This is a genomic window from Streptomyces turgidiscabies Car8 (assembly GCF_000331005.1).
Taxonomy (GTDB): domain Bacteria; phylum Actinomycetota; class Actinomycetes; order Streptomycetales; family Streptomycetaceae; genus Streptomyces; species Streptomyces turgidiscabies.
Genome location: NZ_AEJB01000205.1, coordinates 1 through 57,671 on the forward strand (window position 1 = coordinate 1; position 57,671 = coordinate 57,671).

General features: G+C 68.7%; 45 protein-coding genes (1 of these 45 running past the window's edge). 15 read left to right on the forward strand and 30 right to left on the reverse strand.

Features of this window, described 5'->3' with window-relative positions:
- Positions 1-213 precede the first annotated feature (213 nt).
- Positions 214-945, reverse strand: coding sequence for a FadR/GntR family transcriptional regulator (locus STRTUCAR8_RS12705; protein WP_234372463.1), 732 nt, complete (start codon positions 943-945; stop codon positions 214-216).
- Positions 946-1,212: 267 nt separating this feature from the next.
- Between STRTUCAR8_RS12705 and STRTUCAR8_RS12710 the strand changes: the two genes are divergently transcribed.
- The 7 genes from STRTUCAR8_RS12710 (at position 1,213) to STRTUCAR8_RS12740 (ending at position 9,116) form a co-directional block, all read left to right on the forward strand.
- Positions 1,213-2,859 (forward strand): ABC transporter substrate-binding protein, encoded by a 1,647-nt coding sequence (locus STRTUCAR8_RS12710; protein ID WP_044472090.1) that lies wholly within the window; start codon positions 1,213-1,215, stop codon positions 2,857-2,859.
- Between the two features lie 56 nt (positions 2,860-2,915).
- Positions 2,916-3,875, forward strand: a complete 960-nt coding sequence (locus STRTUCAR8_RS12715; RefSeq protein ID WP_006376110.1) for an ABC transporter permease — start codon at positions 2,916-2,918, stop codon at positions 3,873-3,875.
- Between the two features lie 8 nt (positions 3,876-3,883).
- Complete coding sequence (locus STRTUCAR8_RS12720) at positions 3,884-5,866, forward strand: dipeptide/oligopeptide/nickel ABC transporter permease/ATP-binding protein (RefSeq protein WP_407705482.1); 1,983 nt, start codon at positions 3,884-3,886, stop codon at positions 5,864-5,866.
- Positions 5,867-5,916: 50 nt separating this feature from the next.
- Positions 5,917-7,002 (forward strand): ABC transporter ATP-binding protein, encoded by a 1,086-nt coding sequence (locus tag STRTUCAR8_RS12725; RefSeq protein WP_179200492.1) that lies wholly within the window; start codon positions 5,917-5,919, stop codon positions 7,000-7,002.
- Positions 7,002-7,937 carry a dihydrodipicolinate synthase family protein gene (locus STRTUCAR8_RS12730; protein WP_006376111.1) on the forward strand — a complete coding sequence of 312 codons (936 nt, stop codon included), beginning with the start codon at positions 7,002-7,004 and terminating at the stop codon, positions 7,935-7,937. The genes STRTUCAR8_RS12725 and STRTUCAR8_RS12730 overlap by 1 nt, the downstream gene beginning before the upstream one ends.
- Positions 7,938-8,043: 106 nt before the next feature.
- Positions 8,044-8,703 carry a Crp/Fnr family transcriptional regulator gene (locus tag STRTUCAR8_RS12735; RefSeq protein ID WP_006376099.1) on the forward strand — a complete coding sequence of 220 codons (660 nt, stop codon included), beginning with the start codon at positions 8,044-8,046 and terminating at the stop codon, positions 8,701-8,703.
- Between the two features lie 89 nt (positions 8,704-8,792).
- Positions 8,793-9,116, forward strand: coding sequence for a hypothetical protein (locus STRTUCAR8_RS12740; protein ID WP_006376135.1), 324 nt, complete (start codon positions 8,793-8,795; stop codon positions 9,114-9,116).
- A 335-nt stretch (positions 9,117-9,451) separates the two neighbouring features.
- On the opposite strand, the gene STRTUCAR8_RS12745 is transcribed toward STRTUCAR8_RS12740, so the two are convergent.
- The 6 genes from STRTUCAR8_RS12745 to leuA all read right to left on the reverse strand — a co-directional run bounded on the left by STRTUCAR8_RS12745 (position 9,452) and on the right by leuA (position 17,854).
- Positions 9,452-10,675 (reverse strand): sialidase family protein, encoded by a 1,224-nt coding sequence (locus tag STRTUCAR8_RS12745; protein ID WP_006376143.1) that lies wholly within the window; start codon positions 10,673-10,675, stop codon positions 9,452-9,454.
- A gap of 221 nt (positions 10,676-10,896) precedes the next feature.
- Positions 10,897-11,565 (reverse strand): response regulator, encoded by a 669-nt coding sequence (locus STRTUCAR8_RS12750; protein ID WP_006376095.1) that lies wholly within the window; start codon positions 11,563-11,565, stop codon positions 10,897-10,899.
- A complete protein-coding gene (locus tag STRTUCAR8_RS12755) occupies positions 11,562-12,851 on the reverse strand; it encodes a sensor histidine kinase (protein WP_006376138.1) in 1,290 nt (429 codons plus the stop codon). Before STRTUCAR8_RS12755 ends, STRTUCAR8_RS12750 begins: the two co-directional genes overlap by 4 nt.
- 69 nt (positions 12,852-12,920) lie before the next feature.
- Positions 12,921-15,035, reverse strand: coding sequence for an MMPL family transporter (locus STRTUCAR8_RS12760; protein WP_179200569.1), 2,115 nt, complete (start codon positions 15,033-15,035; stop codon positions 12,921-12,923).
- A gap of 153 nt (positions 15,036-15,188) precedes the next feature.
- Complete coding sequence (locus STRTUCAR8_RS12765; protein ID WP_006376142.1) at positions 15,189-15,860, reverse strand: tellurite resistance TerB family protein; 672 nt, start codon at positions 15,858-15,860, stop codon at positions 15,189-15,191.
- A gap of 263 nt (positions 15,861-16,123) precedes the next feature.
- The gene (leuA, locus tag STRTUCAR8_RS12770) at positions 16,124-17,854 is read right to left on the reverse strand and encodes a 2-isopropylmalate synthase (protein ID WP_006376140.1); all 1,731 of its coding nucleotides are present in this window, start codon (positions 17,852-17,854) and stop codon (positions 16,124-16,126) included.
- 359 nt (positions 17,855-18,213) lie between these two features.
- Here leuA and STRTUCAR8_RS12775 point away from each other — a divergent pair, with 359 nt between their 5' ends.
- The 4 genes from STRTUCAR8_RS12775 (at position 18,214) to STRTUCAR8_RS12790 (ending at position 22,305) form a co-directional block, all read left to right on the forward strand.
- Complete coding sequence (locus STRTUCAR8_RS12775) at positions 18,214-19,296, forward strand: M4 family metallopeptidase (RefSeq protein ID WP_044472091.1); 1,083 nt, start codon at positions 18,214-18,216, stop codon at positions 19,294-19,296.
- Between the two features lie 54 nt (positions 19,297-19,350).
- Positions 19,351-19,617 (forward strand): protealysin inhibitor emfourin, encoded by a 267-nt coding sequence (locus STRTUCAR8_RS12780; protein ID WP_006376149.1) that lies wholly within the window; start codon positions 19,351-19,353, stop codon positions 19,615-19,617.
- Between the two features lie 88 nt (positions 19,618-19,705).
- Positions 19,706-21,046 carry a GH1 family beta-glucosidase gene (locus STRTUCAR8_RS12785; RefSeq protein ID WP_006376139.1) on the forward strand — a complete coding sequence of 447 codons (1,341 nt, stop codon included), beginning with the start codon at positions 19,706-19,708 and terminating at the stop codon, positions 21,044-21,046.
- Between the two features lie 2 nt (positions 21,047-21,048).
- Positions 21,049-22,305, forward strand: coding sequence for an MFS transporter (locus tag STRTUCAR8_RS12790; RefSeq protein WP_044472093.1), 1,257 nt, complete (start codon positions 21,049-21,051; stop codon positions 22,303-22,305).
- 15 nt (positions 22,306-22,320) lie between these two features.
- Here STRTUCAR8_RS12790 and STRTUCAR8_RS12795 read toward each other — a convergent pair whose 3' ends face one another.
- On the reverse strand, positions 22,321-23,175 hold the full coding sequence (locus tag STRTUCAR8_RS12795) for an NAD-dependent epimerase/dehydratase family protein (protein WP_006376134.1): 855 nt from the start codon (positions 23,173-23,175) through the stop codon (positions 22,321-22,323).
- A gap of 122 nt (positions 23,176-23,297) precedes the next feature.
- Here STRTUCAR8_RS12795 and STRTUCAR8_RS12800 point away from each other — a divergent pair, with 122 nt between their 5' ends.
- Positions 23,298-24,146, forward strand: a complete 849-nt coding sequence (locus STRTUCAR8_RS12800) for a helix-turn-helix transcriptional regulator (protein WP_006376104.1) — start codon at positions 23,298-23,300, stop codon at positions 24,144-24,146.
- Between the two features lie 290 nt (positions 24,147-24,436).
- Here STRTUCAR8_RS12800 and STRTUCAR8_RS12805 read toward each other — a convergent pair whose 3' ends face one another.
- Positions 24,437-25,234, reverse strand: coding sequence for a hypothetical protein (locus tag STRTUCAR8_RS12805; protein WP_006376094.1), 798 nt, complete (start codon positions 25,232-25,234; stop codon positions 24,437-24,439).
- Positions 25,235-25,558: 324 nt separating this feature from the next.
- Complete coding sequence (gene era, locus STRTUCAR8_RS12810) at positions 25,559-26,542, reverse strand: GTPase Era (RefSeq protein ID WP_179200568.1); 984 nt, start codon at positions 26,540-26,542, stop codon at positions 25,559-25,561.
- Positions 26,543-26,795: 253 nt separating this feature from the next.
- Between era and STRTUCAR8_RS12815 the strand changes: the two genes are divergently transcribed.
- Together STRTUCAR8_RS12815 and STRTUCAR8_RS12820 are read left to right on the forward strand one after the other, a co-directional pair.
- Complete coding sequence (locus STRTUCAR8_RS12815) at positions 26,796-28,115, forward strand: ammonium transporter (protein WP_044472105.1); 1,320 nt, start codon at positions 26,796-26,798, stop codon at positions 28,113-28,115.
- Positions 28,112-28,450 (forward strand): P-II family nitrogen regulator, encoded by a 339-nt coding sequence (locus STRTUCAR8_RS12820; protein ID WP_044472094.1) that lies wholly within the window; start codon positions 28,112-28,114, stop codon positions 28,448-28,450. Before STRTUCAR8_RS12815 ends, STRTUCAR8_RS12820 begins: the two co-directional genes overlap by 4 nt.
- On the opposite strand, the gene STRTUCAR8_RS12825 is transcribed toward STRTUCAR8_RS12820, so the two are convergent.
- The 16 genes from STRTUCAR8_RS12825 to STRTUCAR8_RS12895 all read right to left on the reverse strand — a co-directional run bounded on the left by STRTUCAR8_RS12825 (position 28,344) and on the right by STRTUCAR8_RS12895 (position 51,119).
- Complete coding sequence (locus STRTUCAR8_RS12825) at positions 28,344-29,387, reverse strand: WxL protein peptidoglycan domain-containing protein (RefSeq protein ID WP_006376119.1); 1,044 nt, start codon at positions 29,385-29,387, stop codon at positions 28,344-28,346. The two genes, STRTUCAR8_RS12820 and STRTUCAR8_RS12825, sit on opposite strands and share 107 nt — an antisense overlap.
- 179 nt (positions 29,388-29,566) lie before the next feature.
- A complete protein-coding gene (locus STRTUCAR8_RS12830) occupies positions 29,567-30,898 on the reverse strand; it encodes a WxL domain-containing protein (protein WP_044472106.1) in 1,332 nt (443 codons plus the stop codon).
- Positions 30,899-31,153: 255 nt separating this feature from the next.
- A complete protein-coding gene (locus STRTUCAR8_RS12835; RefSeq protein WP_006376146.1) occupies positions 31,154-31,651 on the reverse strand; it encodes a hypothetical protein in 498 nt (165 codons plus the stop codon).
- 274 nt (positions 31,652-31,925) lie between these two features.
- The gene (locus STRTUCAR8_RS12840) at positions 31,926-32,285 is read right to left on the reverse strand and encodes a cytidine/deoxycytidylate deaminase family protein (RefSeq protein WP_006376147.1); all 360 of its coding nucleotides are present in this window, start codon (positions 32,283-32,285) and stop codon (positions 31,926-31,928) included.
- Between the two features lie 292 nt (positions 32,286-32,577).
- On the reverse strand, positions 32,578-32,937 hold the full coding sequence (locus STRTUCAR8_RS12845; RefSeq protein WP_006376103.1) for an MmcQ/YjbR family DNA-binding protein: 360 nt from the start codon (positions 32,935-32,937) through the stop codon (positions 32,578-32,580).
- Positions 32,934-34,247 carry a hemolysin family protein gene (locus tag STRTUCAR8_RS12850; protein ID WP_006376117.1) on the reverse strand — a complete coding sequence of 438 codons (1,314 nt, stop codon included), beginning with the start codon at positions 34,245-34,247 and terminating at the stop codon, positions 32,934-32,936. The genes STRTUCAR8_RS12845 and STRTUCAR8_RS12850 overlap by 4 nt, the downstream gene beginning before the upstream one ends.
- Positions 34,244-34,741: an rRNA maturation RNase YbeY gene (ybeY, locus tag STRTUCAR8_RS12855; RefSeq protein WP_006376101.1), complete on the reverse strand. Its 498-nt coding sequence runs from the start codon at positions 34,739-34,741 to the stop codon at positions 34,244-34,246. Before ybeY ends, STRTUCAR8_RS12850 begins: the two co-directional genes overlap by 4 nt.
- A gap of 13 nt (positions 34,742-34,754) precedes the next feature.
- Positions 34,755-35,822, reverse strand: coding sequence for a PhoH family protein (locus STRTUCAR8_RS12860; RefSeq protein WP_006376128.1), 1,068 nt, complete (start codon positions 35,820-35,822; stop codon positions 34,755-34,757).
- Between the two features lie 153 nt (positions 35,823-35,975).
- The gene (locus tag STRTUCAR8_RS12865; RefSeq protein WP_006376115.1) at positions 35,976-37,103 is read right to left on the reverse strand and encodes a carbohydrate kinase family protein; all 1,128 of its coding nucleotides are present in this window, start codon (positions 37,101-37,103) and stop codon (positions 35,976-35,978) included.
- A gap of 123 nt (positions 37,104-37,226) precedes the next feature.
- Positions 37,227-38,222, reverse strand: coding sequence for an adenosine deaminase (locus tag STRTUCAR8_RS12870; RefSeq protein ID WP_044472096.1), 996 nt, complete (start codon positions 38,220-38,222; stop codon positions 37,227-37,229).
- Positions 38,223-38,242: 20 nt separating this feature from the next.
- Positions 38,243-39,151, reverse strand: a complete 909-nt coding sequence (locus tag STRTUCAR8_RS12875; RefSeq protein WP_006376105.1) for a ribonuclease Z — start codon at positions 39,149-39,151, stop codon at positions 38,243-38,245.
- Between the two features lie 33 nt (positions 39,152-39,184).
- Positions 39,185-39,547, reverse strand: coding sequence for a histidine triad nucleotide-binding protein (locus STRTUCAR8_RS12880; RefSeq protein ID WP_006376124.1), 363 nt, complete (start codon positions 39,545-39,547; stop codon positions 39,185-39,187).
- A 205-nt stretch (positions 39,548-39,752) separates the two neighbouring features.
- Entirely contained in the window at positions 39,753-40,004 is a 252-nt protein-coding gene (locus STRTUCAR8_RS52455) for a hypothetical protein (protein WP_143666637.1), read from the reverse strand.
- Positions 40,001-46,516, reverse strand: a complete 6,516-nt coding sequence (locus tag STRTUCAR8_RS12885; protein ID WP_006376136.1) for an RHS repeat domain-containing protein — start codon at positions 46,514-46,516, stop codon at positions 40,001-40,003. The genes STRTUCAR8_RS52455 and STRTUCAR8_RS12885 overlap by 4 nt, the downstream gene beginning before the upstream one ends.
- A 148-nt stretch (positions 46,517-46,664) precedes the next feature.
- Positions 46,665-50,177: a laminin G domain-containing protein gene (locus STRTUCAR8_RS12890; RefSeq protein ID WP_044472097.1), complete on the reverse strand. Its 3,513-nt coding sequence runs from the start codon at positions 50,175-50,177 to the stop codon at positions 46,665-46,667.
- Positions 50,178-50,831: 654 nt separating this feature from the next.
- Complete coding sequence (locus STRTUCAR8_RS12895; RefSeq protein ID WP_044472098.1) at positions 50,832-51,119, reverse strand: GntR family transcriptional regulator; 288 nt, start codon at positions 51,117-51,119, stop codon at positions 50,832-50,834.
- Between the two features lie 596 nt (positions 51,120-51,715).
- On the opposite strand from STRTUCAR8_RS12895, the gene STRTUCAR8_RS12900 reads away from it, so the two are divergent.
- Positions 51,716-51,916 (forward strand): hypothetical protein, encoded by a 201-nt coding sequence (locus tag STRTUCAR8_RS12900; protein ID WP_006376090.1) that lies wholly within the window; start codon positions 51,716-51,718, stop codon positions 51,914-51,916.
- 405 nt (positions 51,917-52,321) lie between these two features.
- Here STRTUCAR8_RS12900 and STRTUCAR8_RS12905 read toward each other — a convergent pair whose 3' ends face one another.
- The 4 genes in view from STRTUCAR8_RS12905 to STRTUCAR8_RS12920 are tightly spaced (at most 60 nt apart) and all read right to left on the reverse strand, a layout consistent with a single transcriptional unit that may run on beyond the window.
- A complete protein-coding gene (locus STRTUCAR8_RS12905; protein WP_006376150.1) occupies positions 52,322-55,573 on the reverse strand; it encodes a S41 family peptidase in 3,252 nt (1,083 codons plus the stop codon).
- A 60-nt stretch (positions 55,574-55,633) separates the two neighbouring features.
- The gene (locus tag STRTUCAR8_RS12910) at positions 55,634-56,206 is read right to left on the reverse strand and encodes a hypothetical protein (protein ID WP_044472099.1); all 573 of its coding nucleotides are present in this window, start codon (positions 56,204-56,206) and stop codon (positions 55,634-55,636) included.
- A gap of 56 nt (positions 56,207-56,262) precedes the next feature.
- Positions 56,263-57,006, reverse strand: coding sequence for a 16S rRNA (uracil(1498)-N(3))-methyltransferase (locus STRTUCAR8_RS12915; protein ID WP_006376145.1), 744 nt, complete (start codon positions 57,004-57,006; stop codon positions 56,263-56,265).
- Positions 57,003-57,671 carry the 3' portion of a nitronate monooxygenase gene (locus STRTUCAR8_RS12920; protein ID WP_006376137.1) on the reverse strand. 408 nt of this gene lie beyond the right edge of the window, so 669 of the gene's 1,077 nt are visible here — the last part of the coding sequence; its start codon lies off the right edge, out of view; its stop codon occupies positions 57,003-57,005. The genes STRTUCAR8_RS12915 and STRTUCAR8_RS12920 overlap by 4 nt, the downstream gene beginning before the upstream one ends.

The window sequence follows — 57,671 nt, forward strand, 5'->3', positions numbered from 1 at the left end:
CCGCCGCCGCCCCTGCTCAAACGCGTCCCGCCGGGCGCGTGGACGGCGTTCGCTTGGTGTGCGGGCACGGTGTTCACGTACCTCACGCGCGTCCGGCTGCCCGGCGAGTAGGAGCCGGGCCATCTGCGGGGCCCCCTTTTCACATCCCCGAGCCCGACTCCGCACCCCCGCTATCCGCTATCCGCCATCCGCCATCCGCCATCCGCCATCCGCTCAGCCCACGCCCCGTGACTCCTGCGCCGCCCGCGCCTCGATTCCCCGGAAGTGGACGGCCAGCGCGCGCTGCGCGCCCTCCACGTCGTGGGCACGCAGTGCCGTCACGATGTCCCGGTGTCTACGGGCCGTCAGCTCCGGCTCGGGGTCGTCGTGCCAGCCCCGGGCGCCCGAGACGCGGCGGAACACCGTCCAGAAGGCGCCGAGCAGCTGCGGCACGAGAGCGTTGCCGAGGGGGCCGTACAGCGCCTCGTGGAAATCGCGGTCGAGCTCGGGGAAGCGCCGGCCCGCGCGTCCCGCTTCCTCCATCCGGGTGACTACCGAATCCAGCCGGTCCAGTTGCGCGTCGGACAGCACCGCCGCGACCCGCCGGATGAGCCCGTCCTCCAGCACCTCTCTGACCTGGAGTATCTCGGCGAGCGCGGCGCCGTCCCCGTCGTGCCGGGCGAGCGTACGGAACGTCAGTCCGTCAACCAGCGGCGTCAACGACGCCTGCCCGACGTACGTGCCGTAGCCGTGCCTGATCTCCACGATGTCGAGGGCCTGGAGCGCCTTGAGGGCCTCCCGGACGGAGTTTCGGCTGACGCCGAGGACCTGCATCAGCTCGACCTCCGTGGGCAGCGGTGCGCCCGCCCGGAGTTTGCGATCGAGGATCAACTGCATGACCTCGCGCTGGACCTGGCCGCTCACCCGCCGCTCGGGCCGGCGTCGCTTCCCGGACTCCTGAGACATGCGGCGCATCGTACGCTCGCCGGACATCCCACGTCCCACCTCCAGGCATATCAGAATCGAACTGCCATGAATTAAACGAACCCTGCCGCACTTTCGACTCCACCCGGGTCGAATTTCATATCGTCATTGGTCGCACCTCTGGCAGATACGCCATTCGTGTGCGATCTCTTGACCGGCCCCACTGCCCCTCTTATGGTCGCGCTGCCCCCTATGACGTAGGACGTCGTATCTCCTCACCTTTTCGGACCCCACCCCGCTGGAGGAATCGTGCGCGACGTGACCCGCGACGTAACCGCCGCTGTATCGACCGCCCCGCACCGCCGGTCGTTTCTGAAGTACACCGGCGCGCTGGGTGCCGCCGCCGCCATTTCCTCCTCGCTGTCGGCCTGCTCGTCCGGGCCCGAGTCCACCAATGACACCGGGGGCGGCGGCGGGGGCGCGAACAGCACGCTCACGGCCGTGATCGGCTACGGCAACGACGGCAGCTGGGACCCCACGCAGACGGCCTCCGCCTTCTCCATGGCGGCCAACAACCACATCTACGAGGGTCTGCTCGACACCGACCCGATCTCCCGCGAGCCGTACGCCGCGCTCGCCACAGCGGTCCCCGGTGACCTCAGCAGCACCTCCTGGAAGTTCACGCTGCGGGCCGGGGCGACCTTCCACGACGGAAAGCCGGTCACCGCCGACGACGTGGTCTTCGTATTCGATCGAATCCTCGATCCGAACACCCAGACACTCGCCAAGGGGTTTTTCGCCAGTTGGCTGAAAGAAGTGAAAAAGGTCGACGCGCAGAATGTCGAGCTGGTGCTGAAGTTCCCCTTCCCCGAAGGGGTTTCCCGGCTCACCCTGGCGAAGATCATGCCGAAGCACGTGTTCTCCCAGCCGGGCGGCTGGGACGAAGCGATCAAGGGAAAGGCGATCGGTTCGGGACCGTACCGCCAGACCGCGCACCACCCGAAGTCGAACACGACGTTCGAGGCCTTCGCCGCCTACAACGGGCCGCGCAGAGCCGCGTTCAAGAAGATGAACTGGATGACGATAGTGGATGCCGCGCCCCGCGTCGCCAAGATCTCGGGGTCCAGTGCCGGCGCGCAGATCGCCGACAACATCCCGTACGCGAACATCCAGCAGCTCAAGGGCGGGGGGATGGACGTCCAGGGCGGGGCGGGGATGAACAACCTGTTCCTGATGTTCAACACCAAGCGCAAGCCCTTCGACGACGTACGGGTCCGCCAGGCGCTGCACTACGCCATCGACACGGAGAAGATGGTGCAGGTGGCTCTCAAGGGCCACGGCAGGCCGTCCTCGTCCTTCCTCAACGAGGCGAACCCCAGTTACCGGCCCGCGAAGTCGGTCTACGACTACGACCCGGAGAAGGCGAAGGCGCTCCTGAAGGAGGCCGGGGTCAGCGGGCTGAAGATCGAGATCCTGTCCGTGAACGTCAGCTGGATCGTCGACTGCCTGCCCACCATCAAGGCGTCCTGGGACGCGATCGGCGTCGACACGACCCTCAACCCGCAGGAAACCACCGCGGTGTTCACGAAGATGGACCAGAAGCAGGACTACCAGGTCGTGTCCGCGGCCTCGAACCCCAACCAGTTCGGCCTCGACGCGGACCTGATCATGCACTACAACTACGGGCCGCAGAACCTCTGGATGGGTTACGCCCGTTGGGCCGACAACTCCGTGGCCAAGCAGCTCTTCAAGGACATGGACCAGGCGACGCAGGAGCCCGACCCGGACAAGAAGAAGGCGATGATCCAGGACTACATCGACGTCGTCGCCGAGGAGGCCGTGCTCTACCCGGTGGTCCACAACGAGTTGATGACCGCCTGGGACCCGAAGAAGCTCACGGGTATAAGGGCACAGCCGTACCCGGGCATCAACCTCCTCCAGGCCAAGTGGGTGTGACCACCGCGGGTCTGACCGCCGCCGCCGAGTACCGCTAGCTGTACGGGAGTTCGTACGTGGTCGCCATCGCCAGAATCCTGGCCCGCAGGATCATTCTGCTCGTCCCGCTGATGCTCGGCATCGTCATGTTCGTGTTCCTCGTCATGCGGTTCTCGGACGTCGACCCGGCCTCCGCGTTCTTCCAGGGTGCCAACCCGACCCCGCAGCAACTGCACGACTTCCGTGAACAGAACGGCCTGCTCGATCCGTTCGTCGTCCGCTACTTCCACTTCATCGGTGACCTGCTCCACGGTGACATGGGCATCAGCGCGCTGACCCGCGCGCCGGTGCTCGACCAGATCGCCACCGCACTGCCACTGACCCTCCAACTCACCTTCCTGGGCCTGGGTATCGCGGTGGTCCTGTCCCTGCTGGGCGGGGTCACCGCGGCCATCTTCCGGGACCGTCTCCCCGACCAGATCATCCGCGTCGTGTCGCTGACGGGCGTCGCGGCGCCGGGCTTCTGGCTGGCCCTGCTGATGATCCAGTACCTGGCCGTCGACCTGGGCTGGTTCCCGACCGGCGGCTACATCAACCCGGCCGACTCCTTCACCGGCTGGCTGAAGACGATGACTCTCCCGGCCCTCGCCCTCTCCCTCCCGGTCGCCGCGCAGCTCACGCGCATCGTCCGTACGGCGGTGGTCGAGGAGTTGGACAAGGACTACGTCCGCACGGCGATCGGCAGCGGCCTGCCACCGAGGGTGGTGGTGGGCCGCAACGTGCTGCGCAACGCGCTCATCAACCCGCTCACGGTGCTGGGCCTGCGCGTCGGTTACCTGCTCGGCGGCGCGGTCGTCATCGAGACGATCTTCTCGCTCCCCGGCATGGGCAAGCTGATGATCGACGCCGTGAAGAACGGCGACCCGGCGGTCGTCCAGGGAGTGGTCCTGACGACGGCGACCGGTTTCGTGGTCGTGAACCTCGTCATCGACATCCTCTACCTCCTGGTCAACCCGCGACTGAGGGATGCGGCCTGATGTTCATGATGTTCGAACGGGGGCGCCTGGCCGCCCTCCTGTCCCGCCCGGGCATCCGCCTGCGCGGCTGGCGCCGTCTCCCGGTCCTCTCCAGGGTCGCGGTCTGCTTCCTGGCGCTGGTGGTGTTCGTCGCCGTCTTCGCCCCCCTCGTCTCCCCCGACGACCCCCTGGACCAACAGCCCCTGGTCGGCGGCACGGGAGCCCCCTCCGCCGAGCACTGGATGGGCCAGGACAGCCTGGGCCGCGACATCATGAGCCGGCTGATGTACGGCGCCCGCTGGTCCCTCGCCATCGGCCTGGGCGCCACCGCGCTCGCCCTCACCGTCGGCGCGCTGATCGGCGCGATCGCGGCGACCTCGCGCAAGGCGGTCGACGAGACGCTGATGCGCTGCCTGGACGTGGTGATGGCGTTCCCGGGCATCGCGCTGGCCGCCGTACTCGTCGCGGTCTTCGGCGGCGGCATCACGGTCCTGATCTGCGCGATCGCCTTCCTGTTCACCCCGCCGGTGGCGCGGGTGGTGCGGGCGAACGTCCTCGACCAGTACGGCGAGGACTACGTGACGGCGGAACGGGTGATCGGCGCCCGTACGCCCCACATCGTCCTTCGTCACGTCGCGATCAACTGCGCGGCGCCCGTGCTGGTGTTCTGCACGGTGCAGGTGGCGGAGGCGATCGTCTTCGAGGCGTCGCTGTCGTTCATCGGCGCGGGCGTACGGCCCCCGGACCCGTCCTGGGGAAGCGTCATCGCGGACGGCAAGAACATGGTCCTGACGGGCGGTTGGTGGGCGACGGTCTTCCCCGGCCTGCTGATGCTGATCACCGTACTGTCGCTGAACGTCCTCTCCGAGGGCGTGTCGGACGCCTGGGCGGCGCCGGCCGCGCGGGACGTGGAGGTACGGGAGGACGAGGACCGCCTGGAGGCCCCCGAGCCGGGAACGGGCGAGGTACTGGCCCTGCCGGGCCTGACGGAGGCGGCCGAACGCCTGCGCGCGAGGGCCCGCCCGGTCCCGACCGGCCTGCCCATACTGGCGGTCGAGAACCTGACGATCGGCTTCGCGGCCCGTCACGCGGGCGTGGACATCGTCGACGGCATCAGCTTCGAGGTCCACCCGGGCGAAGTCCTGGGCCTGGTGGGCGAGTCGGGCTGCGGCAAGTCGCTCACAGCGCTGACGGTGATGGGCTTGGAGCCGAAGGGCGCCCGGGTCACCGGCCAGGTCCGCTTCAACCAACGGAACCTGCTGACCGAGCCGATGCGCGTACGCCGCAGGCTGCTGGGCCACGAGATGGCGATGATCTACCAGGACGCCCTGTCGTCCCTGAACCCGGCGATGACGATCCGCTCGCAACTGAAGCAGGTCGTACGACGCGGAGGCCACCGCACACCGGAGGAACTGCTGGGCCTGGTGGGCCTGGACCCCGACCGCACCCTGCGCAGCTACCCGCACGAACTGTCGGGCGGCCAGCGACAGCGCGTCCTGATCGCGATGGCCCTGTCCCGCGACCCGAAGCTGATCGTCGCGGACGAACCGACCACGGCCCTGGACGTCACGGTCCAGGCCCAGATCATCGAGCTCCTCCTGCGTCTGCGCGAGGAGTTGGACTTCGCCCTGATCCTGGTCTCGCACGATCTGGCCCTGGTGGCGGACGTGACGGACCGGGTGGTCGTGATGTACGGCGGCCAGATCGTCGAGACGGGCGTGACGGCGGACCTGGTCGGCGCCCCCTCCCACCACTACACCCGAGGCCTGCTGGGCAGCGTGCTGTCCCTGGAGTCGGCGGCGGTCCGCATGACCCAGATCAAGGGCACGGTCCCCTCCCCCGCCGACTTCCCCAAGGGCTGCCGTTTCGCGGACCGTTGCCCGATGGCGACGGAGGTGTGCCGTACGACGGCCCCCGATCTCCTGGGCGCAGCAGCCCACTTGGCGGCCTGCCACCACCCGGCGATCGACCTGGCGACGCCGGAGCCGACGGGAAGGGAGACCGTGAATTGAGCGGCACCAGTACGACAGTGTCGGCCGAGTCGGCTGTATCGACTCCGTTGGTGGAACTGTCGGACACCCACGTGGTCCACAAGGCCCGCAGCGGCGGCCTGTTCACCCGGGACCGCGTGTACGCACTGACAGGCACCGACTTCACGGTGGCGCCCGGTGAGACGGTGGGCGTGGTGGGCGAGTCGGGCTGCGGGAAGTCGACGCTGGCGAAGGTGCTGGTGGGCGTACAGCCGCCGACGTCGGGACAAGTGTCGTTCCGGGGCGCCGACTTGTGGACCATGCAGCCGGCGGAACGCCGGTCGGCCATCGGCACGGGCACCGGCATGATCTTCCAGGACCCGTCGACAGCCCTGAACCGCCGCCTGACGGTCCGCCAGATCCTCCGCGACCCGTTGGACGTGCACCGGCGAGGCACGACAAAGGAACGGGAGGACCGCGTAAGGGAGTTGATGAGCCTCGTAGGCCTTCCACGAGCCCTGGCAGACGGCCTGCCGGGCCAGTTGTCAGGGGGCCAGCGCCAACGAGTGGCAATCGCAAGGGCGTTGGCCCTGGACCCCGACCTGGTGGTGGCCGACGAGCCGACGAGCGCCCTGGACGTGTCGGTCCGCGCCCAGATCCTGAACCTCCTCCTGGACCTGAAGGAGCGGCTGGGCCTGGCTCTGGTCTTCGTCTCGCACGACATCCAGACGGTACGCCGGATGAGCGACCGGGTGATCACGATGTACCTGGGCCGGATCGTGGAGGAGTCCCCGGCGGACGAGGTGACGGACGGGGCGCGTCACCCGTACACCCGGGCCCTGTTCTCGGCGACGCCGGGCCTACTGGACCCGATCGACCCGATCCCGCTGGTCGGCCCCGTCCCCTCGGCGACACATCCGCCGTCCGGCTGCCCGTTCCGCACCCGCTGCTGGAAGGCGACCGAGGTGTGCGCCGAGGTGATGCCGGAGTTCACGGCCGCGTCAATCCCGGGACACCGGTTCCGTTGCCACCACCCTGTGGAGGAGGGCCGGGCGACGCGTGACCTGGTCGCCCAGGCATCCACTGCCACGCCCGAGACGCCCTCCGACCTGCGGAAGCCCCCCGTAACGGCCGCACCCGCACCACCGCACGCCCCGAAAGACCCCAGGGAGCCCTGATGACCTTCCCCACCCCGCTGACCGGTGTCGTCCCTCCCGTCTGCACTCCGCTGACACCGGACCGCGGGGTGGACGTACGCTCGCTCGTCAGGCTGGTCGACCACCTGGTGGAGGCGGGCGTGGACGGCCTGTTCGTGCTCGGTTCGTCGTCGGAGGCCGCCTATCTGACGGACGATCAGCGCAGGCTGGTGGTGGAGACGGTGGTCGGCCATGTAGCGGGCCGGCTACCCGTCCTGGCGGGCGCGATCGACATGACGACCCCCCGGGTACTGGACCACGTACGGTCGGTCTCGGCGGCGGGCGCGGACGCGGTGGTCGTCACGGCCCCCTTCTACACCCGCACGCACCCCTCGGAGATCTCGCGCCACTTCCGCCTGGTGGCGTCGGGCAGCCCGGTCCCGGTGGTGGCGTACGACCTCCCGGCCTCCGTCCACAGCAAACTGCCCCCCGGCCTGGTCCTGGAACTGGCGGCGGACGGCGTCCTGGCCGGCCTCAAGGACTCCAGCGGAGACCTCGCGTCATTCCGCTCGGTGGTGACGGGGGCCCGGGAACACCCCGGCATCAGCGGCTTCAGCGTCCTGACGGGGAGCGAACTGCTGGTCGACTCGGCACTGGCTCTGGGCGCGGACGGCGCGGTCCCCGGCCTCGCGAACGTCGACCCGGGCGGCTACGTACGCCTGGACCGCTTCTGCCGAGCGGGCGACTGGGAGCGGGCCCGAGCCGAGCAGGAACGGCTGTGCGTGCTGTTCGGGATGGTGGGAGCGGGGGATCCCATCCGGATGGGGGGCAGCTCGGCGGGGCTGGGGGCGTTCAAGGCGGCGCTTTATTTGCGGGGAGTCATCGACTGCCCGGTTACCGCCGATCCCCAGATCCCGTTGTCGGAGGACGAGGTGGAGAGGGTGGGGAAGTTTCTGGCGGGGGCTGGGTTGTTGTAGAGGGATAAGGCAGGCGACGCTTCCGGTGAGGATCGTCCGCCGTCTCGGCTGCCGATCACGCTGAGCATTTCAGCACGTTTCTCTGCGTAGAACTACACTCACCTACATGCAGAGCGACGTGATGGCCGCGATGACGGCGGAGCAGCGGCAGGAGTTGGAGGCTCTGGGAACCTGGGTGCGGTTCCCCTCCAACCACGTGATCTTCTGGGAGGGGCAGCCGTCGCGTTCCGCCCTGATCATTCACGAGGGGAACGTCGCGGTGATGCAGACGGCACCAGACGACTCGGAGGTGCTACTGGCTGTCCGCGGTCCGGGCGAGTTGATGGGCGACGAGGGCGCCTTGATGGGGGAGCCGAGGTCAGCCACCGTCAAAGCTGTGAGCGATGTCGCGGGCCTGGACGTCACGGCAGAAGACCTCTTGGGATTCATTGACCGTAATCACCTGTGGCCGCAGATTTACCGAAGCGCGATTCACCGTCGGCGCGAGTCGGACGATGAGCGTGCCTCGCTCGCTCGCCTCACGATCACCCGCCGTTTTGCCCGCATGTTGCTCGACCTGGCCCAGGAGACCGGCAAAGAAGTCGACGGCCACTGGGAGATCGACCTGGCGCTGTCCCAGCAGGAGCTGGGCAGTCGAGTCGGCGCCTCTCGGGAAGCAGCCGCCCTCGCTCTGCGCAAGTTGCGTGAACAAGGGCTGGTCGCGACAGGCCGGCAGAGGTTGACCGTGCTGAACCTGGAGGGACTGCGCATTCTTGCATCTGAGTAGCAGTAGACTCTCGCTCTCTTATGCGTATTATTACACACAGACGCCCTTCGCCCGGCGCGGTGCGGAGGCGGTGCTCGGGAGGTCGCGAAATGCCGGACGAACTGGGGCCGTTTCAAGGTGTCTGGGACGCCTGGGTAGAAGTCCAGGAACAGATCGAACGCAAACCGATCTCCCACTTCGAGCAGGCCGTCCAGATCCAGTTCTCCGAGCTCAGAGAGCATCTCGAGGCAGGGGATCGCGAGGCCGCTGCGCGCGAGATGGTGGACGTGGTCAGCATTGCGCTCAACACGCTGCGCAAGCTGGGGTTCTCTCCGACAGAGATCGCGGAGATCGCCCAGAACCGGGCCAAGGACCGGATGTTGGGCCAAGCGGAAAAGATCCTGGACAAGTACGAGTCGGTCCATCAGATCTGATGCGCGGAAGCCTGGTTGGCAACGCGGGGGGTTCGGTCGAGGCTGCTGCTCATTCGGTCCGAGCCATGACATGGAAGGTGCGGATCGGTGGACGGCACGGCCATCCTCTTAGTTCTCGCCATGGCTGGCGTGATCTCTGTACTCCTCTTCGCCCTGAAGGGGCTCCTGGATCAGATGCCCGACGTGATCGAATCCGCTGGGCGAGTACGTGATGCCTGGCGGCGATTTCGCGGCGGAGGCCCGTAGCTCTCGCCATCGGTGAGTCTTCGCGCTCGGCGGCGATACCGTTGACGTTCGGAAAGCAGCCGTCACGAGACAGGGGCTCCCTCCTGCCCCTAACCCAGATCCACCAGCCCCATCCGCCGGAACTCGATCGACTCGTAGGTCCCCGCACTCCCCGTCTCGTACAGCACCCCCACCACCTGCCGGTCCACTCGCACCAGGTCCGAGTAGGCCGCCCTCCGGTTCGACAGGGTCAGTACCTTCTCGAAGGTTTCTCCGCCGTCGCCGCTTCTCCAGATCGCCATCGAACGGCGCACCGTCGGTTCCGAGGGGCCCGAGAACAGCAACGCGTCTGACTCGCCCCGCAGTTGGAGCACGCTTCCCTGCACCACCGGGACGTCGTTCAACGTCGGCTGGACGGTGTACGGGCGGTCCAGGGACTGTGCGCCGTCGCTCGAGTACGAGTCCAGCCGGTTGCCCGCCATCAGGCCGTTCTGGTCTCTGGACGAGAAGTACAGCCTGCCGTCCGGGAGTTGGGCGGCGCTCGTCTCGTTGGCGTTCTCGATGCCGTCGTAGGAATCGTCCACGAAGCCCAGGTGCCAGCTACGGCCGGCGTCGTCGCTGTAGATCGCGTGGCCGCCGTAGTACCTGGACTCCTGGCCGTTGTCCGGGGAGCCCGCGGGCGGGGCCGCCGAGTGGTTGGACGGGATCACGATCCTGCCCGCGTGCGGGCCCGTCGACAGATACACCGCATGCCCCGGACCCGTCGCGTACCAGCGCCAGTCGGGCAGTTTCACCTGGGCCGTGATGTCGTGCGGGGACGTGAAGCTCCGTCCGTCGTCCGTGGCGGAACTTGTCTGGACGAAGACCCTGCGGCTCTGCTGCGGTGTCGCCTCGCCTCGCATGATCTGGGCCTCGGTCACCGCGCCGGAGTTGTACGACGTCACCAGCACGATGCGGCCCGTCTCCCCGTCCACCACCGGAGCCGGGTTGCCCCGCGTGTCACCGTTCCCGGCCGCGACCACGGACAACGGGCCCCAGGTGCAGCCGCCGTCCGTGGAGCGGCGCAGGACCACGTCGATGTTGCCGCTGTCCCCGGCACCGTCGTGTCTGCCCTCGGCGAAGGCCAGAAGGGTGCCCTTGCCGGTCGTGACGGTGGCGGGGATGCGGTAGGTGTCGTAGCCGCCCAGGCCGGCGGTGTAGGGGACGGACGAGGTGCAGGAGGCTCGGCCGGCCGCCCGGGCCTGCGTCACGGTGAGGTCGGTGCCGATGCCGGTGCCGGTGATCAGGGCCGCGCCGGTGGTCGCGGCGAGCAGGATGCGGCTCAGGGGCGTCATCGCTCTCCCTTGCGGAGTGGAGTCGGGACGTGGGGGGGTGCCGGAGTGCCGATACAACAGCGCCAGAATGTGACAGAAGGTGAAGGGAAGGTGACAGTAACTCCGCTGACGGGGCGTCACCATGCATGGCGCGTACGGAACATACGTACCCGCGCGGCATCCGTACCCCGCGCCCACCGCCCCCTTTGCGCCACTCCCCCCGACCACACCCGCCCCCGACCTCACCCCGCCCCCGGCGTCACCATCCCCGACTCGTACGCCACGATCACCAGTTGCGCCCGGTCCCGCGCGCCCAGCTTCCCCATGATCCGGCTGACGTGGGTCTTCGCGGTGAGCGGGCTCAGGCCCAGCGTCTCCGCGATCTCCGTGTTGTTGAGGCCCCGCGCGACCAGCCCCAGCACCCCGCGCTCCCGTTCCGACAGGCATTCGGGCCCGCCCGTCGGCACCGGCGCCTCGGCGCTGCGCAGCAGGCGGGCTATCAGACGGGCCGTCGGGCCGGGGGACAGCAGAGCCTCGCCTGCCGCCACCGTGCGGATCGCGTCCAGGAGTTCCGCGGGCCTCGTGTCCTTGACCAGGAAGCCCGAGGCGCCCGCGCGCAGCGCCTCCACCACGTTCTCGTCCGTGTCGTACGTCGTCAGGACCAGCACCTTCACGCCCGCCAGATCCTCGTCGGCGGCGATCAGCCGGGTCGCCTCGATGCCGTCGAGGTCGGGCATGCGCAGGTCCATGACGACCAGGTCGGCACGGGCGCTGCGGGCCAGTTCGACGGCCTGACGGCCGGTGCCCGCCTGCCCCACCACCTCCATCCCCGGCGCCGATTCGACGAGCATCGCGAACGCCGCCCGTACGAGCGTCTGGTCGTCGGCCAGCAGCACACGAATGGCGGTCACCCGGCCTCCTCCCCCTTACGGCCGACCGGCAACGGAAGCACCGCGCTCACCCTGAATCCCCCGTCCTCCCCGAGCCCGGCGTCCAGTGTCCCGCCGACGCTCCGCGCCCGTTCCCGCATCCCGACCAGCCCGAAGCCACCATCGGAGGCGTCGTCGCCACACTCCCCCGCTCCGACCCCCACTCCGTCGTCCGCCACCTCGACGCGCAACGCGCCCTCACCTCCGTACAGCAGCACTCGTACCGTCAGATCCTCCCGCCCCCCGTGCCGTACCGCGTTCGTGAGCGCCTCCTGGACGATCCGGTAGGCGGCCGCGCCCACGGCCGGGGGGACCTCGTCCGCCCGTACCGTCAGTTCGACGCCCGCCCCCGACGCCCGTGCAGTCTCCGCGAGGTCGGGCAGGCCGGCCAGTCCGGGGAGAGACCCGCGCCCCTCTCCCACCCCTTGGCCCTCCCGCAGCACCTCCAGCGTCGTACGCAGCTCACCGCGTGCCGTTCGGCAGGTGTCGGCGATGTCGTCGAGGGCCTTGGCCACCGCCGCTCGGTCCAGGCGGTCCGGGTCGGCGGCCAGGACGTGGGCGGCCACCGAGGTCTGGACCCCCACCAGGGTGATGGTGTGTGCCAGCAGGTCGTGCAGGTCGCGGGCCACGCGCAGGCGCTCCTCCGCGACTCGGCGGCGGGCCTCCTCCTCGCGGGTGCGTTCGGCCCGTTCGGCACGCTCGACGATGGCCGACACGTACTGGCGGTAGAAGCGGACGTCGATGCCGCAGAAGAGCACCGCGACGATCCAGCCGGAGGTCTGCACCAGTTCGGCGGCCTGATGCATGCTCACGGTGAGCATCACGCTCATGGCGACGGCGAGCACCGCGGCTCCGGTCACGATCGTGCGCAGTGGGCGGCCGGTGACGGCGACCGTGTACAGCGCGATGTACGCGGCCGGGGTCGGCGCGCTGTGGTTGTAGTCGAGCGCGTGGTACGGCACGACGAGCGCCACCACGCCCACGAGCACCAGCATCGGACGGCGCCGCCGCCACACGATCGGCACGTACGCGCCGAGCAGCAGCACCCAGCCGAGCGCGCCGGGACGGCCGCCCTCGTCGAGTACGTACGGTCGGCTGCCCTCCCCCTCGGAGAACAGGGCGAGGAGCGTGCCGAGCAGCGCGCCGGCCAGCGCCAGCAGTACGTCGTTGCGGAACGCGTGCGGGGCGCTGAGCGGGTCGCGGCCGATCGCCGCCATGATCCGCTCGCCCCGTCCGACGGGGGCTCCTCTTCCGGTGGTCGACTGCACGGGACCATCCTGCGCCGACGGGCGCCCCCCCTGTCAGGGAGGGGCGCCCGCCAGTTCGTACGACGGAGGTCATACGGTTTCCGGCTGCCGTTCCGGGCGTACGGCGTTCGGGTCGGGCCTGCGGGACAGCGGGCCCGGCCACCACACCCGTCGGCCAAGCGCCACGCTCGCGCTCGTCACCAGGTACGTCCGGACGAGGAAGGTGTCCAGGAGCACCCCGACCGCGATCACGAAGCCCAGTTCGACGAGTTGTACGAGGCCCATGTTCGTCAGCACGGCGAAGGTCGCCGCGAGGACCAGCCCGGCGGAGGCGACGACCCCGCCGGTCGTCCGCAGCGCGGTGAGAGCGGCCTCCGCCGGTTCCGCGCCGCTCAGGGACTCCTCGCGCATCCGGTGCATGAGGAAGATTCCGTAGTCGACGCCCAGGGCGACCAGGAACACGAAGGACAGCAGGCCGAGTCCGGGGTCCGTGCCGTCGAAGCCGAACAGCGGGCCGAACACCAGTCCGCCGATACCGAGCGAGGCCCCCCACACCGCGACCACGGCGGCCACCAGCATCAGCGGCGCGACGAGCGAGCGCAGCAGCGCGATCAGGATCAGCAGCACCGACAGCAGCACGACGGGTACGACGACCCACACGTCCCGCGAGTTGGTGTCGACCAGGTCGATCTCCTGGGCGCTGGGCCCGCCGACGTAGGAACCCGTCAGCTCCTTCCGCAGCCGCTCGATGGTCTTGGTCTCGGCGGCCGACTGGGGCATGTCCTTCGCGAAGACCGTGATCTCGGTCCAGCCGTGGCCGGTACGTCCCTTCTGCGCGTCGCTGATCCCGTCGGCGCCCCGGATTTCGGCGAGGGTCTCGTCGGCCTTCCCGGCCGGGGTGATGACGTCGATGGGCTGGGTGCCCTGGTCGGGGTAGGCCTCGCTGAGGGTCCGCATCGCGACGACGGCCTCCGGCTTGTCGACGAAGGCGTCCTCCTGCTTGACCGGTCCGGACAGGTTCAGCATGCCCAGGGCGAGCGCGCCGAGCAGGACCGTGCCGCTCGCGAGGACCACCAGCGGCCGGCGGCCGGCGGAGCTGCCCATCGCGGCGAACAGCGACAGCCGGCGCGTTCGGGGTGTGCTGCCGTACGCGGGCACGAGCGGCCAGAACACCTTGCGGCCCAGCAGCACCAGGATCGCGGGGAGCAGGGTCAGCATGGCGACGAGCGCGCACAGCACGCCCACCGCGCCCAACGGGCCCATGCTGCGGCTGGAGTTGAGGTCGGCGGCGAGCAGGCACAGCACTCCGGCGGCGACCGTCCCGGAGGAGGCGAGGACGGCGGGCCCGCAGCCGCGCAGGGCGGCCGTCATGGCGTCGTACGGTCGCTCGACGCGCCGCAGTTCCTCCCGGTAGCGGGAGACGAGCAGGAGGGCGTAGTCCGTGCCCGCGCCGAAGACGAGGATCGTCATGATGCCGGAGCTCTGACCCGAAACCGTGGTGCCGAAGGCCTGGTTGAGGCCGTAGGCGACTCCCATCGACAGGAAGTCCGCGATCCCCGCGACGACGAGTGGGACCAGCCACAGCACCGGGCTGCGGTAGATGAGGATCAGGAGCAGGGCGACCACGGCGACCGTGGTGTAGAGCAACGGTCCGCCGAGCGAGTCGTAGACCTCGCCGGCATCGGTGGCCAGCGCCCCCGGCCCGCCGACCTCGACCCTCAACCCGCCTTCGCCGTTCGCGACTTGGCGCACGTCATGGACGAGGGCGTCCCGTTTCTTCTCGTCGGTGCCGGGCTCGTTGCTGGTCACCGGGTACATGAGCGCGGTGCCGTCGGCGGACGGTACGCCCTGTGGGGCGGCCGTCAGGACGTGCTCGCCGGCGATCCGGTCGATCTGTTCGGCGGCCGTCGCCTTGTCGGCCGGGGTGAGTCCACCGTCGCGGTGGTAGACGAGGACCAGCTCGGTGGTCTCGCCGCCGGGCAACTCGTCCTGGATCCTGGCGACCTGGGTCGAGTCGGCGTTCGCGGGCAGATAGTCGGTGATGCGGTCGTGCTGTACTTCGGAGAGCTTCGCCGCGAACGGCCCCACGATCGCGAGCAACCCGATCCACAGGCCGAGCACGAGCAACGGCAGGGTCCGCCTGCGTCGCGCACTCGCCACTGCCTCAGCGGCCCCCACGGACCTCTTGGTCTCCCTGGCCCCCATCTCGGGGCCCTCCCCTCGTCCGGACTTCTGGATGATGACGCTCACCAGGATTCCGCCGCGCGGGGGTGGATTCGTCGCGCGGGAGGGCGAGTTCGGGGCTACTCCCGGGGGTGTCCGGGATGGGCCGGTACTCCCTGGGGAGTACCGGGGCTCCTACGACGGTGTACACGCCGCCGCCAGCAGCCGGGTCACGTCGTCCGCGCAGATCGTCAGCGCCGCGCCGACCGTCGCGAGCACATCGCGTTCCGCCGGTGTGTACGGGCCGTCGGCCAGTGCGATGCGGGCGCCCTGGAGCAGGATCGATTCGCGGCCGGGGGCGGCGAGATGGGGGGCCAGGGGATCGAGGGCCTCGTGGAGCTCTATGGCGAGCCCGGGGCCGCACGGGGGGCCGAAGAGACGGCCCGTGTCGGCGGCCAGGGCCTCCACCAGAGCCTCCAGCTGGTCCTCCGTACAGTCGTCGAAGCCGGCCGCGCGGACGCCGGTCGCGGCCGTCTCCAGGGTGAGGCGGGCGTGGGTGCCGCCGGCGGCGAGGACCGCGAGGGCGACCGTGTGGACCGCGTCGCGGAGCATCGCGGAGAAGCGGGTGGTGGTGGGGTGGTCGAGGACGTCCGTGCCGAAGTGGCTCTGGCAGGCCGCGCATTCGACGACCGGGCCGGTCTCGCCGCGCGGCAGAATCGGTACGCCGAGAATCGTGAAGCGGCGGCGGCCCGTCAGGCGCTGGTAGTTGCGGTCCCCGCCGCAGCCCGGGCAGAAGAACTCGCCGTCACCGACCCCGGCCCAGACCGTACGGGAGCCCAGGACGCGTGCCGTCCGGCCTCCGCGCACGACTCGGCCGTCCCGGCTGTCTCGCCCCGGTCCTGAGAGCACGTAGCACCTCCGCTAACTCCCCCACTGCCTGTTGCAGGGCGCGAGAGTTACCCCCACCGGCAACACTGCCGCGCTGGCGTGATGTTAGCCACATTGTTGATGTGGAGTCAGTACCCAGGACCAGACCTGCCCATGACCGGACCTTGGTTTGGCCGGTAAACGACGGCCGCCCCGTCCGCCACAGAGGGCGGACGGGGCGTGAAACCAGTCGGTCGGGTGAGTCAGCGGCCCGCGCGGTTGACGGCGGAGACGACCGCCTTCAGGGAGGCGCGGGTGGTGTTGGCGTCGATGCCGATACCCCACAGGACCTTGTCGCCGATGGCGACCTCGATGTAGGAGGCGGCCTGCGCGGAGGCACCCTCGCTCATCGTGTGCTCGGAGTAGTCCAGGAGACGGGCGTCGATGTCCAGCCCCTGCAGGGCGTGGAAGAACGCCGAGATCGGGCCGTTGCCGGAGCCGACCAGGGTGGTCTCGACGCCGTCGACCTCGGCCTCGACGGTCAGGGTGTCCACGCCGTCCTTGTCGGTGGTCGACTGGCCGGTCTTCAGCTGGATCCGGCCCCAGGGGTTCTCGGGGTTAGGCAGGTACTCGTCCCGGAACGCCGCCCAGATGTCCTTCGGGGTGACCTCGCCGCCCTCGGCGTCCGTCTTCGCCTGGATCAGCTTGGAGAACTCGATCTGCATCCGGCGCGGCAGGTCCAGCTTGTGGTCGTTCTTCAGGACGTACGCGATACCGCCCTTGCCCGACTGGGAGTTGACCCGGATCACGGCCTCGTAGGACCGGCCGACGTCCTTCGGGTCGATCGGCAGGTACGGGACCGCCCACTCGATGTCGTCGACGGTGACCCCCTTGGCGGCCGCGTCGGCCTCCATGGCGTCGAAGCCCTTCTTGATGGCGTCCTGGTGGGAGCCGGAGAAGGACGTGTAGACCAGGTCGCCCACGTACGGGTGGCGCGGGTGGACCTCCATCTGGTTGCAGTACTCCCACGTACGACGGATCTCGTCGATGTCGGAGAAGTCGATCTGCGGGTCGACGCCCTGCGAGAACAGGTTCATGCCCAGGGTGACCAGGTCGACGTTGCCGGTGCGCTCGCCCTGGCCGAACAGACAGCCCTCGACGCGGTCGGCGCCGGCCATCAGGGCCAGTTCGGCGGCGGCGACGGCCGTGCCGCGGTCGTTGTGGGGGTGGATCGACAGGACGACGTGCTCGCGGCGGGTCAGGTTGCGGCCCATCCACTCGAAGCGGTCCGCGTGCGTCGACGGGGTCGAACGCTCCACCGTGGCGGGCAGGTTGAGGATGATCTCGCGGCCCGGGCCGGGCTGCCAGACGTCCATGACCGCCTCGCAGACCTCCAGCGCGAAGTCCAGCTCGGTGTCGGTGAAGATCTCGGGGCTGTACTGGTAGCCGAACTCCGTCTCGGGGCCCAGCAGCTTCTCGGCGTACTCCATGACCAGCCGGGTGCCGTCGACGGCGATCTGCTTGATCTGGTCCTTGGAGCCGCGGAAGACGACCCGGCGGAAGACGGGCGCGGTCGCGTTGTACAGGTGGACCGTGGCGCGCTTGGCGCCCTTCAGGGACTCGACGGTCCGCTCGATCAGGTCCTCGCGGGCCTGGGTCAGTACGGAGATGGTGACGTCGTCCGGGATCGCGCCCGGCTCCTCGACGATGGAGCGGACGAAGTCGAAGTCCGTCTGCCCGGAGGCGGGGAAACCGACCTCGATCTCCTTGTAGCCCATCTTGACCAGCAGATCGAACATCGCGCGCTTGCGGGCCGGGGACATCGGGTCGATCAGGGACTGGTTGCCGTCCCGCAGGTCCGTGGAGAGCCAGCGGGGGGCGACGGTGATCCGGTTTCCGGGCCAGGTGCGGTCGGAGATGTCGACCTGCTCGTACTGGCCGTACTTGTGGATCGGCATGGAACTGGGCTGCTGGCGATTGGCGCTGTGGGCCATGATGCGTGGGCTCCTCGTGGTGTCCTGAAGGACGGCCGACGGCGCAACGCCAGACTCCGCGGGGAGGGGGTCGGCCTCTACTTACAGGCCCTCGCCGCGGCAGCTAAGGAGGAGCAGCCCGATACGCATGATGCTCCGCACTGTAGCCGAGCCGCGCCGGACGCGCGGGTCTGTATCACTATGCGGGACCATCAGTATGCGGGAGTGGGAGAGCAAAAGGGGCAAAAAGTGCGCCATCCCACTCGGCGTCACTCAGCTCATACCACTCCGTCACCGAGCGAGGGCCCCTTGTCCCGCTATTTCACCAATCATGGTTGCGGGTGGTGACAGTCGGGTGACTCGGTGCAAGGGTGCCGGGCATGACGACAAACGGGGGCTTTGAGCCCGTCTTCTGCACGATCGTCCCACCGCACATCCTCACCACGCTCGCCCGTCACGAGGACCCGGCCATCTCCGGCCCCGCCCAGCACACCCTGCTGCTCGACGCCCACAAACGAGCCGAACGCAGCATCACCACCGAGTTCGGCCTGGCCGGCGCCGCGGCCGTGAAGGCGCCCTCCGACCAGCCGCTGCGCACGATCTACGACGCCGGGCACCGCACCACGCTGCCCGGCACGAAGGTGCGCGCCGAGGGCTCGGAACCCGGCCAGGACGCCACCGTCAACCGCGCCTACGCCGGTCTGGGAGCCACCTTCGACCTGTACCTCAAGGCCTACCAGCGCCACTCGATCGACGGCGACGGCCTGCCCCTCGACGCGAGCGTCCACTACGACGAGGGCTACAACAACGCCTTCTGGGACGGCAAGCAGATGGTGTTCGGCGACGGTGACGGCGAGATCTTCGTCGACTTCACCAACTCCGTCGACGTCATCGGCCACGAGCTCACCCACGGCGTCACCCAGCACACCGCGAACCTCACGTACTTCGGCCAGCCGGGCGCCCTCAACGAGTCGATGTCGGACGTCTTCGGCTCGCTCATCAAGCAGTACTCCCTCGGCCAGACCGCCGCCGAGGCCGACTGGCTGATCGGCGCGGGCCTGCTCGCCCCGAGCGTCACCGGCACCGCCCTGCGCTCCATGAAGGAACCGGGCAGCGCGTACGACGACGACGTACTCGGCAAGGACCCGCAGCCCGCGACCATGGACGGCTATGTCCGCACCGGCCGCGACAACGGCGGCGTCCACATCAACAGCGGCATCCCCAACCACGCCTTCTACCTCGTCGCCACCGCGCTCGGCGGCAACGCGTGGGAGCGGGCCGGGCAGATCTGGTACGACGTGCTGACCGGCGGCGACCTGAAGGAGAGGGCGTTCTTCGACGACTTCGCCCAGCTGACGGTCGCCACCGCGAGCGAGCGCTACGGCGACGGCGAGGAACTCCAGGCCGTGACGAAGGCCTGGGAGCGCGTCGGAGTACCCATCACACCCCGGCCCCGCCTGTAGGCCACAGCCCTCCGGCCCTCGTACTGGAGCCGTTCTCGTACTAGACAGGGACCCATGCTGATTCAGGTGACACGTACGGGCGGATTCGCGGGCATCGAGCGGCACGCCGAGGTGGACACCTCGGGGCGGCCCGACGCCCCGGCGTGGCACGCCCTGGCGGATCAGGCGGTCGCGGGCGGCCAGGGCACCCCTCCGACCGGGGTTCCGGACGGCTTCGGCTACGAGATCACGGTGGACGGGAAGACGGTGTACTGCGCCGACCCCCGGCTCACCGACGAGCAACGGAAGTTGATCTCAAGGGTGTTGAAGGAAGGGGCGTAACGGGCATCGCGGGTGCCGGGGCGTTCACGGACAGGGCGTTTACGGCTTGTTGACCTCAGCCCGTTGACACCCGTTACCCCCGGTACCCATGATCCGGCGCATGGCGACCAACCCGATACCCCAGTTCCCGGCCGGCTTCCTGTGGGGCGTGTCCACCTCGGCGCACCAGATCGAGGGCGCGGTGGACCAGCGCGAACCGTCCGTGTGGGACACCTTCACGGCCGAGCCCGGGCGCGTGAAGGACGGCTCGACGGCGGCGGTGGCCTGCGACCACTTCCACCGCTACCCCGAGGACGTGGCCCTGCTGGCCGGCCTCGGCGTCGACGCGTACCGCTTCTCCGTCTCCTGGCCCCGCGTGAACTCCCCCGGCGGCCTCGACTTCTACGACCGGCTGGTGGACGAGCTGTGCTCGGCGGGCGTACGTCCCGTCCCGACCCTCTTCCACTGGGACCTGCCGGCCCGCCTCCAGGAGAAGGGCGGCTGGCTGGAACGGGACACGGCGTCCCGGTTCGCCGAGTACGTGTCCCTCGTGGCAGAGCGGCTCGGCGACCGCGTGAAGAAGTGGATCACGCTCAACGAGCCCGCCGAACACACCCTGTTCGGCCACGCGTTGGGCGCGCACGCACCGGGCAAGCAGCTGATGTTCGACGCGCTCCCGGCCGCCCACCACCAACTCCTCGGCCACGGACTGGCCGTACGGGCACTGCGCGCCGCCGGCGCCACGGACATCGGGATCGCCAACTCGCACGGGCCTACCTGGCCGGCGTCGCAGGAGCCCGCCGACCTGGAGGCGGCCGGTTTCTACGACCTCCTCCTCAACCGGCTGTTCGCCGACCCGGTCCTGCTGGGCGAATACCCCGAGGGGCTCGGCGAGTTGATGCCGGGCGACGTGGAGGCCGACCTGAAGGTGATCGGGGAACCGCTCGACTTCTACGGCGTCAACTACTACGCGCCGACGAAGGTGGGCGCGCCGCAGGGCGCCGACATCGAGTTCGGCGGACTGACGATCCCGGCCGAACTCCCCTTCTCCGTCCAGGAGATCGAGGGTGTGCCGGTGACGGACTTCGGCTGGCCCGTCGTACCGGAGGGTCTCACCGAGCTGCTCACCACCTTCCGTGACCGTTACGGCGACCGGCTGCCGCCCGTCGTCATCACCGAGAACGGCTGCTCGTACGAGGGGCTCGACGACCAGGACCGGATCGCCTACCTGGACGGCCATGTCCGGGCGCTGCACCGGGCGGTGGAGGCGGGCGTGGACGTGCGCGGCTACTTCGTGTGGTCGCTGCTGGACAACTTCGAGTGGGCGGAGGGGTACGCGCGGCGCTTCGGGCTGGTCCACGTGGACTTCGACGACCCGGCGACGCTGACCCGGACGCCCAAGGCCTCGTACGCCTGGTTCAGCGACCTTCTCCGGGCGCAGAGAGCCTGAGGATGACTGATGTGTCCCGCTCGGCAGGTGCGCTCGCCGAGCCCACGCAGCGGGTCGGACGGGGGTGGACCGCCTCCCTCTCGCTCGCCAACGGGGCGATCTGGGTGGGCTGGTTCGGGCCGCTGCAGATCCTGCTCGCCTCCCAGGCCGAGGACTTCGCGCCCGGCACCGGGATGTCGAAGGAGACCATGCTGGCCTGGGTGGCGGGCGCGGGCGCCCTGGTGTCACTGGCGGCGAACCCGCTCTTCGGGGCGCTGTCGGACCGCACGACGTCGCGGTGGGGGCGCCGTACGCCGTGGATCGTGGCCGGTGCGGCGGGCGGTGCGCTGTCGTTGCTCCTGCTGGCCGGGGCGAGCGGGCTGTGGACGATGGTGGCGGGGTGGTGTCTGGTCCAGCTGACCCTGAACGCGGCCTTCGCCGCCGTCACGGCGGCCGTGCCCGACCAGGTTCCCAGGCTTCAACGAGGCGCTGTGGGCGGCTGGTTGGGCGCCGCGCAGATCCTCGGCGTGGTCGGCGGGACGGGTCTGGCGACGGCGGCGGGCGGGGTGGGCGCCGGCTATGCGGCGTGCGCCGCGTTCACGCTGCTGGGCGTGCTGCCGTACGTCCTGCGGCACAAGGATCTGCGACTCCCGGCCCAGGAGCGGCCGTTGTGGTCCTGGCGGACCTTCCTGGCCGGGTTCTGGCTGAGCCCGCGCCGGTATCCGGACCTGGGCTGGGCCTGGTTGACCCGTTTCCTGATCAACCTGAGCAACGCGCTGGTGCTGCTGTACCTGCTGTACTACCTGCGCGACCGCCTCGACTACTCCGACCCCGAGGGCGGTGTCCTGATCCTGACGGCGGTGAACAGCGTGACGCTGGTCGCCACGGTGGTCGTCGGCGGGGTCTGGTCGGACCGGGTGGGCCGGCGCAAGCCGTTCGTGATCTGGTCGGGGGTGCTGATGGCGGTGGCGACGGCCGCGCTGGCGGTGTGGCAGACCTGGCCGGGGGCGATCGTGGCGTCGGCGGTCCTCGGCGTCGGGTTCGGCGTCTTCACGTCGGTCGACTTCGCCCTGATGACGGACGTGCTGCCGAAGGCGATGGACCGGGGCAAGGACCTCGGCGTCATCAACGTCGCCAACGCCCTGCCCCAGGTGATGGCACCGGTCCTCGCGGCGCCGATCGTGACCTATCTGGGCGGATACCGGATGCTCTATCTGGTGGCCGCGGTGATCGGACTGGCGGGGGCGGTGCTGGTGGGACGGATCAGGGGGGTCGACTGACTCCCGGCCGCCGGCTCACAGGGCGCCTGCGTCCCGGGCCGCGTAGACGCTGGGGTACACGGGGCGGTAGCCGAGTTCCCGGCGGATGCGCTCGGTGGAGACGATCCCGAACCACGGGTCGGGGTCGGTGTTCTCGTGCAGTTCGGCGGGGACCTCGACCCCGTTGAGCTGGTGCAGTTCGACGGCCGTCACGGGGGCGTGGTCGCCGATGTTGTAGATCCGGCCGACGATGCCCGGTGCGTGCAGGATACGGAGCAGGCCCTGGGCGACGTCCGCGTGGTGGGCCATCTGCAGCCGCTGGGCCGCCGCCCAGTTCCGGGCCCACATCAGCGACTGGGCGAGGTGCGGGTCACCCTCCCCGTAGACGAAGGGGAGCCGGCCGACGCGGACGTCCATGTCGTCCAGCGCGAGCAGTTCCTGTTCGGCCGCCGCCTTCGACTCGCAATAGGCGCCCCACATCTCACCGCCGGGCCGGCTCTCGTCCTCCTCGGTCAACGGGCGCCCCCGTCCGGTGCCGTACACCAACTGGGTGCTGACCTGCACGAACCGTCCCACGCCCGCTGCCAGCGCGGCGCGGCCCAGCTCCACCGCCGCGTCCCGGTTGACGGCCCACGCCTCCTCGTCCGGCACCCCCCGGAAGGACGCCGCGACGTTCACGACCGCGTCCACTCCGGCGACCGCCTTGCCGAGCGCCTCCGTGTCGCGCAGGTCCCCGACCACGACCTCGGCGCCCAGCTCGGCGAACCGCTCCGCCCGCGCCGCGTCCCGCACCAGGACGCGTACCCGCTCCCCCTGCCGGCTCTGCGCCAGCAGCCTCGGCAGGAAGCGCCGGCCGACCTGTCCCGTCGTACCCGTCACGAGTGTCAGCATGATCTTCTCCTTCGGTCTGGGAACACCACCCTCGGGCGGCGTCGCCGAGCGCGGGAGAGACCCGTGGATCAGGGGATCAGCAGTCCCTGGATAAGGCGGGCGGGCGGCGACATCCTGGGAGGGTGAACCGAGCCGAACTCGCCGACTTCCTGCGCCATGGGCGTGCCCGTCTGGAGCCCTCGGTGGTGGGACTCCCGCCCGGCGCCCGCCGCCGTACGCCCGGTCTGCGCCGCGAGGAGGTGGCGTCGCTCGCCGGTATGTCGGTGGACTACTACACACGCCTGGAGCAGTCCCGGGGGCCGCACCCGTCCCGCCAGATGCTGGCCGCCCTGGCCCGGGCCCTGCGCCTCACCGACGACGAGCGGGACCACCTCTTCCACCTGGCGGGCGAGGAGCCGCCCCGGCGGGACAGCGTGTCCCAGCATGTGCGGCCGGGGTTGCTGCTGATCCTCGACCGGCTGCACGACACCCCGGCACAGGTGGTCACCGACTGCGGGGAGGTGCTGGCGCAGAACGCGATGGCGAGCGCGTTGACGGGGGACACGTCGGCCCGTCCACCCCGGGAGCGGAACCTGCTGCGCCGGTTCTTCCTGGACCCGGCCGCCCGCACACTGTTCCCGCCGGAGGACCTCGCCGAACACGCCCGCGCCCACGTCGCGAACCTGCGAGCGGTCGCCGCCGCCCGACCCGACGATCCGGTGCCGAGGGCCCTGGTGGCCGAACTCCGGTCAGGGAGCGAGGAGTTCGCGCGGCTGTGGGAGGCGCACGAGGTGGCGGTACGGCGGGCCGCGACGAAGCGGTTCGTACATCCGGTGGTGGGAACACTGGAGCTCGACTGCGAGATCATGCTGGCCCACGACCACCGCCAACTACTGATCGTGCACACAGCCCGCCCGGGCACGGAGTCGTACGAGCGGCTGCGGCTGCTCCGGGTGGTGGGGACGCAGGATCTGTCGGCTCAGGGGGTGTGAGGCGGGCCGAAGGGCGCCGGGGGTTTCGTCTGTCACCGGGGCGTTGGCCCCCGGGTTCGAGGCTGCCTCAGTCAGCACCGGGGCCCATTGGGCCGTCGGTATACGGAACGGATCGTTCCGTAGTACGTCCATGACTGACGACCATGCCCAGAGCGACGAATCAGAAGGACGTCAGCGCCCTGAAAGCACAAGATGAAAGCACAAGAGCCCCTCAATGATCTGTCGAGGGGCTTCATGCGGAAGTGACCCGTCGTCAGGCCCCGAGGGGCCGGGACCCCTTGTGCCGCGTACTACCTGCGCGGAAGGGAGAGGTTGATGATCGGGAGTCGCTTGGTGGCGCCCGACACGTAGAGGTCTGTCGGAGCCGTGCGCAGGACGAACCTGTCGTCGTAGCCGCGGACACGTACGGACATCACGAAGAAGCCGTCCTCCTCGGCGGTCGTCTTCACGCGGTACTGGTTCTCCCAGTAGGTCTGCAGGAAGACCTCCGTGCCCTGGCGCTCGACGCCCTTGGGGAGGTTGACCTTGCCCTGGACGGTGAGGATGGTTCCCGCCTTCACCTTCCTCTTGTTGACCGTGTAACTGACGGTGCTGGCCCTGGTCTTGAGGGCCACTCCGGTGTCCGCGTAGTAGCCGTCCTGCGGGGTGTTGGGGTTGCCGTCCTCGTCCCAGGAGGCGGCGATGTTCACCTGGCGGCGGACGCTGAGCAGGCTGCTGGTGGTCACGTGGTCGATGTCGACGTCGCGGATGGTGAAATTGCCCTTGGCGTCGGTGACCGGCCTGCCCAGGTCACGCGGCTCGTAGTCGGTCGGGTCGATCGGGTCGCCCCAGGGGTTCCAGGAGTCGAAAAGGACGATCTCCTGGACGGCGACCGGGATGTTGGGCACCGGAGTGCCGTCGGCCTTCGTGAGGGAGCCGGTGACGTCGACGCTTCGGCTGTCGAAGCTGGTGCTGGTGGGGTTGGTGGTCACGGTCAGCGTGTAGGCGCGGACAGGAGCGGCGTCCGCGGGCTTTGCCGAGGCGGCGGGTACTGACAGGGCGCCCGCGGCGAGCAGGAGTGCGGCGGTTGCGGCAAGCCGCGTCGACATGGTTTTCCTGGGCACGGTTCAACTCCGAGTTCGGTCGGGACTGGAGGAGTCGCGCCGAGCGGTACCGGTTCCGCCGCGGCGCAGGTGTGCGACACACCAGGTTCGACCGACGAGGTGGGGTGCGAGTTGTACCCGTAGGGCCGCTGTTACACGGCTGTGGCAGGACACCGTGGCAGGACCTGAAGCCGCGCTGCCCGGCACCGGGGGTACGAGGGTGGTTCGAGGGTGCCCTGCAAACGGACCGTAAACGGGCGGGCGCGTGGGAAAACCGGCCCGAGCCGCAGCGGCCGTACCCCGAAAACCCCGGCCCGGATGACCCCGCCCTCAGAACCCCAGCTTCCGCAGCTGGCGAGGATCCCGCTGCCAGTCCTTCGCGACCTTCACATGGAGGTCCAGGAAGACCGGCGTACCCAGCAGCGCCTCGATCTGCTTGCGGCTCTTGATGCCGACATCTTTGAGCCGCTTGCCCTTCGGGCCGATGATGATGCCCTTCTGGCTCGGCCGCTCGATGTAGACGAACGCGTGGATGTCGAGCAGCGGCTTGTCGGCGGGGCGGTCCTCGCGGGGGATCATCTCCTCGACCACGACCGCGATCGAGTGGGGAAGCTCGTCGCGTACGCCTTCCAGCGCCGCCTCCCGGATCAGCTCCGCGATCATGACCTGCTCCGGCTCGTCCGTGAGGTCACCCTCCGGATAGAGCGCCGGCCCCTCGGGCAGCAGCGGGACGAGCAGGTCGGCCAGCAGATCCACCTGCTTGTCGGCGACCGCCGAGACCGGCACGATCTCCGCCCACTCGAACCCCAGCTCGCGGCCGAGCTGGTCGATCGCGATGAGCTGCTCGGCCAGCGCCTTGCCCTCGACCAGGTCGGTCTTCGTCACGATCGCGATCTTCGGCGTCTTCTTGATCGCCGCCAGTTCCTTGGCGATGAAGCGGTCACCGGGGCCGAGCTTCTCGTTCGCCGGGAGGCAGAAACCGATGACGTCGACCTCGGCCCACGTCGTCCGCACCACGTCGTTCAGGCGCTCGCCCAGCAGTGTGCGCGGCTTGTGCAGGCCAGGGGTGTCGACCAGGATCAGCTGCGCGTCCGGACGGTGCACGATGCCCCGTACCGTGTGCCGCGTGGTCTGCGGCTGGTCCGCGGTGATCGCCACCTTCTGGCCGACCAGAGCGTTCGTGAGGGTGGACTTGCCCGCGTTCGGGCGGCCCACGAAGCAGGCGAAACCGGCGCGGTGCGCGGCCGAGGACTGCGACGCGACGGACGGCTCGGACGGCTCGGATGACGGGGTACGGACACTCATGGCGCCCATTGTCCCTGATCCACGGAGACCCACCGCACGCCGAGGCCCTCCGGACCCGTCCGGCGCACCCACGAGGGCACCCGGCAGGAGGCCCACCGGTAGGCCTCCGGGAGAGCCGCCGGAGCATCCGGTGAGCTTCCGGAAACGCCCGCGCAACACGAAACGTGCCGGAAACACCCCCGTACGGAACCCGAAACGCACACCGGTGACCCTCTGACGAGCCCCTGCCCCCGTTGGAGAGACCGGAGACACCGTGACGACCGTGAACCTGGCCGCTGCCCGGATCGACACCGGCGACACCGCCTGGCTGCTCGCCGCCACCGCCCTCGTGCTCCTCATGACCCCGGGCCTCGCCCTCTTCTACGGCGGCATGGTCCGTACGAAGAGCGTGCTCAACATGCTGATGATGAGTTTCGTGTCGATCGCCCTGGTCACGGTGGTGTGGCTGGCCGCCGGTTACTCCCTCGCGTTCGGGGACGACGTCGGCGGCGGGCTGATCGGCGGGCTGAAGCACGCGGGGATGGCAGGGCTCGGGCCCGACAGCGTGCGGGGCACTGTGCCCACCCTCCTGTTCGCCACCTTCCAGCTCACCTTCGCGGTCATCACCGCAGCCCTGGTCAGCGGCGCGGTCGCCGACCGGGCGAAGTTCGGGGCGTGGCTGGTCTTCGTACCCGTCTGGGCGCTGCTCGTATACGTTCCCGTCGCGCACTGGGTGTGGGGCCCGGGCGGCTGGATTCTCGACCATCTCGGCGCCCTCGACTTCGCCGGCGGCCTGCCCGTGGAGATCACCTCCGGCGCCTCCGGGCTCGCCCTCTGCCTGGTCATCGGCCCGCGTCTCGGCTTCAGGCGAGATGCCATGCGACCGCACAACCTGCCCATGGTCATGCTGGGCGCCGGTCTGCTCTGGTTCGGCTGGTTCGGGTTCAACGCGGGTTCCGCGCTCGGCGCCAACGGGCTGGCCGCCGCCGCCTTCCTCAACACCCTCACCGCCGGCTGCACCGGCCTCCTCGGCTGGCTCTTCGTCGAACAGCGCCGCGACGGCCACCCCACGACCCTGGGTGCGGCCTCCGGCGCGGTCGCCGGCCTCGTGGCCATCACCCCGTCCTGCGGGTCGGTCTCGCTCCTCGGCGCCCTGGTCGTCGGGCTCGCCGCCGGTCTCGTCTGCTCGTACGCCGTCGGGTGGAAGTTCAAACTCAACTACGACGACTCGCTCGACGTCGTCGGCGTCCACCTGGTCGGCGGAGTCATCGGCACGCTGCTGATCGGCGTGTTCGCCACCGAGTCCATGACCGGCGGGGCCGAGGGGCTGCTGTACGGGGGCGGGCTCGGCCAGTTGGGCAGGCAGGCCGTCGCCGTGCTGGCCGTCGGGGCGTACGCCTTCGCCGTCACGTACGGCATCGGGAAGGCGATCGACAAGATCATGGGGTTCCGGGCGAGCGAGGACGAGGAGCACACCGGCCTCGACCTTACGGTGCACGCCGAGACGGCATACGATCACGGCGTCCTGGGCCACGGCGCCCCGGTCTCGTCCGCCGCACACTCCTCCCACTCCTCCGCGCAGAAGGTCAAGAGCCAGGAATGAAGCTCATCACCGCGATCGTCAAGCCGTACCGCCTCGACGAGGTCAAGACCGCGCTCCAGGAACTCGGTGTGCAGGGTCTGACCGTGACCGAGGCCAGCGGCTACGGCCGTCAGCGCGGCCACACCGAGGTGTACCGCGGCGCCGAGTACCAGGTCGACCTCGTCCCGAAGGTCCGTATCGAGGTCGTCGTCGACGACGGGGACGCCGACGCGGCGATGGACGCGATCGTCAAGGCCGCGCGAACGGGAAAGATCGGGGACGGGAAGGTGTGGGCTCTTCCGGTGGAGACGGTGGTCCGGGTTCGGACGGGCGAGCGCGGTCCCGACGCCCTCTGAACCATCTGACCCCCAGCACCGACCCGGCCGCCCCGAACACCACCACGACCACCGCCATGAGCCACGGCAGCGCGAAGAAGGACACGCTCGCCGACTCGCGGGTGTCCTTGGCGGACGCCGTCAACGTGACGTCGCCCCAGTCGAGTTGGGGCGCGTCCTGCCAGGGTTCGGTGAGCCTGACGCGTTGGCCGGGCAGCAGCTCGGAGGGGATTTTCGTGAGGTCGCGGGCGAGCAGCGTACGGCCGAACAGGCCCTCGGCCCGCACCTCCACCCGGGGGTCGAGGGTGACGTTCCCGGTGTTGTGGAGGGTGTAGGAGATCGTGGCGGTGCTGTCGCCGAGGCCGGGCACGAGGGGCTGGTGGTGGCTGATCCTGACCTGCTCGACGGCGATCGCGGAGACGGCCGGCCCGCTCACCCGCAGATAGATCCGCGCCCCGACCGCCCGCTGCACCCCGAGTGCGAGGGAACCGTCGCCGGTGTCGATCCGTTCGTCGAGGGCGACCAACGCGCCCACGTGGTCGCCGGGTTCGGCCCCTTCGGGCACCTTGAGGGTGAAGGGCACGGTGACCGACTTGTGCGGAGGCACGGTGACCCGGGACTTCACGGGCCGTGCCCAGGCGCCGACGCCGCGCTGCTTCTCGGCGAGGGTGCGTACGGCGAACCCGCCGTCGCGGACGGTGTTGTAGGCGTCGGCCGCGTACAACCGGAAGGTGAGCGGCTTGCCGGTCTTGTTGGTGAGGGCCACCGTGTCCTTGACGGACGTACCGGGATCGGCGGAGAGATAGAAGTACGGGCGCTGCGCCACCGCGGAGGCGACGGGAAAGACCGACCAGCTGCCGTTGTCGGCGGCCCGGGCGGGGGCGGACGTCAGGAGGGACGTGCCGAGCGCTGCCAGCAGGAACATGGGGAGCGCGAGGAGGACGTACGGCTTACGCATGGGTGCGGACCCCCACGGACGAGGTAGGTGGCGGGCGGGTGCGCGCCCGGCCACCGGATGACGAACAGCCGTTCAGGAACTGGTAGTTCGTGTGTGCTGGTACTTCGCGTGTTGCTACTTCGCGTGCCGGTTGTTCAGGTGCTGGTTGATCGGCTGAGCGTTGTCCGGGCGGACGTCACTCAGGTGAGGGTGAGGGTGAGTACGCCGGAGTAGGTGCCCGGCGGGGTGAACGCCGGTACGTCCAGCGACAGTCCGGCGTCGACGGTGAACTCGCCGCCGGTGACCGTTCCGTCGGGTGTGGAGGCCAGGGTTGCTCCCGTACCGCCCACCACACCGGGGGACCCGGGCCGGCAGGTGCTGGGGCTGCCGGCCTTGGTGGTGCAGGCCGGGGTCCAACTGAGCTTGCCGGCATCGATCTTGGCGCCGGGCCCGGTGAAGTCGGTGACCTTGCCCGTCAGGGACCAGCCCGCGGGTCCGCCGCGGAAGTCCTTGACGGTGACAGGCTGCAGCGAGCCCGTGGAGGGCCCGCCCTTGCCGAAGTCGACCGTCTTCAGCTGGACGGAGTCCCCCGCCTGGGTCATGGACAGATCGCCGGCCTTGACCATGGTGGTGAGCTTCTGGCTGTTGTCGGGAATGGGCGTGTCGTCGATGACGACGTAGGCGGCCGGACCGGCCCCCTTGCTGTCGCTCCACGCGCTGCCCTCGTACGCCACGACACCGGTCGTCGTCTTGTCGCTGACGGCGAGGGTGCCGCTGAAGGCGCCCTGAGAGTCGGCGGTCACGGTAGCGGTGTCGGCGGTCTGGGAGGCCCCGGACCGGCCGGCGAGTGTGACCGTGGCACCGGCGGTGAAGTTGGCGCCGTTCACGGTGACCCCGGCCCCGGGTGCTCCGGAGGCCGAACCCAGCGTGATGGCACGGGTGTTGGTCTGGGTCCCGTCCGTCGCCGTGATCGTCTCGGAGACGGGCGCGGGCGGGGTGATCAGCGTGCAGGGCGTGTCCAGCTCAAGGATGTAGCTGGTGTGGATGTTGTAGTCGCCGGGCGAGAGGGTGATCGCGCCGGGCGCGGTGACCGTGAAGGTGCCGGTCATCGAGAACGGCGGGAACGCGCCCTTGCCGGGCACGGGGTCGTTCTTCTTGGGCCCCGTGACGGTGATGTCGCCGGTCTGCGCTCCGCCGAGGCTGACCTTTCCGGTGGGCGTCATGATGTCGGCGGGCAGGGCGAGATCGGTGGGATTGCTCGCGGCCGGCTTGACCACCGTGTACGTCACGGTGACGGTGTCGCCGACCTTGGGCGCGGTGTTGTCCACCGTGATCTGTCCGGTGGTGGTGCCGTCGATGGGCGGAAGGCCCGCGATCGGCGGCGGTACGCAGTGTGTGGCGTAGTCCACGGCGGCGGACGCCGTGGAGAGCGCGCCGGCCGGGACGGCCAGCGCACCACCCGTGGTGACCGCCAGCGCGGTCGCCCCGAGAAGCGCGGCCAGGCGTCGTCGTCTTCGACCGGTCGAACCCATGGATGCCGAATTGGCCATGGTTGCCCCCTCTGAGGGATGCGGGCGCAGCGGCTCATCTGCGCCGACAGGGGGCCATTGATGTGCAGGTTGTGTGAGAAGTCAATGCCATCTCACCAAATAACGGGGGTCCACCGAAAGTGAACTGACGGTCCATCAGTTCTCGTCGGTTAACGGCTTCCCGGACGGAAACGGCCGGCGCCGCTGCGAAGCGAGCGACGCCGGCCGCACTTCAGAAGGGTGCGGGGAGGCGGACCGTCACGCGTAGACGAACGGTCCCGGGGACTGGTTTCCGGTCGGGGTGCAGGTCACGGTGATGCCGAAGAGCACCATCTTGAGGGTGCCGCCGCCCGCGTCCAGGCTGTCGCCGGAGGCGACGGTTCCGGTCAACGGACCGACGACGACCGGAGTTCCGCTGGCCGTGGCCGGGTTCTTGGTGCCGGTGAAGGCGGTGGTCCCACCGCCGGCTTTGCCCAAGGTCAGCGTGGAGGCGATGGAGTCGGCGGCGAGGGCGAGGGGGGCGTTGATGTTCGAGGTGACGGTGATGGTGGCCGTGGTGCCGTCCTGCGTGGCGGAGAGTACGGTCGAACCGCCTCCGAACAGTCCGCAGCTGTACGTGACTGTCGCGCTGGTGGGGGCGACCGCCGCAGCGGCCGGCGCGAAGGCCAGACCGGTGACGGCGAGCGTGCCCGCCGCGAGTACCGCACCGATACCGAGCCGCCTGCTCGCAGGCGGGCGTACTGACGTGCTTCTCATCGATCGGATTCCCTTCCCTGGTACGGGAATTGCCATGTGGGGAATTGCGACGTGGGGGGTACGACGGCCGGGTGCGGTCAGCCGCGGGGCGGGTGCGGGGCGCCGCGCGGGGGAATCTGACGGTCCGTCGGAAGAGCGGGTTCCATTGATGCGTGGGTTGCTCGCGATTACAAGAGACACTCTGCTGGTTCTTCCGGGGGACCACGAAAGTGGCCGAAGACCGACCCTCGTACGTACTTCCCGGACTCACCTCGTACGGGCTCCCGGCGTCACCTCACCCGGCGGACACCGTCAGCCGGACCACCCCGTCCGGCGCGGCCACGTGCACCGGGGTCGCGGGCCCGCCCAGATCCCGTACGGCCGCGAGATCGGCCGCGGGTACCTCCTCCGCGCCGGTGACTACAGCCGCCGCCTCCAGCGACTTCGCGCCCGACGCCACCGCCATGGCCACCGCCGTCCGCAGCGCGCTCAGCTTCAGTGAGTCGAGGGAGACCGTGGCGGCGACATACGTACGTCCCGTCTCGTCCCGTACCGCCGCCCCCTCGGGGACCCCGTTGCGGGCCCGGGCGGAGCGGGCCAGGGTGACGATCTTGCGGTCCTCGGGATCGAGGTCGAGCGCGCTGCTTTCGGTCATGCCACGAGCATACTTACGCGGTTTGTCCCCTGCTGGGGCCACCTGAGGCTTCATGACACAAGGAAGTCACACAAGAACAGGTATCAGGTGCCGGTGATCAGGGCATGACCCAGGAACCGCGAGCCATGAGGAGGCGTTATGAACCGCCAGACCCGCATCCGCGTCATCCGTCGGCCCAGCGCTCCTTCGCCCCGCGACCTCCCCATCGACCGCAGGACCCCGTCGGGCCGCATCCTGCCGTACTGAGGCCCGTCCGCAGCATCTGTCCCCAATGGGCCGTCCGCAGTGCCTGTCAGGGCCGGTCGAGCCGCAACCGCTCCGCGCGCGGCAGACCGGCCACCACCAGGTCGTAACTGTCCTCGACCAGCTCCCGCACGAGCTGCCCCGGCAGCTCGCCGTCCACCGTCACCGTGTTCCAGTGCCGTTTGTTCATGTGGTACCCGGGGATGATCAGCCCCGGGTGATCGGCGCGCAGCCGGATCGCGTCCTGCGGGTCGCACTTCAGATTGACCGTCAGGGGCCGGTTGTCCAGCCAGGACAGGGCGAACATCTTGCCCAGCACCTTGAAGACCGAGATCTCCGGGCTGAACGGGAAGTCCTCGACGGCGGCGTTGAAGGACAGACAGAAGTCGCGCAGCTCCTGCGGGGTCACGACTCGCTCCCCTGCTTCTCCTCTTCCGGCGCCCCGGCGTGGTCGGTGGGCTCCACCAGCACCGTCACGATCTTGTTCCGGCGGCCGGCCGCGGCCTCCGCCGTGAGCCGCAGTTCGCGTCCGTCGGGCAGTTCGACGACAGCCGAGGCCCCGGCGATCGGTACCCTGCCCAGCGCCTTCGCCAGCAGGCCGCCCACCGTCTCCACGTCCTCGTCGTCGTACTCCTCCAGGCCGTACAGCTCGCCGAGGTCGGTGATGTCGAGGCGGGCCGTGACCCGGTGCCGCTCGTCGCCCAGCTCCTCGACGGGCGGGAGTTCACGGTCGTACTCGTCGGTGATCTCGCCGACGATCTCCTCGAGGATGTCCTCGATGGTCACGATGCCGGCCGTGCCGCCGTACTCGTCGATGACGACGGCGACGTGGTTGCGGTCGCGCTGCATCTCGCGGAGCAGGTCACCGGCGTTCTTCGTGTCGGGCACGAAGGCGGCGGCCCGCATCGCCGTCGAGACGAGCTCGCTCTCCGCGTCCCGGCTGATGTGCGTCTTACGGACCAGGTCCTTCAGATAGACGATCCCAACGACGTCGTCCTCGCTCTCCCCGGTGACCGGTATGCGCGAGAACCCGGAGCGCAGCGCGAGGGTGAGGGCCTGCCGGATCGTCTTGTACCGCTCGATGACCACCAGATCCGTACGCGGGACCATGACCTCCCGTACGAGGGTGTCGCCCAACTCGAAGACGGAGTGCACCATGCGGCGCTCGTCGTCCTCGATCAGGGACTCCTTCTCGGCCAGGTCGACCAGCGCGCGCAGCTCCGCCTCGGAGGCGAACGGGCCGCGCCTGAAGCCCTTTCCGGGCGTGAGGGCGTTGCCGATGAGGATGAGGAGGGAGGGGATCGGCCCCATGACACGGGCCAGCGGCAGCAGGACGTACGCGGCTGCCGTGGCCGTGTTGAGGGGATGCTGACGCCCGATCGTGCGCGGCGAGACACCGACCGCGACGTACGAGACGAGCACCATCACGCCGATGGCGACGGCGAGGGCCTGCCAGGTCTTGTCGAACTTCTGCAGACAGGCGTACGTGACGAGCGCGGCGGCGGCCATCTCGCAGACCACGCGCACCAGCAGTGCCACGTTGAGATAGCGGGTCGGGTCGGCGGCGATCTGCGCGAGCTTGGCGCTGCCGCGCCGACCGCTCCGTACCGCTTCCTCGGCGCGGAAGCTGGAGACACGCGCGAGGCCCGCCTCCGCGCAGGCGGCGAGCCAGGCGACGACGACCAGCGCTATGGCACCGGTGACGAGTTGGGGGGTCATGACACCGTCGGGGCGGGCGACGGGCCGGTCATTCCCTGCTCGCCGCGCCAGCCGTCGACGATGGCGGCCTGGAGGCCGAACATCTCGGCCTTCTCGTCCGCTTCCTCGTGGTCGTAGCCGAGGAGGTGCAACACGCCGTGGACGGTGAGGAGTTGGAGTTCCTCGTCCATGGAGTGCTGCGTCTCGGCGTCCTTGCCCTGCTGCTCGGCGACCTCGGGGCAGAGCACGATGTCACCGAGCAGCCCCTGCGGCGGCTCGTCGTCGTCCTTCGACGGCGGGCGCAGCTCGTCCATGGGGAAGGACATGACGTCGGTCGGACCGGGCAGGTCCATCCACTGGATGTGCAGTTGCTCCATGGCGTCGGCGTCCACGACGATCACCGAGAGTTCGGAGAGCGGGTGGATGCGCATCCGCGCGAGCGCGTAGCGGGCGATGTCGAGGATCGCCTGCTCGTCGACCTCGGTTCCGGACTCGTTGTTGACGTCGATCGACATGGTGCTGGTCTGTCTACTTCCGTTTGTTGCGGCTGTCCCGGACACCCTTGTGGGTGCCGTTCTCCGTGCCGTTCTCGTTGTCGTACTTCTCGTACGCGTCGACGATACGGCCGACCAGCTTGTGCCGGACGACATCGTGGGAGGTGAGCCGTGAGAAGTGGACGTCGTCGAGGCCTTCGAGGATGTCCTGCACCTGCCGCAGACCGGACTTGGTCCCGGACGGGAGGTCGACCTGCGTCACGTCACCCGTGATCACGATCTTCGACTCGAAGCCGAGGCGGGTGAGGAACATCTTCATCTGCTCGGCGCTGGTGTTCTGCGCCTCGTCCAGGATGATGAAGGCGTCGTTGAGGGTACGGCCACGCATGTACGCCAGCGGCGCCACCTCGATCGTGCCCGAGGCCATCAGCTTCGGGATCGAGTCGGGGTCGAGCATGTCGTGCAGCGCGTCGTACAGCGGGCGCAGATACGGGTCGATCTTCTCGTACAGCGTGCCCGGGAGGAAGCCGAGCCGCTCGCCCGCCTCCACCGCCGGGCGGGTCAGGATGATCCGGCTGACCTGCTTGGACTGGAGTGCCTGGACGGCCTTCGCCATGGCGAGATACGTCTTGCCGGTACCGGCCGGGCCGATGCCGAAGACGATGGTGTTCTTGTCGATGGCGTCGACGTAGCGCTTCTGGTTGAGGGTCTTGGGACGGATCGTGCGGCCCCGCGAGGACAGGATGTTCTGCGTGAGGACCTCGGCCGGGGTCTCCTGGCCGTCGCCCTCCCCGTTCCCGCTCGCTCTGAGCATGGCGATCGAGCGTTCCACTGCGTCCTCCGTCATCGGCTGTCCGGTGCGGAGCACCAGCATCATCTCGTCGAACAGGCGCTGGACGAGGGCGACCTCGACCGCTTCGCCCACGGCGCTGACTTCATTGCCCCGGACATGGATGTCGACCGCCGGGAAGGCCTTCTCGATCGCGCGCAGCAGACTGTCGCTGGAACCCAGCACGGTCACCATGGGGTGTGCGGCCGGGACGGTGAACTGCGCTCGCGCCTGCCCCCGCGCAGGGGGCTGAGCTGTGGGTGTCTGAGTCATGGGCCGGCCCTGTAGGCCTGCACGACCTCCTCAATGAGGCACGCTAACCACGTGGGTAGCCTTCCGCTCCAAGCCTACGACGGTGCACTGACAACGCCGTAGGGCTTTTAGCTCACGGTCCGGTGTACGTGCCTCAAGGCCCGTTGTACGCGCTCAGGCGGACCTGCGGAAACCGATCGTCGGTACGGCCCGTCGCAGCGGCCACGGGCGCGGTCTGACGCTCCTGGGCACGAGGTCCGCCAGGAACGCGTACCGCCGAAGGGCCGCCGGGTCCTGGTGCTCGTACGACTGGATCTCGCGCCACCAGGCGCCGATCTCGGACCAGCCGGGGGCGGAGAGGGAGCCGCCGAAGTCCTGGACGGAGAGGGCGGCGGTGAGGCCGGCGAAGGCGAGGCGGTCGGCGAGCGGCCAGTCGGCGAGGGTGCCGGCGACAAAGCCCGCCACGAAGACGTCGCCGGCGCCCGTGGGGTCGAGTGCCTCGACGGCGATGGCGGGGACCTCGGCCGTCTCCCCGGTCCGCCCGTCCACCGCGTACGCGCCCTCGGCACCGAGGGTGACGACGGCGAGCGGTACGTGGTCGGTGAGGGCGTGGGCGGCTTCGCGGGGGCAGTCGGTGCGCGTGTAGCGCATCGCCTCCTCGGCGTTGGGCAGGAAGGCCTCGCAGTGCTCCAGGTCGGCGAGGCCCGCGAGGTCCCAGCGGCCGGTGTCGTCCCAGCCGACGTCGCCGAAGATACGGGCACCCTTGCGGGCGGCCTGGGCGATCCAGGGGGCGCGGACGCCCGGGGTGAGGGAGGCGACGGCAGCCCGGGCGTGCGGGGGGCACTCCGGGGCGGGCTCCTCCGGGGGCGGCTCGTGGCCGTGGGAGACCATCGTGCGCTCGCCCTCGTACGCCATGGAGACGGTGACCGGGGAGTGCCAGCCGGGGACCGTGCGTGACGTGGAGAGGTCGATGTGCTCGCCCTGTTCGAGGGCGTCCCAGCAGTACTCGCCGTAGTGGTCGTCGCCGAAGGCGGCGGCGAGGGAGGTCCGCAGGCCGAGCCGGGCGAGCGCGGTGGCCATGTTGGCGACCCCGCCGGGGCTGGACCCCATCCCGCGCGCCCAGGACTCGGTGCCGCGCACCGGGGCGGTGTCGAGGCCGGTGAAGATGATGTCGAGGAAGACGGTGCCCGTCAGATACACGTCCCACGGAGGTTCGCCGGGCGCGCGCAGGGCGGCCAGGGGATCGACCTGGGCCTGACGGTAGGACGATCCCTCTCCGGTGGACGCGGTGGACGCGATCACGGTGCGCTCCCTGACGATGGTGCGGATTCAGGCCAGTCTGCACCACACCACTGACAACGGACCGTCACTCCACTCCGGTCACGCCTCCCGAACCTCAGGTCGGACCTGAGATCAGCCCTCGGGTCACCGCGCGAACTCGTAGGCCTCCACCTCGGCGATATACCGGGCCCGGCGCTCCTCGTCATGGTCCAGGAACGACGCGAGGAACGAGTTCCGCGCCAGCTCCCGCAGCCGCTCCTCGTCCAGGCCCAGGGCTTCGCGTACCGCACCGAAGTTGTCGCCGACGTATCCGCCGAAGTAGGCGGGGTCGTCGGAGTTGACGGTGCAGAGGAGACCGGCGTCGAGCATCGCGGGGAGCGGATGCTCGGCCAGTACGTCCACGGCCCGCAACCGTACGTTGGACAGCGGGCACAGGGTCAGCGGCACCCGGTCCCGGACGAGCCTCGCGACCAGTTCCGGGTCCTCCATGCAGCGCAGCCCGTGGTCGATGCGCTCGACGCCGAGTATGTCGAGGGCCTCGGTGATGTACTCGGGCGGCCCCTCCTCCCCCGCGTGCGCGACGCGCCGCAGCCCCAGGCCGGCGGCGGCCTCGTACACCTCGCGGAACTTCACCGGCGGATGCCCGACCTCGGCGGAGTCGAGCCCGACAGCGGCGATCCGGCCGAGATACGGCTTCGCCGCCACCAGCGTCTCCATGGCCGACTCGGCGGACTCGTCGCGCAGGAAGCACATGATGAGCTGCGTCGAGATGCCGTGGACGGACTCACTCTCCCCCAGCGCCCGCCACAGCCCGTCCACAACCGTCCCCATGCTCACGCCCCGGGCGAGGTGGGCCTGCGGGTCGAAGAAGATCTCCGCGTGCCGTACGCCCTGCGCGGCTGCCCGTGCGAGGTAGGCGTTGGCGAGGTCCTCGAAGTCCTGCTCGGTGCGCAGGACGGCCATGAGCTCGTAGTACAGGTTCAGAAAGGACTGCAGGTCGTCGAAGAGATACGCCTTCCGCAGCTCTTCGGTGTCGGCGTACGGCAGCGACACGCCATTGCGCGCGGCGAGCGCGAAAGCGAGCTCGGGTTCGAGGGTGCCTTCGATGTGGAGGTGGAGTTCGGCTTTGGGGAGGGACATCAAAGAATCGTACGACCGGTTTACCGCCGTTTCGGAACCGGCACCCTCAGCAGGTCGTACGCGACGGTCAGCTCCCCCTCGAACCCGGCGGCCCGCGCCTGCCGCTCGAACTCGGCGGGGTCGGAGTAGCGCTGGCTGAAGTGGGTGAGAACGAGATGCCGTACGCCGGCGTCCCGGGCGACCGCTCCTGCCTGACCTGCCGTCAAGTGACCGTGATCGACGGCGAGTTGCTGGTCCTCATCCAGGAAGGTCGACTCGATGACGAGCATGTCGCACCCCTCGGCGAGTGCGTACACCCCGTCGCACAACCGGGTGTCCATGACGAACGCGAACCGCTGCCCGCGCCGCAGCTCACTGACGTCGTCGAGGGCGACGGACCCGAGGGACCCCTCCCGCTGGATGCGCCCGACGTCCGGCCCCTTGATCCCGTGCTCGGCGAGCAGTTCGGGCAGCATGCGGCGCCCGTCGGGCTCGACGACTAGATAGCCGTAGGACTCGACGGGATGGGAGAGCCGCCGGGCTTCAAGCCGGTAACCACCCGTGGCCGCCAGGACCCCACCGTCCCCCGCGACCGGCTCCTGCCTGATCTGGACGGTCTCACGGTAGGCGGTGGCGTACCGCAGCCGGTCGAAGAACTTCTGCCCGGAGCGCGGGTAGTGGGCGGTCACCTCGTGCGGGACGCGGTCGAGGTTGATGCGCTGGACGACCCCGGCGAGCCCGAGCGAGTGGTCCCCGTGGAAGTGCGTGACGCAGATCCGGTTGAGGTCGTGGGCGGCGACCCCGGCCCGCAGCATCTGGCGCTGCGTGCCCTCGCCGGGATCGAAGAGGAGCCCCTCACCGTCCCAGCGGAGCAGGTAGCCGTTGTGGTTGCGGTGCCGGGTGGGGACCTGGCTGGCGGTGCCGAGGACCACCAGTTCACGTGCGGACAAGGGAAGTTACCGTTCTCGGTTCGCTCGGCCCGGCTATCCCGGCGGCCACTGCAGTCCGCGCCCACCGAGGAGGTGCGCGTGGGCGTGGAAGACGGTCTGACCGGCACCGCTGCCCGTGTTGAAGACGATGCGGTAGCTGTCCAGCTTCTCCTCGGCCGCGATCTCACCGGCGTGGCGCAGCACATCGGCGGCGATGCCGGGTTCGGCGGCGGCGAGGGAGGCGGCGTCGGGGTGGTGGACCTTGGGGATCACCAGGATGTGCGTCGGCGCCTGGGGGTTGATGTCCCGAAAGGCGACGGTCGTGCCGGTCTCCCGGACGATCGTCGCCGGAATGTGCCCCGCGACGATCTTGCAGAACAGACAGTCGTCCTGCGGTGCCCCGCTGTCGTCCGCCATGCTTGTGCCTCCTCACGCTCGCCGATCACTGCGGGGGCATCGTATCGGCCCCCGAAAGCCACGATTCGGCGCTTAGCGTCCAGCACGTACACTCCTCCTCCGGTTCCCTCACATCGCGAACCGCTCCGGCGATCGCAAAGCACCATGCCCGGCGGGGACATCCACGAAGGACATCCGCGACGGGCGCGGCTGCTGGCTCGATCCCTCAAGAATCCTCAGAGGGCCCGAATTCTTTCACGAAATCCTCCATAAGCTGAATCATATCTTCCTCTGACCAGTAGGGTGCACCAGCCCAAGGGCGATAGAGAGATATTCCCTCCGCAAGAAATTCAAACACCTCGGAATCCGATAGATGCTCTACAACGATATTCTCCATAGACGCAACGAAACCCATGGATCGGTCTTCGCCGGAAATGAACTTCCGAGCCATTTCGAGGGTTTCTTCTACTGGATTCACGGAATGTTGAATTCCTTCGGGATCATGGCAGTGACTATGTGATTAGGGTTACTTCCAGAAACAACCACGAACGGCTTGCCCGGAAGCGTGGTCGCTCTGACTTGGAGGGTGTCACGAACCGGATCATATTTCACCTTGTTGGCGTTTTCCAAAATGTAGTCGAGAGCACTCAATGATGTCGGGGGACGTCCTGGCCCGCTTCCGGCCACTCGTTCGGCCGCATGGGCACTCAAGGTCCGGCCTTGCGGCGTGACCAGGTTAGGGATGTGGAAGTTCTCCTCCTGCCTGAACGCCCAGCCCCTGTTGTAGGGAACCGGCAGACGTGCTGCTGAACTGGCAATGCCATCAGCCCCTCCCCTGAGGGTCGCAGCTCCGGCTCCGAGCGCCCCGCCGCCGACTACCGCACTTCCGCCGGATGCACCACCGGTCGCCATCTCCGCAATTTCTGCGGCGCATACCGGGGCTGTGGCCAGGCATCCCTCGCCCAGAACGGCAAGTACCGGGGCGGCGGCCACGACTACCGAAACGACCCCAACGACGCCCAGCACGACCTTCTGCCAGGTCGCTAGCTTCCCTGTGTCTGGTAGGTCGTTAGCGTTCGCATCGTAGTTTGGATTTGTTCCCATCGCCCAACAGGATCTACACTGCCACCCCTCCCTTTCCTGAGGCTTCGGGTCAGGCCCCTTCTTGAACACCACTTGCGCCGACTTGTGGCCCCCGTCCGTACGGACAGTGACCGTCATGGAGCCGCTTCCGGTACCGCCGCCCGCCTTCTGGTATTGGAAGGTCTGGGTGTAGGTCTGAGTGGAGTGGTAAACCCAGGTGCCGTTGGGGCCCATCGTCATGTAGTCGTGGTATCGGCCGCCCTTACCATCGCTGCACCCGCGCTCGCAGTCCGTGACCGGCCGCAGACCCGTGGGGTCAGACAAGGTGACAGGGGTGTTGTTGGCGTAGGCGTAGCCGTTGAGTGATTCATGGTCTTCGGGGGCGAGGACTGGGTCGACGGAGAGGAAGCGTCCGGTGGCCGGGTCGTACTCGCGGGCACCGATGTGGGTGAGTCCGGTGTCGGCATCGGCGGGCTTGCCGAGGAAACCCTTGTCGTCGGGCCACGTCGACGGGGTCGCGCCACGAGCTTCGCCGAAGGGCTTGGTGTAGCGGCGAGTGACGGCCTGGGTCGTGGCATCCACCGTCATCGAGGCGGTGCCGTGGTGGTCGTCGACCATCCAGGACAGGCCGGTCTCGGTGCGGACGGCGGTGGCATCGCCAGCCGGGTAGTAGCGCTGGGCGGTGAACTTCTTGGCACCCGTGTCGTAGTGGAGTTCCTGACCGGCCAGATAGAGGACGGTCTTGCCGGGGCCGCGACGGATCAGGAGTGCCCCGTTGGCGTCGTACAGGTAGTCGGTAGTCTTGGTGCCTTCGGTGAGGCGGCTGAGTTCTCCTTCGATGTCCCACACGAGGCTCTGTGCGGTGCCGGTGGTGCCGTAGCGCTTGGTGGTATTGCCCTGCTCGTCGTAGGTGTACGCCTTGGCGGTGCCGCCGTTGACGGTGACGGAGGTCAGGGTGTGAGGCTGGCCAGCGCCGGAGGCGTTGACGGGAGGGTAACCGTAGCCAGTCGTGATGTCACCGGTGACCTTGCGCTCGGTCTGGGTGTCGCGCAGCCCACCGGGCTTGAAGGTCCAGCTGGTCCAGTACGGGGCCGGCCCCCCGAGGGCGCTCGACGAGCGGGCGGTGGCGCAGTCGTTGGAGGACGGGGTCCAGGCGTCGGTCAGACGGCGGTAGCCGTCGTAGGCGAAGCACTGGGTGTCTTTGCCGTTGGCGTTGTCGGTGATCGACTTGACGTTGCCAGAGGTGTCGTAGACGTAGTCGTTGTCGCTGGTGTAGCCAGTGTTGGTCTGGTCGACGGTGTGGGTGTTGGTCAGTCGGCGGGTGCCGTCCTCGTAGCGGTTGAGGATTTGGAGCTGCTTGGCGCCGGTGGAGGTGCCAAGGCGGGTCTCCTCGATCTCGCCGTACGGGGAGTAGCCGATGTTCTGGACGTAGTCGGTCATGCCGTCGGAGGCGGTGAGCATGCCGAGGCTGTTGTAGTTGTTGGTCACGGTCTCGGCGGGCAGGCCAGCCACCGCAGGCATCGAGGTGGACTGGACGGTGCCGTCGATGTTGTAGGCGGTGGACGTGGTGAACGTCTGCGGTGCTCCGCCCTTGACCACCAGGTCGTCGTCGGCGGAGATACCGGTCCTGGTGCCCTTGGGGCGGCCGAGAGTGTCGTAGCCGGTGACAATCTGGTAATAGATTTTGCCCGCGGTACCGCCGACGTATCGGATCGAGGCGGTCGGCTGTCCCTTGGCCAGCGAGTCGTAGGTGAACTTGGTCAGCTGGTGGGCGTTGTCCTTCGCCCCGTCCCAGGTGCCGATCTTGCGCCCAAGTTCGTCGTAGTCGGTGATCAGTGTGCGGGACACGCCGTCGAGGGTTGTGGTGGCCGTCAGCGGCTGGTCGACGTCGTTGTAGGTGGTGTCGACTTTTCCCTTGTCGGGATCGGTGGAGGTGGTCTTGCGTCCGCGTAGGTCGTAGCCGTACGTCCAGACGGCTCCGTCCGGTCCGGTCATCTTCTTGAGCTGGCCGCCGGGGGTGTAGTCGTACAGGGTGCGGGTGTAGTCGGTGCCGGTCGGGACGGGGCCGCCGTACTCACGGCGTTCGGTGACCCGGCCGCGGGCGTCGACCGTCGTCAGGGTGCCGGTACCGCCTGCGGCGGCGGTGACAGCGGTGCGGTCGCTCTGCTCGTCGGTCTTGGTGCGCCACTTTTCCTGGTCATAGACCCGGAAGATGGATTCGATGGCGCGGCCGGCGGCGTCGAAGACCGTCTCGGTGGAGGCAGGGACTGAACCCTGGAAAGTGTTGGCAAGCGTGCCCGAGGGCGCACTGTTGTCGTGGACCTGGCCGTTAGAGACGTACGTCAGGCCGCGGTCGTCATAGAGCGTCTCGGAGATCACCCGGCCGCCGTTCGGGGCGGGAGCCTGCTTCTGGCGGGACCGCAGCAGACCGTCAAAGATCTCGTAGGAGCTGTTGTAGGTCTTCCCGTCCGCCTTGAGTGCGTCGGTACGGACCCAGGTCTCCTTGTTGTTGTTGATGCTGTAGGCGTAGACGATGCTGGCAACGTCTCCGAGCCCGCGTGAACGGTTTGGCATCCAGACCGACTGCAGGCGGCCGAGCGCGTCGAAGGACCACTCGGTGACATTGCCGTTGGGGTCGGTTGTCTTAGTGGCCGTGCCCCAGGCTGGGTCCACCTCGGTGGTGGACGTGAAGAGCTTGGGGTCGGGGTCGATGGACGTCTTGGACGTCAACGGACCGTAGCCGGTGTCGTCTGGGACGTAGGTCGTCTTAACCGTGCGGTTAAGGGCGTTGGTCGCGGTGAGCGGTCGGCCCAGCTTGTCGTAGGTGGAGTTGGACACTCGCTGATAGACCGGGGTCTTGTCCACCGCGTTGTAGTCGGATACCCGGTAGGAAGCGGTGATCTCACCCTTCGTGGGCGCCACCCCGACTGTCTGACCGTCATAGGCCGTGGTGATGTCGGAGACGACGTCGTCGGGGATCACCGGACTGGTCGTGCAGGGAACCGAGTAGGTCTCGGTGCGCGAGACCGTGTTCACCAGCCAGGCCGAGGTGTTGCGGGCATAACTGGTCCGCACGCACGACTCGTCGCCGGTCTTGGTGGCGTCGCCGCTGTCCTCCACGGTCATCGGCATGCCGTATGTGGTGTCGTACGTGGTCTTCTGCTTGACCGTGCGAGTGCCGGTGGAGGTCTTGGTGCGGGTGGTGGTCTCGTCGGCCTGGACGATGCGGGACTCGGTGGTGCCCCAACTGTAGGTGTGGCTACCGGTCTTGTATGACCAGGGGGAGTTGATGGTTCCGCTAAGCTCCTCGGTGCCGTTGTAGACGATGGTCTCGCGGACGAAGCCGGCGTACTGGCGAGAGTCGTCGATGGCGCTGCCGCTGGAGTCGGTGACCTTCTCTACTCGGGCAGTGCCGTCGAGTTCCTTCTCGCCGTTGAGGCCTCGCATGTACAGCGTCGACTTCTTGCTGCGCGGGCCTTCGGCGTCGCCGGACGTCTCCACGACCTTGCCGTAGCCACGCCACTGCGACCAGGTGCGGTTGGAGGCCTTGGTCAGACCTTCGTCGTCGGCGTAGGCCCAGCCGGCGCCGCCCTGGTAGTCGTAATACTTCTCCCCCGTGTCGCCGTGGCCGTAGGGGTCGTCCTGGAAGACGGAGGTGACCACGTACTTGTGGAACCAGTCGGTGACCGGAGTCGCCCCTGACTGGGACCACTTGACCGGGTAGCAGCGGCGGGTGTTTTTGTCGACGCCCGTCGGCATGCTGGTACCCCAGATGCAGTCGGGGTCGGAGTAGTTGGCGGTGAGGGTGGAGCCGGTCTCGGACTTGATAGTACGCACCCGCCACTTGATGTAGCGCAGTGTGTCCGGGCCGCTGCCCTCGACGTGGTTGGGCATCTGGATGCCGCCGAAGACGATCGGCGGCATGTCTGCCGCCGTGGTGTTGGCCTTGCCGGTGTTCTGGATGGACTTCAGCCACAGGCTCGCCGAAGAGGCGTCACCGGGGTCGGGGAAGCTGTGTTCCAGGTGCCAGGTGTCCACTTCCCGCTGGGTGGTGCCAGTGCCGGTCCATACCGAGGTGGTGACGTCGGTGAGGCGCTTGCGGGTGAAGAAGGCCGGGCCGATCTGGGTCGTGCACTTGGTGCTGGCCGCGCAGATCATGTCGAAGGGCACGTCGGGCCAGTTGGCCTTGGTGTCTGCAGTCAGACTGGAGCAGCCACCCGAAACGACGCAGCGCTCGGCGTAGGTGAAGCTGACCTGCTGGGCGGCGGGCTTGGCGTAGATCAGGTCGCTGCGCAGGCCGTAGTCGATGCGGTTGAGGTAGCCGCCCCGATAGTAGAGCGTGCCGTTGACGGTGGTGTCGGCGTTCTTGGAGTAGTAGTTCGGGTCTCTGGTGTACCAGTAGGTGGAAGCGTTGCCGTGAGGGTCCACGGCGTAGTCCAGGTTCCAGCGCCAGGCCTGGTTGCAGGAAGAGTCGGCGAAGCCGGTGGACTTGTAGCAGGGCTCGCCGGAGTCGTCGCCGAAGACCGGGACGGTCCACACCGAGTTACTGACCGCGTCGTCGGCAGCAGTGCCGTTGTCGCTCCAATTAGGCATCCGGTGCTTGCCGAAGAAGTACTGGATGCCAGAGGCGTCCGTGACCTTCCAGTACTCGGTGTTGTCGTCGCCGTTGCCGGTAGCGCCGGTCAAGTGCTCGACGCGGGTGCCGTCCTCGTTCTTCAGCTTCCATGAGCCTCCAGATGCCTGCGACAGAGCCGCAGTGTCGCAGGCCGCCTTGTCAGTGCAAGCGTTGACCAGTTCTACCGCCTTCCCGTTGAGAACCAGGGTGGCGTTGGCGTACTTCCAGCACAGGTCGCCCTTGCCGGACTGGCCGTCATCCTTACAGGAGCCGTATTTGCGTTCGACGTAGGACTCGGTGATCGAGAAGCCTTCGCCAATCACGGAGGTCTGGTTGTTCTCCCCGGCCGTACGGCCGTCCACCGAGGCGGAGTTGTAGGAGATCGACAGGTTCGGGGCCGGACCGGCTGTGGCCGGAGGAACCCGCAGCGGGTAATTCCAGGTGAAGTCACCCGTACTGCCGCCGACCTCCCAGGTCGCGGTCGGAGACAGCGGGGTGGCGCTGTAGTCCCCTCCGCCGCCCGCGCTGTCGGCTGCTGCCGCCAGCAACATCGGGGTGCCGGCTGCGAGGGCGCGCGCGGAGACGGCGCCGGTCAGGGTCTGGAACGCGGCGTCGTTGTCTGCACCCGCCACCGGGGTCTGGGTGCGGCAGGACTTCTTCTCCGGGGCGGTCAGTGCACACACCGGGAGTGTCACCAGACGCAGGCGGGGGCCGAAGTTGCCCCCGTAGACGTCCTTGAAGGAGGAGTAGTCCAGGGAGACCCGGAGCTTGTCGGTGTCATGAGCGGGCTTTCCGGATGTGGTTCTAGCCGGGTCGAGGGTGAGCAGAACGCCGTTAACGCCCGCCTTCTTCGCGGCCGACTGGGAGTGGACGCTGAGCGCCACCTTCTCGGCCGGGCCTGTCGCCTTTGCATTCCTCTTGCTCTTCGTCGACTTGGCCGACGGGGCAGCGGGCTCCTGAGCCAGCGCTATGCCGAGCCCGCCGACGGTGACAGCGGCTTCGCGCGTCGCCAAGACCTCGGTGGTGGCCTTCCCGGCCTTCGGCCAGGCGGCTTGATTCAGCCTCTCACGGGTCTCCTGGGAGGCCGAGACGGCCTTGTCCTTCGGGGCCTTGGACGTGCCGGGCTTGAGCACCCCCACCTTGTCGATCTTTGCTTCGGGCCGCTCCTCCAACTGATCACGGGCTGCGGAGGTTTGTGCCTGAGCGGTCACGTCGTAGCCCAAGGGAACCACGAGTTGCGGAAGAACGGACAGAGAGACGACGAGCGCGCCACGGCCAAGCCAGCGCGACATCGCGGCGCTCGGTCTCCGCGTGCGGGAGAAAGATGAGGCAGACACGGTGGGGTTTCCGTTTCCGGACGTGGGAAATATCCCTGGCGGAATGGATGAATAGCTGGGGAGCCGATCGGTGTCCGGACAGATGCCCGGACACCGGTGGTGGTCACTGCTCAGCGTTGTAGAAATCGCCGATCGTGCCGTCGTCCATCGCCCCTGCCCAGACCCGTACGTTGGCGATATGACCGGGGAAGTAGCGGGAGGTGGCGCCGTCGATCCGGCCGCGTCCCACTTCGAACTTTCCTGCCCCTTGCCAGGGGGCGATGTAGGCGCTGCCGTCCTCGCTGGCCACTCGGCCGCTGTTGACGTAGAGCAGGATCGCGCCGCGCTTCGTGGAGTCCGCGTCGTCATCGCTGGCGTACTGCGCGTCGTACACGACAGTCAGCCGGACCCACGTGTTCTTCTGTGCGACGGGCGAGTTCTGAGTGGTCCAGGTGGCTCCTGTGCCGTCCTTGCTGGGACGGCCGAACTTCCACCTGCCGGTGCTCTCCCCTGCCGGCTGCTCGTACCACAGCCCCCAGGAAGACTGGGTAGCTCCCGGCTGACCAAAGACCTGGAGCGAGTAGGCCTTGGCGGTGTCGGACAGCTTGGTGCCGTCGAGCCGGACCCAGGCCGTGGCAGTGAAAGAGCCCGTGTCATCGACCAGGGGCCCGTCGGTCGTGGCGTAGGAACTCGTTCCGTTCAGGCTCATCACCTGACGGGTGGGAAGTCCCAGGTCCGCATTGTCGGCCGTATCCGGGTCAATGCCCAGAGTTGTGCCGTTCAGGGTCATGGGGCGGATGTATTCGGAACGGTCGCTGATCGTCGTGCCCTGGGCGAGGGCGGTGTCCGTGGCGTCCCAGTCCCCGAGCAGCGTGGTGATCGGGTCGCCTGCCGTGTCGTCGCTGATGTCCTCGTCCTCAAGGCGAGCATCCTGAACGACCTCGGTGTCGGCCAGGGCACGTGCCCAAACCTTCACCTCGTCGATGCGGCCGTTGAAGTATTCGCCCCAGGTGGCGTCGTAGCGGAGCCTGGCTACTTGGAGCGCCCCGCTCGCCTTCCAGGGGGTGGTGAACACGACCGGTTCACCCTGCGCTCGCCCGTTGACGTAAAGCTGAATGGTGTGACCGGCGGCGTCGTAGACCCCGGTGAGATGAGTCCACGTGTTCAATACCGGTGGTTTCGTGGCGATGGAGCGAGTGATCGTCGCGCTGCTGACGTCGCTACTGTGTCGGCTGAAGACCCAGGCGTTGTTCGCCGACGCGTAAGACAACTGAAAACCGGAAGCGTTCGTGCCTGCTTGAGACAGCGCGGTGTAGTTGCGCGCTGTGTCCTGCAGACGAACCCAAACCGAAGCGGAGAACGACTTCGAGGTGTCCACAACACCTGTCGACGTCTGGGCAAAGCTCGCGGAACCGTCGATCCTGAGCGAGCGCGTTCCGCTCCGTTCCAGAAGTGAGTACCCCGACCCAGAAGAGGCCGAGGACAGAGTAAGTGGGTGCTGCGTCGCCGTCGTGCTGTCCGTACCGTTGTTGTCCAGGTGCCAGATTCCCGTGGGCTTCTCCGCACCATTGACCAGGAAACTGTAAAAGCCAGTTTCTGAGCTGTGCATGGCGGCGTCATACCCCCATACCTGGATGGTGCTCTCGCCAGCCTGGTTCGGAGTGATGGAGACCGTGGCCGGGGCTCCCTTGGCCACGTTGATCGGAGTGGAGTCAGCGCCGCTGTTCAGGCGCCACTTGTACGTCACCACATCCGACTGGATACCGGCCGTGCTCGCGTTCGTGTCCGCCGGAGTGAAGGTGAACCTGCCGACGGTGCCCACTGCTCCCGACGCAGGATTGGTTTCGGAAGGCTGGTAGAGACCGTCCGCGCTGGTCACAATGGGCGGCGGCGGCTGATCGGTGTCCACCCGGAAGTAGCACCAGGAGGACCAGGCTGAGTCCAGAACTCCGGTGCTTCCCCGGTCCGACTTGAAGTACGCCTGAGTCTTCACGCGCATCCGATAATCGGCCTGCGGTGGTAGTGCGGTTGTGAGGGAGGCATCTCGTTTGGCGTTGTCGGCCACCCACGCCTCACTGGGAGAAGCCGCAGACCAGGCGCGACTGGACCCGTCCGCCTTCCACACCTCAAACGCCGCACGAAGCTGGGAGTTGGAACCGTCCGCCGACTGAACGGTGGCGATCATCTTCGGCGTGGTGTCACTCGTGGCAAGCGGAAGCGCGGATGTGTTGCAGGCCTGGCCCGCGTTGCCCTGTTGGACACCGACCGTCGTCGGCTTACCCGGGTAAGAGACATAGGTGACCGAAAGCAGGGCGTCGGCCCGGAATCGCGCCCAGGAGGCGGCGTTCGACTCGTCGTGAGCGGTCAGGGAAAACGTAATGGCAGCTTTCTTCGCCTCTACGAACTCGCGGACCTTCAGGGTGAGATTCTCGTCCGCCTCATCGGCCACGTTGTCGCTGAACTGTACCCAGTTCGCCGGCTGCGACGGACTGCACAGCCCGCCACGGCCGTAGGAGACATTGCGATCACCCATGAGGTCGGTGGCGGTCGGACGGCCCGACCAGGTGGTGGACGAAGAGATGTCCTTGTTGACGAGGCTCAGGTCGTACCAGTGCGCATCACACGTGAAGGTCCACGTCTGGTAGGCCGAGAACGTGACGTCGAGAACCTTCTTGCCGTAGAGCGAAGACAGCGGGTACTCGAAGTAGAGCCGCTGGGTGTACGGGGACGAAGAGCAGATATACCCGTCGTAGTTGGAGCAACGACCGGTTCCCTTGTCACCGTCCCACTCCCAGAACTTGTCCCCGTCGGAGGAGAGCGCAGTCCAGTCACCGCGCACAACGCCCTTGGTCGGCGGATCCACGTAGAGGGGATAAACGGTGTCCTCGCCTCGGAGGAGGGACAGATCCGGCGCGAGTTCCAAGGCATCGTCCTTGATCGTCAGCGCGACGTCCGCCTTCGTGTCCCCGGGTCCCGGGCCGGCGGCGGGGTCGTCCGGGCTGCCGTCTCCCCGCACCTCGGCAGCAGTGGAGAGTGCGGCCGTGCGCATCCGCGTAGTGGCAGGAGCTTCGCGTTGCACCGTGTCACCGGCGGAGTCCCACATGCGCCCGGCGGGCCCTTCAAAAACCTTGGCCCCGTTCTCGTCGAGCGCGACAAACCCTCCATCAGGTCCCGGCGCAAGGCTCAACCCCTCGTCCTCGGTAGTGATTTTGAGGTTCGCCAACGCGGGGTTGGCGGCGGCCTCAGCAGTCTTGACGACCAAGACCTGGGTGAACCCTCTACTGACGGCAGTCAACCTGAGGTCCACCCCAGGGAGCACATCGGCGTAGGTCGCGACACTTTCGCTGAGCTGCGGTTCCGGTAGCGCTGTCGGCCAGCCAAAGGCCAGTTCGTGGCCGTGGTCGTCCAACTTGACCATCTCGCTGCCGGAGCCGCCACCAGAAAACTCGACCTCAGTCGCCGTGGACCGGGCCCTGATCGTGCCGTCTGCGGAGCGCACGAGGGTGGTATCGATGTCAGCCCAAGAACCGTCGCCCTGCTTTGCGCGAACCGGGGCAGCGCTCGACTCCTGGGTGAACGTGCCATCGGGATTCGCGAAAATCTGGGAGATCTCGGTAGTCGCCGGAGCGACCTCCACCCGTTCTCCGGACTCGGCTGCAAGCTCTGAGGCCTCGGCCTCAGGAGAGAGCGCTTCTGCCGGTGCATCCGAGACAACTGGCGCTTGCGCTGCGGCCGTTCCCCCCCAAAACCGGAACAGCCACGGCAAGAGACGCCATGACTACCGTTCCGCACATGCCGTGACGTATTCGACGCCACACCCCAGCCCGCACAACCCCACCCCCGTGTTATTTATTTTTCACAGACAAGGGGAGATCTTGAATTTTTATAAACCCCCACGTCAAGCAAGTGTGATCTTCGCCACTTCTTCACGCCCGCTCCACATGCCGCAGAACTCACTTTTTGAGACCAAATGTCTCGACTGGCGGACAACCCAGCCACTTCAGCAAACAATAATTCTGCATCAAGCAGCCCGGGCAACACTCCCAACCGCCGTCACGGTCACGAGAATCGCCTGCAGCGCCATCGCCGCACAGGCCCTTCCGCGACACACTCATCAGCACACTGGAGCACGAGAAAGCACGGCGCCTGGACGCAGTTGCGATCGCCAAGCAGCGCCCACTTAGCACCGCGAGCCCCAACCGACTGTTCGCCCAGTACCGCAATTACCTCATAGCTCCTCAAGGGCTGGAGTGCTGCTACTCCCGGACCACCAGGCCGTCCGAGGCGTCAGTCATTGGTCTCGCCGCCCACCCTCATCGGCGGATTGGGTCTCCTCCGGTGTCGCGATGACAAACACCCCCTTGCCTTGAACGCCCTGAACGATCCCCTCGGCCACAAGTGCATCGATGGCCGACTTGATAGTGCGGCGGCTCACCACACCGCCCGTCTCCTGCTCCAACTCGTAGTGAGAGGGGATCCGACGGCCGACCGGAATGACGCCGCGTCGGATGCGCTCACGCAAGGCTGATGCCAGCTGCAAGTACATCGGGGTAATGCTCTCCCGATCAATCTCGATCATGGTTGGAGCGTAAGAGGTCAACTCAGGCCAGCATAGGTCGTGATAGCGCGAGTAGAGACGTAACAAGACGTACCAAGTTGGCGTACAGTCAGATGCCACAAGAAGACCCCGGCGGGTCGGTCAGGACCCCCGGGGCATGGCCACCAACCCTAGAAGGTTGACGACATGCGCGAGCGTAGCGCGGCTGTATTGATCGGGGCGTTGCTGCCCCTGTTGTGCCGGGTGCTTCCAGCCACTGGCAGGCGACGACAAGCAACTTCGGAACGAGATCGAACTCTCGTGACCCGCAGCAACGTAGAAAGCCATGTTCTCCAGGCAGCACGAGTACGGGCCCAGCTCCGATCGCCGTACAGCACGGACAAGGGAGCTCTGGACGGTTCGGCATCCCGTCTGTCACGGCCATACCTGCCCGCTCTCGATGACTGGGCCCCAGAGATGATCACGGCACCCCGCACCGCGCGGGTGCGGCCCTACTGGACGTCGCGAGAACACGTAGCGCAGTGGAGGCGGCGGCGCGTGCTCGTGCTGGCAGCCCACTTCCGCCTCGACCTCGACACCCGAAACCTTCGTACGACCCCGGTCTCGGGTGGGATCCATTGACGTCGGCGCAGACGAACACAGACACGTGCGGAACGGTCCGCGCCTCCCTGCTGTACCACGCACCGATCTTCAGCGAGAGCGGCGCTTGCGTGCTCGCGAAGGGGCACGCCGGGGACCACCGAGATGTGCGGGGCCGCACCTGGTACGTGATTCCGCTCCACCCCGCGCCCAACAACGAACGGGAGACGGCCAAGTGAGCAACGCCCACGAACCAGCCTGGACGCCGGAACCCCCTTATGTGTCCGGCTGCTGCACAATCGGCACCCATGACCAGTGCCGGGACGGCGAGCTTCGTGAGAGCGGCGTACAAGGGCTCCACTATCTGGTGTGCGACTGTGGCTGCCACCGCCCCGCCCTCACTCTGTTGAAGGGCACCGCAACGTGAACTCCATTGGCTCCGAATCGAGTTGGTCGCAGGTGCGACGGAAGCGACTAAAGGCGGGCGCCTTCACTGCGGCGCTCATGATCGTGTGGGTCGTAACGGTCGTCGTCGCCGTGACCACAATCAGCCGCCTCTAGCTGCTGCATTCGTGCCGAGGCGGCCCTCTCCAAGTCGCGGAGACGGCCGCCTCCCGCAATCGGGCTCTTCAGCCCAACACCCTCTACAGCTCCGGCAACCCCGGCGCCCTCTTCGCAGGCCGTTCCTCCAGTGACTCCAGCGCCAGCCGGATCGCCTCGTCCAGTTGGACATCCCGCCCGGCCGCGTAGTCCTGCGGGGTCTGTACGACCTCCACGTCCGGGTCGACGCCGTGGTTCTCGACGCCCCAGCCGTAACCCTCCAGCCAAAACGCGTACTTGGGCTGCGTGACCCGGGTTCCGTCGACCAGCTGGTAGCGGTTGTCGATGCCGATGACGCCGCCCCACGTCCGCGTGCCGACCACCGGGCCGATGCCCAGTGCCTTGATCGCCGCGTTGACGATGTCGCCGTCCGAGCCGGAGAACTCGTTGGCGACGGCGACGACGGGCCCGCGTGGCGCGTCCTCCGGGTAGCTGTACGGCCGTAGCCCGCGGGGCAGGTTCCAGCCGGCGATCCGGCGTGCCAGCTTCTCGACGACCAGCTGGGACGTGTGGCCGCCCCGGTTCTCGCGGACGTCGACGATCAGGCCCTCCTTCGCGACCTCGATCCGCAGGTCGCGGTGGATCTGGGCCCAGCCGGGCGCCTGCATGTCAGGCACGTGCAGATAGCCGAGCCGTCCGCCGGACTTCTCCGTGACGTACGCCCGCCGGTCGTTGACCCACGCGTGGTAGCGCAGCGGCTCCTCGTCGGCGAGGGGTACGACGACCACGTGCCGCGCGTCGCCACCGCCGGACGGCGAGACGGTCAGTTCGATGGGCTTGCCCGCCGTACCGACGAGCAGGGGGCCGGGCCCGGTCACCGGGTCGACGGGCTGTCCGGCGACCGCCACGATCGCGTCGCCCGGGCGTACCGCGACGCCGGGTGCGGCGAGCGGGGAGACGCCGTCGGGGTCGGAGGTCTCGGCGGGCAGGATGCGGTCGATGCGCCACAGGGCCGTGTTCTGGGGGCCGTCCTCGTGGCGGGAGATGTCGGCGCCGAGGAGGCCCTGCCGCTCGCCGCTGCCGTGTCCACCGCGCGGGGTGACGTAGGCGTGCGAGGTGCCCAACTCGCCCTGGACCTCCCAGAGAAGGTCGACGAGGTCGTCATGGGTGGCGACGCGTTCGAGGAGGGGCCGGTAGCGGTCGAGGACGCCGTCCCAGTCGGTGCCGTTCATGTCCGCGCGCCAGAAGTTGTCCCGCATGATGCGGCCGTTCTCGGCGTACATCTGCCGCCATTCGACGACCGGGTCGACGCTCTGGCGTACGCGCGACAGGTCGACGGTGATGTTGCTGTCGCTCTCGTCGTCGTTCGAGGCGCGCCGGTCGCTGGGTACGACCTTCAGCTTGCCGTCGGTCCACAACAGGACGCGTTTGCCGTCGCCGCTGACGGCGAAGTGGTCGGCGTCCCCGGCGAGGTGCTCGATGCGGTTCTGGGCGAGGTCGTACCGCTCCAGCTCGGTCTTCGGGTCGGGGTCGTCCGGGGTGGCCCGGGAGGAGCCGAGGACTCCGCGCACCGGGTGACGCAGCCACAGCACACCGTCCTTGGCGGCCCGCAGGTTGGAGTAGCGGGCGGCCTCGACGGGGAACGGGACGATCCGGTCGGCCAGCCCGTCGAGGTCGATACGGGTCGCCGGGGCGCCCTCGCTGTCGGGGGTCTCGTCCTTGTCCGGCGCCTCGAAGGGCCGCCCGTGCCGCTGCGGGCCGAAGGGCGAGGGCGTGGTCGCGGCGAGGGTGATGAGGTGCGGGCGCGAGCCGCCGACAAAGGCGAGGTCGAACACGTGCTCGTCGTAGACGGGGTCGAATGACCGCGCCGACAGGAACACCAGGTGCTTGCCGTCGGCGGTGAACGCGGGTGAGTAGTCCCGGAACCGCAGCGGAGTCGCCTCGGTCACCGACAGGTCGGTGGTGTTGGCGAGCTTGAGCTGACGCAGCGGATTCGGCCCGGGGTGTGACCAGGCGAGCCAGGCGGAGTCGGGCGAGAAGACGAGCCCGGACGCGTCACCGTCGGCGCTGCTGTCAACCTCGCGCACCTCCCCCGACTCGCGCTCGACGAGCAGCACGCGCCCGTCGTGGGAGGCGACGGCGGCCCGGCTCCCGTCGGGCGCCATGGCCAGGCCGAGGACCCGGCCGAGCTGCCCGGCGGCGAGCCGGCGCGGTGTGGCCCCCGGTGCGGTGCCGGTCGCGGGGGCGAACTCCAGTGCGTCGTCGCCCTCCGCGTCCGTCACCCACACGGCCCACTCCTCGCCGTCCACGCGGAAGGCGCGGGGCAGCCGGGCCCGTACGCCGTGTCCCGAGGCGAGTACCCGGGCCGGGCCGGACCGGTGGGTGACCCAGTGCACGGAGCCGCGCACGCCGATGGCGCTGCCGCGCCCGGTGTGGTCGGGTGCTCCGGATCCGAACCAGCGCGAGGCGCTCACGGGATGGGGCTGAAGATCGGTGCGCTGCCCGCCGAGCCGGATGTCCAGCCGTCGCGGCTCGGCCCCGTCCAGGTCGTCAAGGAGCCACAGTTCACCGGCACTGGAGTAGACGACACGGCTACCGTCGCTCGCGGCGTGCCGGGCGTAGAAGCCGTCGAGGGGTGTGTGTCGTCGCAGGTCGGAGCCGTCGGCCAGGGAGGAGTACAGCGCCCCGACACCTTCGTGGTCGGAGAGGAACGCGATGCGCTCCCCGACCCACACCGGGTACTCCAGGTTCCCGTCCAGGTCGGCATGCAGCCGGACGAACTCCCCGGCGCCTTCGCCCTCTTGACCGTCCCTGTCGTCCCGGCCGTCCTTGTCGATCCACAGCTTGCCCGCCGTACCGCCCCGGTAGCGCTTCCACCAGGCGGCCTCTCGTCCCATCGGGGCGGAGAGGAGCACGGTCGCCGGACCCTGGGCCACATCGCCAACAGGCCCGTACGGCAGGACAGTTGCCGGTCCGCCGTCGAGCGGCACGGCCCGGGCCCAGGAGCGGCGCAGGCTGGCCTGCCCCTGGGTGCTGATGGCGAGGACCCGCCCGTCCGGGGTCCAGCCGCGCACCTGGGTCTTCCAACTGCCCCAGTAGGTCAGGCGTTTGGTGGATCCGCCGTCGATCGGGGCGACATGCACCTCGGGGGCGCCGTCGCGGGTGGAGGTCCAGGCGAGCCGGGTGCCGTCCGGGGAGAAACGGGGATGGTTCACCGGCACGTTGTCGGCGCTGACGCGCCAGGCCCGGCCGCCGTCGAGCGGGGCGACCCAGACGTCGTCCTCGGCGGTGAAGGCGACCGAGTCGCCGTGCAGATGCGGAAACCGGAGATACGCAGGCGAAGAGGGCTGAGTCACCCGATCACCCTAAGCAGCGAGCACGCCCCCGGACAGAGGTTTGGATCACTTCATGCCTGCTCATTTACCCTCGACCGGCCAGCAGTTCGGGTTCTTCTGGCAGTAGATGGTCTTCGTCGCGGTGACGGTCACGGTCGGCGCGGGCCTCCCGTTGTCCGGCGGACGCCACGTGGCACGCGGGGTGCTGGGCTCGTCGCAGTTGCCGAGGCCGCTGACGCGGAACCGCTGCTTGCCGTCGACCTTGGCGGTGAGGTTCCCGCGTACGCATCTGCCGTCGACCGCGCGCGTCACCTTGCCGGTGACGGTGATGTCCTTGCCGTCCGTGGTCTTGCCTTGGCAGTCGACGTCGGCGACGGTGGTCGCGCTCGGCGAGGGTGAACTCCCGGACGTGGAAGCCTTGTTGCCGTTGGCGTCGCCGACCGAGGCCGTGCAGGTGAGCCACTGGACGTGCACGCCCCGCCGCTCCAGCTCCGCGGTCGCCGTCCGGTCGGTGGTGAAGGAGACGGTGGCCGAACCGAGCCCACCGGGATCACAGGCGACGACCACGCTCACGGCGGCCACCACCAGTCCGGCCGCCGCGACCACCCGGCGGCCCCTGCGCGGCCGATGCCAAATCCGTCTCAGTGCCCCCATGAAGGGCAGCCTGCCACCGCCCAGCCCCAGCCGGAAGGGCGTGTACCGGACAGCTCCTAGGACCAGCGTCCGGTGCGGCCCAGCAGCAGTGCCGTCGCGGCTGTTCCGGCGGTGGAGGTACGCAGCACACTGGCCCCGAGCCGGTACGCCTTCGCCCCCGCCTCCTCGAAGAGGGCCAACTCCTCGGGGGAGACGCCCCCTTCGGGCCCGACGACCAGCACGATGTCACCGGTGGAGGGGAGTTCGGCGGTCGCGAGCGCGGCGCTGCGGTACTCGCGGTCCTCGTGCAGTACGGCGGCGAAGTCGGCCTCGGCGAGAAGTGCGGCGACCTGCTTGCTCGACATGGCGTCCGCGACCTCCGGGAACCGCACCCGGCGCGACTGCTTGCCGGACTCCCGGGCGGTGGCCCGCCACTTGGCGAGCGCCTTCAGCCCACGATCCCCCCGCCACTGCGTGACACACCGCGAGGCGGCCCAGGGAACGATGGCGTCGACGCCGGTCTCGGTCATCGTCTCGACGGCCAACTCGCCCCGGTCGCCCTTGGGAAGAGCCTGGACGACGGTGATGCGAGGAGACTGGGCGGCTTCCTCCACGACCGGCCCGAGCCGCAGCGCCAGTTGGTCCTTGCCCTCTGCGGCGACGACCTCGCCCTCAGCCCAGCGCCCGGCGCCGTCGGTGAGGACGACGGTCTCACCGGCCCGCAGCCGCTTCACGGAGACGGCGTGGCGCCCCTCGGGCCCGTCAAGGACGTACTGGCGGACATCGGGCAACTGATCGACGACGAACACGGGAGCGGTCATGAACGCTCGCCCCCGCCCAGCAGCGCGTCCCGCGCGGACTCGATCTCGTCCACCAGCACCCTCACCAGCTCCCCCGCCGGAAGCTCACGGGCCAGCCGGTGCCCCTGTCCCGCCCACAGCGCCATGCCCTGCGCGTCGCCGGCCGCGGCGGCCTTCTTGCGGACGGGCGAGGTGAGGTGGTGGACCTCGGGGTAGGCGGCGGGCGCGTACGGGCCGTGCTCGCGCAGGAAACGGTTCACCAGACCCCGGGCGGGCCGGCCGGAGAACGCGCGCGTCAGCTCCGTACGGACGAAGAGCGGGTTGGTCAGCGCCTGCTTGTGCAGGGCGTGGGCGCCGGACTCCGGGGTGGCGAGGAAGGCGGTGCCGAGCTGGGCGGCGCTCGCGCCCGCGGCGAGGACGGCGGCGATCTGGCTGCCGCGCATGAGCCCGCCGGCCGCGACGAGGGGAAGGTCGACGGTCTCGCGGACCTGGGCGATGAGGGAGAGCAGCCCGACGGCGGACCCGTCGGCCTCGGCGTTGTCACGATGGGTGCCCTGATGGCCACCGGCCTCGACACCCTGCACGATCACGGCGTCGGCCCCGGCCCGCTGCACGGCGAGGGCCTCGTCGGCGGTGGTCGCGGTGACCAGGGTGAGGGTGCCGGCGCGGCGGAGGGAGTCCAGTAC

Coding starts and splice junctions, on each gene's coding strand:
- STRTUCAR8_RS12705 (WP_234372463.1), bottom strand. CDS start 945: ATGTCTCAGGAGTCCGGGAAGCGACGCCGGCCCGAGCGGCGGGTGAGC.
- STRTUCAR8_RS12720 (WP_407705482.1), top strand. CDS start 3,884: ATGTTCGAACGGGGGCGCCTGGCCGCCCTCCTGTCCCGCCCGGGCATC.
- STRTUCAR8_RS12730 (WP_006376111.1), top strand. CDS start 7,002: ATGACCTTCCCCACCCCGCTGACCGGTGTCGTCCCTCCCGTCTGCACT.
- STRTUCAR8_RS12735 (WP_006376099.1), top strand. CDS start 8,044: ATGCAGAGCGACGTGATGGCCGCGATGACGGCGGAGCAGCGGCAGGAG.
- STRTUCAR8_RS12740 (WP_006376135.1), top strand. CDS start 8,793: ATGCCGGACGAACTGGGGCCGTTTCAAGGTGTCTGGGACGCCTGGGTA.
- STRTUCAR8_RS12745 (WP_006376143.1), bottom strand. CDS start 10,675: ATGACGCCCCTGAGCCGCATCCTGCTCGCCGCGACCACCGGCGCGGCC.
- STRTUCAR8_RS12760 (WP_179200569.1), bottom strand. CDS start 15,035: ATGGGGGCCAGGGAGACCAAGAGGTCCGTGGGGGCCGCTGAGGCAGTG.
- leuA (WP_006376140.1), bottom strand. CDS start 17,854: ATGGCCCACAGCGCCAATCGCCAGCAGCCCAGTTCCATGCCGATCCAC.
- STRTUCAR8_RS12775 (WP_044472091.1), top strand. CDS start 18,214: ATGACGACAAACGGGGGCTTTGAGCCCGTCTTCTGCACGATCGTCCCA.
- STRTUCAR8_RS12780 (WP_006376149.1), top strand. CDS start 19,351: ATGCTGATTCAGGTGACACGTACGGGCGGATTCGCGGGCATCGAGCGG.
- STRTUCAR8_RS12785 (WP_006376139.1), top strand. CDS start 19,706: ATGATCCGGCGCATGGCGACCAACCCGATACCCCAGTTCCCGGCCGGC.
- STRTUCAR8_RS12790 (WP_044472093.1), top strand. CDS start 21,049: ATGACTGATGTGTCCCGCTCGGCAGGTGCGCTCGCCGAGCCCACGCAG.
- STRTUCAR8_RS12795 (WP_006376134.1), bottom strand. CDS start 23,175: ATGCTGACACTCGTGACGGGTACGACGGGACAGGTCGGCCGGCGCTTC.
- STRTUCAR8_RS12805 (WP_006376094.1), bottom strand. CDS start 25,234: ATGTCGACGCGGCTTGCCGCAACCGCCGCACTCCTGCTCGCCGCGGGC.
- era (WP_179200568.1), bottom strand. CDS start 26,542: ATGGGCGCCATGAGTGTCCGTACCCCGTCATCCGAGCCGTCCGAGCCG.
- STRTUCAR8_RS12820 (WP_044472094.1), top strand. CDS start 28,112: ATGAAGCTCATCACCGCGATCGTCAAGCCGTACCGCCTCGACGAGGTC.
- STRTUCAR8_RS12825 (WP_006376119.1), bottom strand. CDS start 29,387: ATGCGTAAGCCGTACGTCCTCCTCGCGCTCCCCATGTTCCTGCTGGCA.
- STRTUCAR8_RS12830 (WP_044472106.1), bottom strand. CDS start 30,898: ATGGGTTCGACCGGTCGAAGACGACGACGCCTGGCCGCGCTTCTCGGG.
- STRTUCAR8_RS12835 (WP_006376146.1), bottom strand. CDS start 31,651: ATGAGAAGCACGTCAGTACGCCCGCCTGCGAGCAGGCGGCTCGGTATC.
- STRTUCAR8_RS12840 (WP_006376147.1), bottom strand. CDS start 32,285: ATGACCGAAAGCAGCGCGCTCGACCTCGATCCCGAGGACCGCAAGATC.
- STRTUCAR8_RS12850 (WP_006376117.1), bottom strand. CDS start 34,247: ATGACCCCCCAACTCGTCACCGGTGCCATAGCGCTGGTCGTCGTCGCC.
- ybeY (WP_006376101.1), bottom strand. CDS start 34,741: ATGTCGATCGACGTCAACAACGAGTCCGGAACCGAGGTCGACGAGCAG.
- STRTUCAR8_RS12860 (WP_006376128.1), bottom strand. CDS start 35,822: ATGACTCAGACACCCACAGCTCAGCCCCCTGCGCGGGGGCAGGCGCGA.
- STRTUCAR8_RS12870 (WP_044472096.1), bottom strand. CDS start 38,222: ATGTCCCTCCCCAAAGCCGAACTCCACCTCCACATCGAAGGCACCCTC.
- STRTUCAR8_RS12880 (WP_006376124.1), bottom strand. CDS start 39,547: ATGGCGGACGACAGCGGGGCACCGCAGGACGACTGTCTGTTCTGCAAG.
- STRTUCAR8_RS12885 (WP_006376136.1), bottom strand. CDS start 46,516: ATGTCGCGCTGGCTTGGCCGTGGCGCGCTCGTCGTCTCTCTGTCCGTT.
- STRTUCAR8_RS12895 (WP_044472098.1), bottom strand. CDS start 51,119: ATGATCGAGATTGATCGGGAGAGCATTACCCCGATGTACTTGCAGCTG.
- STRTUCAR8_RS12910 (WP_044472099.1), bottom strand. CDS start 56,206: ATGGGGGCACTGAGACGGATTTGGCATCGGCCGCGCAGGGGCCGCCGG.
- STRTUCAR8_RS12915 (WP_006376145.1), bottom strand. CDS start 57,006: ATGACCGCTCCCGTGTTCGTCGTCGATCAGTTGCCCGATGTCCGCCAG.